59 protein-coding genes, 5 pseudogenes and 1 riboswitch (1 of these 65 running past the window's edge) are annotated in these 57671 nt (G+C 33.9%); of the genes and pseudogenes, 15 read left to right on the top strand and 49 right to left on the bottom strand.

From position 1 onward, the window contains the following. Nucleotides 1-1359, top strand: partial view of an ABC-F family ATP-binding cassette domain-containing protein gene (locus ACVBED_RS07750; RefSeq protein ID WP_473094818.1) — the 3' portion only. The gene continues 270 nt to the left of window position 1, outside the view; only the last 1359 of its 1629 coding nucleotides appear in the window; its start codon lies off the left edge, out of view; its stop codon occupies nucleotides 1357-1359. A gap of 136 nt (nucleotides 1360-1495) precedes the next feature. On the opposite strand, the gene ACVBED_RS07745 is transcribed toward ACVBED_RS07750, so the two are convergent. Together ACVBED_RS07745 and ACVBED_RS07740 are read right to left on the bottom strand one after the other, a co-directional pair. Continuing rightward, the gene (locus tag ACVBED_RS07745; RefSeq protein ID WP_473094817.1) at nucleotides 1496-2317 is read right to left on the bottom strand and encodes a ferritin-like domain-containing protein; all 822 of its coding nucleotides are present in this window, start codon (nucleotides 2315-2317) and stop codon (nucleotides 1496-1498) included. A 25-nt stretch (nucleotides 2318-2342) separates the two neighbouring features. Then, nucleotides 2343-3062 (bottom strand): annotated as a pseudogene (locus ACVBED_RS07740) (ferritin-like domain-containing protein). A 350-nt stretch (nucleotides 3063-3412) separates the two neighbouring features. On the opposite strand from ACVBED_RS07740, the gene recJ reads away from it, so the two are divergent. From recJ to ACVBED_RS07725, 3 genes are all read left to right on the top strand, one after another. Then, a complete protein-coding gene (gene recJ, locus ACVBED_RS07735; RefSeq protein ID WP_473094816.1) occupies nucleotides 3413-5125 on the top strand; it encodes a single-stranded-DNA-specific exonuclease RecJ in 1713 nt (570 codons plus the stop codon). A gap of 44 nt (nucleotides 5126-5169) precedes the next feature. Continuing rightward, entirely contained in the window at nucleotides 5170-5751 is a 582-nt protein-coding gene (gene nadD / locus ACVBED_RS07730) for a nicotinate (nicotinamide) nucleotide adenylyltransferase (protein WP_473094815.1), read from the top strand. 85 nt (nucleotides 5752-5836) lie between these two features. Beyond that, the gene (locus ACVBED_RS07725; protein ID WP_447121285.1) at nucleotides 5837-6178 is read left to right on the top strand and encodes a DUF3817 domain-containing protein; all 342 of its coding nucleotides are present in this window, start codon (nucleotides 5837-5839) and stop codon (nucleotides 6176-6178) included. Here ACVBED_RS07725 and ACVBED_RS07720 read toward each other — a convergent pair whose 3' ends face one another. Together ACVBED_RS07720 and ACVBED_RS07715 are read right to left on the bottom strand one after the other, a co-directional pair. Next, the gene (locus ACVBED_RS07720; protein ID WP_473094814.1) at nucleotides 6179-7603 is read right to left on the bottom strand and encodes an SDR family oxidoreductase; all 1425 of its coding nucleotides are present in this window, start codon (nucleotides 7601-7603) and stop codon (nucleotides 6179-6181) included. A gap of 72 nt (nucleotides 7604-7675) precedes the next feature. After that, nucleotides 7676-8158: a DUF6702 family protein gene (locus ACVBED_RS07715; RefSeq protein ID WP_473094813.1), complete on the bottom strand. Its 483-nt coding sequence runs from the start codon at nucleotides 8156-8158 to the stop codon at nucleotides 7676-7678. A 71-nt stretch (nucleotides 8159-8229) separates the two neighbouring features. On the opposite strand from ACVBED_RS07715, the gene ACVBED_RS07710 reads away from it, so the two are divergent. The 3 genes from ACVBED_RS07710 to ACVBED_RS07700 all read left to right on the top strand — a co-directional run bounded on the left by ACVBED_RS07710 (nucleotide 8230) and on the right by ACVBED_RS07700 (nucleotide 14187). Beyond that, nucleotides 8230-8811 carry a HupE/UreJ family protein gene (locus ACVBED_RS07710; protein WP_473094812.1) on the top strand — a complete coding sequence of 194 codons (582 nt, stop codon included), beginning with the start codon at nucleotides 8230-8232 and terminating at the stop codon, nucleotides 8809-8811. Between the two features lie 70 nt (nucleotides 8812-8881). After that, on the top strand, nucleotides 8882-11251 hold the full coding sequence (locus ACVBED_RS07705) for a M1 family metallopeptidase (protein WP_473094811.1): 2370 nt from the start codon (nucleotides 8882-8884) through the stop codon (nucleotides 11249-11251). A 734-nt stretch (nucleotides 11252-11985) separates the two neighbouring features. Further along, nucleotides 11986-14187: a TonB-dependent receptor domain-containing protein gene (locus ACVBED_RS07700; protein WP_447121284.1), complete on the top strand. Its 2202-nt coding sequence runs from the start codon at nucleotides 11986-11988 to the stop codon at nucleotides 14185-14187. Between the two features lie 80 nt (nucleotides 14188-14267). On the opposite strand, the gene ctlX is transcribed toward ACVBED_RS07700, so the two are convergent. Further along, nucleotides 14268-15191 carry a citrulline utilization hydrolase CtlX gene (gene ctlX, locus ACVBED_RS07695; RefSeq protein WP_447121283.1) on the bottom strand — a complete coding sequence of 308 codons (924 nt, stop codon included), beginning with the start codon at nucleotides 15189-15191 and terminating at the stop codon, nucleotides 14268-14270. A 101-nt stretch (nucleotides 15192-15292) separates the two neighbouring features. On the opposite strand from ctlX, the gene ACVBED_RS07690 reads away from it, so the two are divergent. Both ACVBED_RS07690 and ACVBED_RS07685 read left to right on the top strand, forming a co-directional pair. Continuing rightward, nucleotides 15293-16282 carry a glycosylasparaginase gene (locus ACVBED_RS07690; RefSeq protein WP_473094810.1) on the top strand — a complete coding sequence of 330 codons (990 nt, stop codon included), beginning with the start codon at nucleotides 15293-15295 and terminating at the stop codon, nucleotides 16280-16282. Between the two features lie 19 nt (nucleotides 16283-16301). Beyond that, nucleotides 16302-16964, top strand: a complete 663-nt coding sequence (locus ACVBED_RS07685; protein WP_473094809.1) for a copper homeostasis protein CutC — start codon at nucleotides 16302-16304, stop codon at nucleotides 16962-16964. A gap of 128 nt (nucleotides 16965-17092) precedes the next feature. On the opposite strand, the gene ACVBED_RS07680 is transcribed toward ACVBED_RS07685, so the two are convergent. The 8 genes from ACVBED_RS07680 to ACVBED_RS07645 form a co-directional block, all read right to left on the bottom strand. Then, complete coding sequence (locus ACVBED_RS07680; protein WP_473094808.1) at nucleotides 17093-18286, bottom strand: homoserine dehydrogenase; 1194 nt, start codon at nucleotides 18284-18286, stop codon at nucleotides 17093-17095. A 4-nt stretch (nucleotides 18287-18290) separates the two neighbouring features. Continuing rightward, on the bottom strand, nucleotides 18291-19253 hold the full coding sequence (locus ACVBED_RS07675) for a homoserine O-acetyltransferase family protein (protein ID WP_473094807.1): 963 nt from the start codon (nucleotides 19251-19253) through the stop codon (nucleotides 18291-18293). A gap of 17 nt (nucleotides 19254-19270) precedes the next feature. Further along, nucleotides 19271-20566, bottom strand: coding sequence for an O-acetylhomoserine aminocarboxypropyltransferase/cysteine synthase family protein (locus ACVBED_RS07670; protein WP_473094806.1), 1296 nt, complete (start codon nucleotides 20564-20566; stop codon nucleotides 19271-19273). A gap of 131 nt (nucleotides 20567-20697) precedes the next feature. Beyond that, nucleotides 20698-20803, bottom strand: a riboswitch (SAM riboswitch). Nucleotides 20804-21111: 308 nt separating this feature from the next. Further along, a complete protein-coding gene (locus tag ACVBED_RS07665; RefSeq protein ID WP_447121278.1) occupies nucleotides 21112-24363 on the bottom strand; it encodes a S41 family peptidase in 3252 nt (1083 codons plus the stop codon). Nucleotides 24364-24751: 388 nt separating this feature from the next. Further along, entirely contained in the window at nucleotides 24752-25666 is a 915-nt protein-coding gene (locus tag ACVBED_RS07660; protein ID WP_473094805.1) for a dimethylarginine dimethylaminohydrolase family protein, read from the bottom strand. 360 nt (nucleotides 25667-26026) lie between these two features. Continuing rightward, nucleotides 26027-27313: a citrate synthase gene (locus ACVBED_RS07655; RefSeq protein WP_447121277.1), complete on the bottom strand. Its 1287-nt coding sequence runs from the start codon at nucleotides 27311-27313 to the stop codon at nucleotides 26027-26029. An 82-nt stretch (nucleotides 27314-27395) separates the two neighbouring features. After that, nucleotides 27396-28688: a phosphopyruvate hydratase gene (gene eno / locus ACVBED_RS07650; protein ID WP_473094804.1), complete on the bottom strand. Its 1293-nt coding sequence runs from the start codon at nucleotides 28686-28688 to the stop codon at nucleotides 27396-27398. Nucleotides 28689-28924: 236 nt separating this feature from the next. Then, on the bottom strand, nucleotides 28925-29287 hold the full coding sequence (locus ACVBED_RS07645) for a GLPGLI family protein (RefSeq protein WP_473094803.1): 363 nt from the start codon (nucleotides 29285-29287) through the stop codon (nucleotides 28925-28927). A 420-nt stretch (nucleotides 29288-29707) separates the two neighbouring features. Here ACVBED_RS07645 and ACVBED_RS07640 point away from each other — a divergent pair, with 420 nt between their 5' ends. Continuing rightward, nucleotides 29708-30070 (top strand): hypothetical protein, encoded by a 363-nt coding sequence (locus ACVBED_RS07640; RefSeq protein ID WP_473094802.1) that lies wholly within the window; start codon nucleotides 29708-29710, stop codon nucleotides 30068-30070. A gap of 122 nt (nucleotides 30071-30192) precedes the next feature. Here ACVBED_RS07640 and rplQ read toward each other — a convergent pair. The 31 genes and pseudogenes from rplQ to ACVBED_RS07485 all read right to left on the bottom strand — a co-directional run bounded on the left by rplQ (nucleotide 30193) and on the right by ACVBED_RS07485 (nucleotide 46265). After that, nucleotides 30193-30756: pseudogene (gene rplQ / locus ACVBED_RS07635) on the bottom strand (50S ribosomal protein L17). A gap of 30 nt (nucleotides 30757-30786) precedes the next feature. Continuing rightward, nucleotides 30787-31785 (bottom strand): annotated as a pseudogene (locus ACVBED_RS07630) (DNA-directed RNA polymerase subunit alpha). A 51-nt stretch (nucleotides 31786-31836) separates the two neighbouring features. Further along, on the bottom strand, nucleotides 31837-32391 hold the full coding sequence (gene rpsD, locus ACVBED_RS07625; protein WP_473094801.1) for a 30S ribosomal protein S4: 555 nt from the start codon (nucleotides 32389-32391) through the stop codon (nucleotides 31837-31839). A 128-nt stretch (nucleotides 32392-32519) separates the two neighbouring features. Continuing rightward, nucleotides 32520-32909 (bottom strand): 30S ribosomal protein S11, encoded by a 390-nt coding sequence (rpsK, locus tag ACVBED_RS07620; protein ID WP_090079656.1) that lies wholly within the window; start codon nucleotides 32907-32909, stop codon nucleotides 32520-32522. A gap of 12 nt (nucleotides 32910-32921) precedes the next feature. After that, the gene (gene rpsM, locus ACVBED_RS07615) at nucleotides 32922-33299 is read right to left on the bottom strand and encodes a 30S ribosomal protein S13 (protein WP_473094800.1); all 378 of its coding nucleotides are present in this window, start codon (nucleotides 33297-33299) and stop codon (nucleotides 32922-32924) included. Nucleotides 33300-33302: 3 nt separating this feature from the next. Further along, nucleotides 33303-33419 (bottom strand): 50S ribosomal protein L36, encoded by a 117-nt coding sequence (gene rpmJ, locus ACVBED_RS07610; protein ID WP_007839480.1) that lies wholly within the window; start codon nucleotides 33417-33419, stop codon nucleotides 33303-33305. 125 nt (nucleotides 33420-33544) lie between these two features. Beyond that, the gene (gene infA / locus ACVBED_RS07605; RefSeq protein WP_090079658.1) at nucleotides 33545-33760 is read right to left on the bottom strand and encodes a translation initiation factor IF-1; all 216 of its coding nucleotides are present in this window, start codon (nucleotides 33758-33760) and stop codon (nucleotides 33545-33547) included. Beyond that, nucleotides 33761-35146 carry a preprotein translocase subunit SecY gene (gene secY, locus ACVBED_RS07600; RefSeq protein WP_473094799.1) on the bottom strand — a complete coding sequence of 462 codons (1386 nt, stop codon included), beginning with the start codon at nucleotides 35144-35146 and terminating at the stop codon, nucleotides 33761-33763. Between the two features lie 8 nt (nucleotides 35147-35154). Continuing rightward, complete coding sequence (gene rplO / locus ACVBED_RS07595) at nucleotides 35155-35601, bottom strand: 50S ribosomal protein L15 (protein ID WP_473094798.1); 447 nt, start codon at nucleotides 35599-35601, stop codon at nucleotides 35155-35157. Nucleotides 35602-35705: 104 nt separating this feature from the next. Beyond that, nucleotides 35706-35867 (bottom strand): annotated as a pseudogene (rpmD, locus tag ACVBED_RS07590) (50S ribosomal protein L30); the annotation flags it as partial. Nucleotides 35868-35895: 28 nt separating this feature from the next. After that, nucleotides 35896-36422, bottom strand: a pseudogene (gene rpsE / locus ACVBED_RS07585) (30S ribosomal protein S5). Nucleotides 36423-36434: 12 nt separating this feature from the next. Next, nucleotides 36435-36788, bottom strand: coding sequence for a 50S ribosomal protein L18 (gene rplR, locus ACVBED_RS07580; RefSeq protein ID WP_447121269.1), 354 nt, complete (start codon nucleotides 36786-36788; stop codon nucleotides 36435-36437). A gap of 11 nt (nucleotides 36789-36799) precedes the next feature. Then, nucleotides 36800-37345 (bottom strand): 50S ribosomal protein L6, encoded by a 546-nt coding sequence (gene rplF, locus ACVBED_RS07575; protein ID WP_447121268.1) that lies wholly within the window; start codon nucleotides 37343-37345, stop codon nucleotides 36800-36802. 17 nt (nucleotides 37346-37362) lie between these two features. After that, a complete protein-coding gene (rpsH, locus tag ACVBED_RS07570) occupies nucleotides 37363-37761 on the bottom strand; it encodes a 30S ribosomal protein S8 (protein WP_447121267.1) in 399 nt (132 codons plus the stop codon). An 87-nt stretch (nucleotides 37762-37848) separates the two neighbouring features. Beyond that, complete coding sequence (gene rpsN, locus ACVBED_RS07565; protein WP_090079666.1) at nucleotides 37849-38118, bottom strand: 30S ribosomal protein S14; 270 nt, start codon at nucleotides 38116-38118, stop codon at nucleotides 37849-37851. A gap of 3 nt (nucleotides 38119-38121) precedes the next feature. Further along, nucleotides 38122-38673, bottom strand: a complete 552-nt coding sequence (rplE, locus tag ACVBED_RS07560) for a 50S ribosomal protein L5 (protein ID WP_447121266.1) — start codon at nucleotides 38671-38673, stop codon at nucleotides 38122-38124. 11 nt (nucleotides 38674-38684) lie between these two features. Beyond that, nucleotides 38685-39014: a 50S ribosomal protein L24 gene (gene rplX / locus ACVBED_RS07555; protein ID WP_090079668.1), complete on the bottom strand. Its 330-nt coding sequence runs from the start codon at nucleotides 39012-39014 to the stop codon at nucleotides 38685-38687. 18 nt (nucleotides 39015-39032) lie between these two features. Further along, nucleotides 39033-39401 (bottom strand): 50S ribosomal protein L14, encoded by a 369-nt coding sequence (gene rplN / locus ACVBED_RS07550; RefSeq protein WP_090079669.1) that lies wholly within the window; start codon nucleotides 39399-39401, stop codon nucleotides 39033-39035. Further along, nucleotides 39401-39658, bottom strand: coding sequence for a 30S ribosomal protein S17 (gene rpsQ, locus ACVBED_RS07545; RefSeq protein ID WP_447121534.1), 258 nt, complete (start codon nucleotides 39656-39658; stop codon nucleotides 39401-39403). Before rpsQ ends, rplN begins: the two co-directional genes overlap by 1 nt. Before the next feature lie 11 nt (nucleotides 39659-39669). Further along, the gene (gene rpmC, locus ACVBED_RS07540; RefSeq protein WP_447121265.1) at nucleotides 39670-39858 is read right to left on the bottom strand and encodes a 50S ribosomal protein L29; all 189 of its coding nucleotides are present in this window, start codon (nucleotides 39856-39858) and stop codon (nucleotides 39670-39672) included. An 11-nt stretch (nucleotides 39859-39869) separates the two neighbouring features. Further along, on the bottom strand, nucleotides 39870-40295 hold the full coding sequence (rplP, locus tag ACVBED_RS07535) for a 50S ribosomal protein L16 (protein ID WP_447121264.1): 426 nt from the start codon (nucleotides 40293-40295) through the stop codon (nucleotides 39870-39872). An 80-nt stretch (nucleotides 40296-40375) separates the two neighbouring features. Next, nucleotides 40376-41140: a 30S ribosomal protein S3 gene (gene rpsC / locus ACVBED_RS07530; RefSeq protein ID WP_473094797.1), complete on the bottom strand. Its 765-nt coding sequence runs from the start codon at nucleotides 41138-41140 to the stop codon at nucleotides 40376-40378. A gap of 7 nt (nucleotides 41141-41147) precedes the next feature. After that, nucleotides 41148-41552, bottom strand: a complete 405-nt coding sequence (gene rplV / locus ACVBED_RS07525; RefSeq protein WP_447121263.1) for a 50S ribosomal protein L22 — start codon at nucleotides 41550-41552, stop codon at nucleotides 41148-41150. Then, nucleotides 41552-41830 (bottom strand): 30S ribosomal protein S19, encoded by a 279-nt coding sequence (gene rpsS, locus ACVBED_RS07520; RefSeq protein ID WP_090079675.1) that lies wholly within the window; start codon nucleotides 41828-41830, stop codon nucleotides 41552-41554. The genes rplV and rpsS overlap by 1 nt, the downstream gene beginning before the upstream one ends. Nucleotides 41831-41832: 2 nt before the next feature. Beyond that, nucleotides 41833-42654, bottom strand: coding sequence for a 50S ribosomal protein L2 (gene rplB, locus ACVBED_RS07515; protein ID WP_473094796.1), 822 nt, complete (start codon nucleotides 42652-42654; stop codon nucleotides 41833-41835). A 13-nt stretch (nucleotides 42655-42667) separates the two neighbouring features. Next, on the bottom strand, nucleotides 42668-42958 hold the full coding sequence (rplW, locus tag ACVBED_RS07510; protein WP_090079677.1) for a 50S ribosomal protein L23: 291 nt from the start codon (nucleotides 42956-42958) through the stop codon (nucleotides 42668-42670). A gap of 3 nt (nucleotides 42959-42961) precedes the next feature. Next, nucleotides 42962-43591: a 50S ribosomal protein L4 gene (gene rplD, locus ACVBED_RS07505; protein WP_473094795.1), complete on the bottom strand. Its 630-nt coding sequence runs from the start codon at nucleotides 43589-43591 to the stop codon at nucleotides 42962-42964. Further along, nucleotides 43582-44208, bottom strand: a complete 627-nt coding sequence (gene rplC / locus ACVBED_RS07500; RefSeq protein ID WP_473094794.1) for a 50S ribosomal protein L3 — start codon at nucleotides 44206-44208, stop codon at nucleotides 43582-43584. The genes rplD and rplC overlap by 10 nt, the downstream gene beginning before the upstream one ends. A 227-nt stretch (nucleotides 44209-44435) precedes the next feature. Then, nucleotides 44436-45206 (bottom strand): GLPGLI family protein, encoded by a 771-nt coding sequence (locus ACVBED_RS07495; protein ID WP_447121261.1) that lies wholly within the window; start codon nucleotides 45204-45206, stop codon nucleotides 44436-44438. Beyond that, complete coding sequence (locus ACVBED_RS07490; RefSeq protein WP_473094793.1) at nucleotides 45194-45931, bottom strand: GLPGLI family protein; 738 nt, start codon at nucleotides 45929-45931, stop codon at nucleotides 45194-45196. The genes ACVBED_RS07495 and ACVBED_RS07490 overlap by 13 nt, the downstream gene beginning before the upstream one ends. Beyond that, nucleotides 45900-46265 carry a hypothetical protein gene (locus ACVBED_RS07485; RefSeq protein WP_473094792.1) on the bottom strand — a complete coding sequence of 122 codons (366 nt, stop codon included), beginning with the start codon at nucleotides 46263-46265 and terminating at the stop codon, nucleotides 45900-45902. The genes ACVBED_RS07490 and ACVBED_RS07485 overlap by 32 nt, the downstream gene beginning before the upstream one ends. A gap of 148 nt (nucleotides 46266-46413) precedes the next feature. Here ACVBED_RS07485 and ACVBED_RS07480 point away from each other — a divergent pair, with 148 nt between their 5' ends. From ACVBED_RS07480 to ACVBED_RS07465, 4 genes are all read left to right on the top strand, one after another. Further along, entirely contained in the window at nucleotides 46414-47385 is a 972-nt protein-coding gene (locus tag ACVBED_RS07480) for a hypothetical protein (RefSeq protein WP_473094791.1), read from the top strand. Nucleotides 47386-48090: 705 nt separating this feature from the next. Next, a complete protein-coding gene (locus tag ACVBED_RS07475; RefSeq protein ID WP_447121257.1) occupies nucleotides 48091-48834 on the top strand; it encodes a hypothetical protein in 744 nt (247 codons plus the stop codon). Between the two features lie 19 nt (nucleotides 48835-48853). Further along, nucleotides 48854-49075: a hypothetical protein gene (locus ACVBED_RS07470; RefSeq protein ID WP_447121256.1), complete on the top strand. Its 222-nt coding sequence runs from the start codon at nucleotides 48854-48856 to the stop codon at nucleotides 49073-49075. Then, the gene (locus tag ACVBED_RS07465; RefSeq protein ID WP_447121255.1) at nucleotides 49044-49349 is read left to right on the top strand and encodes a hypothetical protein; all 306 of its coding nucleotides are present in this window, start codon (nucleotides 49044-49046) and stop codon (nucleotides 49347-49349) included. The genes ACVBED_RS07470 and ACVBED_RS07465 overlap by 32 nt, the downstream gene beginning before the upstream one ends. Before the next feature lie 162 nt (nucleotides 49350-49511). On the opposite strand, the gene ACVBED_RS07460 is transcribed toward ACVBED_RS07465, so the two are convergent. From ACVBED_RS07460 to rpsL, 5 genes are all read right to left on the bottom strand, one after another. Further along, complete coding sequence (locus ACVBED_RS07460; RefSeq protein WP_447121254.1) at nucleotides 49512-51743, bottom strand: zinc-dependent metalloprotease; 2232 nt, start codon at nucleotides 51741-51743, stop codon at nucleotides 49512-49514. A gap of 569 nt (nucleotides 51744-52312) precedes the next feature. Further along, on the bottom strand, nucleotides 52313-52618 hold the full coding sequence (rpsJ, locus tag ACVBED_RS07455) for a 30S ribosomal protein S10 (RefSeq protein WP_090079689.1): 306 nt from the start codon (nucleotides 52616-52618) through the stop codon (nucleotides 52313-52315). Between the two features lie 18 nt (nucleotides 52619-52636). Then, complete coding sequence (gene fusA, locus ACVBED_RS07450) at nucleotides 52637-54754, bottom strand: elongation factor G (RefSeq protein ID WP_447121253.1); 2118 nt, start codon at nucleotides 54752-54754, stop codon at nucleotides 52637-52639. Nucleotides 54755-54758: 4 nt separating this feature from the next. After that, nucleotides 54759-55235 carry a 30S ribosomal protein S7 gene (gene rpsG / locus ACVBED_RS07445; RefSeq protein WP_473094790.1) on the bottom strand — a complete coding sequence of 159 codons (477 nt, stop codon included), beginning with the start codon at nucleotides 55233-55235 and terminating at the stop codon, nucleotides 54759-54761. Nucleotides 55236-55257: 22 nt separating this feature from the next. Beyond that, nucleotides 55258-55671, bottom strand: coding sequence for a 30S ribosomal protein S12 (gene rpsL, locus ACVBED_RS07440; protein ID WP_447121252.1), 414 nt, complete (start codon nucleotides 55669-55671; stop codon nucleotides 55258-55260). 215 nt (nucleotides 55672-55886) lie between these two features. Here rpsL and ACVBED_RS07435 point away from each other — a divergent pair, with 215 nt between their 5' ends. Then, nucleotides 55887-57524, top strand: coding sequence for a leucine-rich repeat domain-containing protein (locus ACVBED_RS07435; RefSeq protein WP_473094789.1), 1638 nt, complete (start codon nucleotides 55887-55889; stop codon nucleotides 57522-57524). Nucleotides 57525-57671: the final 147 nt, after the last annotated feature.

Genomic DNA, 57671 nt, shown 5'->3' with positions numbered 1-57671 from the left:
AAATTATATAAAATAAAAGAGGAAATGGATGCGCTTTATGCAAAAGAAAATTTTTCTGATGCGGATGGTATAAAAGCTGGAGAAATGGGCGCTATTTATGAAGAAATGGGCGGTTGGAACGCAGAATCTGACGCACAAACAATGCTTTCAAATGTAGATATTTCAGAAGATATGCACTATCAAATGATGTCTGAATTAGAAAATAAAGACAAAGTACGCGTACTTTTAGCCCAAGCTCTTTTTGGTAGTCCAGATGTTTTAATTCTAGATGAGCCAACAAATGATTTGGACATTCAAACCATTGCATGGCTAGAAGATTTTCTTTCTACTTACGAAAATACGGTAATTGTAGTGTCACATGATCGTCACTTTTTAGATACAGTTTGTACACATATTGGCGATTTAGATTTTTCTAAATTAAATTTATACACTGGAAATTACTCTTTTTGGTATCAAGCCTCACAGCTTGCAACGCGCCAAAAACAACAAGCCAATAAAAAAGCTGAGGATAAAAAGAAAGAACTACAAGACTTTATCGCGAGATTTAGCTCCAATGTTGCAAAAGCAAAACAAGCTACTGCACGAAAGAAGATGATTGACAAATTAAACATTGAAGATATAAAACCAAGTTCTAGAAGATATCCAGCTATTATTTTTGACACAGAAAGACAAGCAGGTGATCAAATTTTAGAAGTCAAAAATTTAGAAAAGACAAAAGACGGCGAATTATTATTTTCTGACATTCATCTAAATCTTAAAAATGGCGATAAAGTAGCCGTTATTTCTAAAAATTCTCTTGCGATAACAGAATTTTTTGAAATACTGACAGAGAATGCAAAAGCAGATAAAGGCGAATTTAACTGGGGAATTACAACTACTCAGTCCTATATGCCTTTAGATAATACAGAATTTTTTGATGAAAAAATAAATTTAGTAGATTGGTTACGTCAATATACCAAAAACGATGAAGAGCGCCACGAAGAATATATGAGGGGTTTTTTAGGAAAAATGCTGTTTTCAGGGGATGAAGCTTTAAAATCAAGTACTGTCTTATCTGGTGGAGAAAAGATGCGTTGTATGTTTTCTAGAATGATGTTGCAGAAAGCCAACTTTCTTCTAATGAATGAACCAACCAACCACTTAGATCTCGAGAGTATAACGACTTTAAATAACTCTTTGGTAAATTTTAAAGGTGGAATACTTCTCGCTTCACATGATCACGAAATGCTTGAAACAGTTTGTAACCGAATTATTGAACTGACGCCAAAGGGAATTATTGACCGGGAAATGACCTATGATGACTATTTAACCGATAAGAAAGTAAAGGAGCTGCAGGAAGAGATGTATGCTCAAAATTAGTGTTAAAATAAAAAGCTTTAATTTTTGAAGTCTTATAAAACTCATATGCCTTGCAAATAATTTTTGCAAGGCATATTAATTAAAAAACCACCCACAGCTAAGTGAATGGTTCTGAAAAAAATCTGATATTGAATTTTTATTTAATAAATACTGAGGCAATCATAGTTGCTTGCTGGGCTGTGATAGTTTCATCAAAAGATGCAGAACCAACTTCAGGACCAAACAATTTACTTGTGTCAAAACCAGCTTGGATCAAATTTTCCTCACCAGCGTAAGTTGCATTTGTAGCAGCAGGCATGTTTCCACCATCATTAAGTGTGATCCATCCTTTTTGACCTCTCATTCTTCTTACTTGGGAAGCATGTCTTGCTTCTACAGAGTGAATCTGTAATGCAACTTGTAAAACTGCTTTATTAGAAGCAACATTTCCTGCTTGTCCTTTGTAAGCTCTAACACCTGTATCTTCAAATGCTTGGGCTAAAACTAAGAATGTTTGGTAATCAGAGAAAGGTTTGAAGTTTCCACCAGCTGTAAAATCAAAAGTTGGTTTTGAAATTGGCGTCGTACCTAAACTTGTAAGTGCTGCTTTTAAAAATTTAACGTGAGCAGTTTCATGCTTAGATATTTGATTGAAAACCGTTTGGTCTGATGCAGGAATCAAATTTGACGTAGCTAATCCTGTTACATAATATTCTGCCTCCAAATATTCTAAAGTCAATGCTAATTGCAAAGCATCTGTTAAAGCACTTTGTGCACTTGCACCTGCAAATTTTGCAGTATTTTCAAGACTACCAGCTTTTGCGTCTGTTGACATAAAAGACCCAAGTCCTACAGGAATAACAGCTAATGCAGCTTTTTTTCCAAAGTTTGCTAATTGTGAGAAACTTTCTTTTCTCGTGGATCCTGACGCGTAAAATTTGTCGTCAGATAAATCGTCTAATATTTTTAATAAGTTCATAATGTAAATTTTATGGGGTTAGAAATTATCCGATACCTTGTTCTTTCCAAGTGAAAGCTGTTTTAATAAACGGACCTGCTGCTGCTACCACGCCTTTTGGCTCAATTGCAACATCCAATCCAGTTGTTACATCAATAACATCATCCCCTGCAAAAGAAGCTGATCCTGGATTAATTGCATCCCTAATTGCGGAAGCGTGTCTTGCTTCAATAGAAACAATTTTACCTGCAATAACCAAATAATCTAAATTGGTAATATATTTACCAGCGGCATTATATGCGCCGACTCCTGTATCTTCCAATGCTTTAGAAGTTGCTAAAATAGAAGCTCTACTTGTAAAATCCACACCGTCATACTTAAATTCTAATTTTGGAAGAAGTTGAGATGGAGCCGCGCCTGAAATTGCTGCTTTAAAGAAATCTCTGTGTATGATTTCGTGGTTGTAGATGTCGGTAAAAAGTTGTCTTTCAACAGAGCTGATTCCGCTATAGAAAGAATTTACAACTTTAGTATAAAAATCCGCTTCTAGTTTGCTTAGAGCATCACGCGAAATCGATATAGCCTACGTCTCACCTTTACCGAGATCAAAAACTGCTGCATCGGGTACATATTGATAATTATCATTTCTACATCCTGCTAAAGTAAGACCTGCAACTGCAAGACCGACACCGCCGAGTTTTAAGAAATTTCTTCTACTGGTATCTAAGGTCGCCCCCTTATTTGATACAATGATTGGTTTTTCCATAATATATTTTTTTTAATGGTTTCTTAAACTGTTTCTATAAATTACGAAGTCTTTTATATCTCAGATTTGCAAAATGAAAAAAAATATGATATTCTTCATATTTTATTGATTCTTTTAGATCTCCTTCAATAATTGTGTGACTTCATAATTTGACTTCTATCATTTATTATGCCAATTAATTGTTAAAAATTAAACGTTTATTTAAAAAAGTATTGTGAAACAACAAATTTTGTTGATAATTATTAAAAATTAATAATTACTTAATGTTATGATTTATTAATTAAATATATTAGAATACTCTAACAATATTGATTTATTAAAGTGTATTTTAATTTCACTATTTTTGCTTAATGACGAACGATTGGATTTTTAGCGCAGAACCAGATGAAGAATCAGTGGATTCTATCAGTTCGTCCTTAGGTTTTGGAACCTTGGAATCAAAGATTTTGATTCTACGCGGCATTGATAATTATACCAAAGCAAGAGCATTTTTTAAGCCTAATCTTAATGACATTCATAATCCGTTCCTCATGGCAGATATGCAGAAAGCAGTTGAACGAATTGCGACGGCTATTGAAAATGGTGAGAAAATATTGGTTTTTGGTGATTACGATGTTGATGGCACAACCGCTGTTGCTTTAATGTATCTTTATCTTTCAAAAATCGTTCAGAAAAAGTACATCGATTATTATATCCCTGATAGGAATATTGAAGGCTACGGCATTTCAATTGACGGCATAAACTTCGCCAAAGAAAATGGTTTTTCCTTGATCATTGCGTTAGATTGTGGTATAAAATCCCTGGATAAAATAGACTACGCAAATTCCTTAAATGTTGATTTTATTATCTGTGATCACCATTTACCAGGCACAAAAATTCCAGATGCTATTGCAGTTCTCGATCCAAAAAGAGCAGATTGCAGGTATCCATTTAAAGAACTTTCCGGATGTGGAGTTGGTTTTAAACTTTGTCAAGGCTTAAATACAATTTATAAAATACCAGAGCACGAACTTTTTGAATTGACAGATCTACTTGCCGTTTCTATCGCAGCAGACATTGTTTCAATGACTGGTGAAAACAGGATTTTTGCAAAACAAGGTTTAAAAATATTGCGTAAAACTAGAAATATTGGTTTGCGGTTATTAATTCCTGAAGACAAAATTTCAACTTTTGAGATCTCTAATATTGTCTTTGAAATTGCACCAAAAATCAATGCTGCCGGACGGATCTCTCATGGTAAAGCCGCTGTAGAATTAATGGTTTCAGACAATTTAAAACACGCTCATGAAATCGTAAATAATATTTTAGATCTCAATACTTCTCGCCGTGAACTCGATGGTTTCAGCACTGCGCAGGCATTAGAGCAGATAATAGAAACACAGCAAATTAATAATTTTTCGACCGTAGTTTACGGTTCTGGCTGGAACAAAGGAGTAATTGGGATTGTAGCTTCGCGTTTAACAGAAACTTATTACAAGCCAACTTTGGTTTTTACTGACGGAAATAATGGAGAATTAGTCGCTTCTGCAAGATCAGTCGCAGATTTTGATGTGCACCATGCTTTAGATCAATGTTCAGATTTGTTTCTCAGATTTGGCGGTCATCCTGCAGCTGCAGGACTTTCCATGGAAAAAGAAAAGTTTGAAGAATTTAAATTAAAATTTGAAAACATAGTTTCACAACAAATACAGGCACATCAAAAAAAACCGTTCTTAAAAATCGATGCTGAAATAAAAGTAGAAGATTTAAACAAAGATTTCTTTAATTTTCATCGAAAATTGACACCTTTTGGACCGGGAAATATGAAACCTATTTTAGTAATTAAAAACTTGAAAACTACAGGTTTCATAAAATTAATTGGCAAAGAAAATGCGCATGTAAAATTTCAAATTTTAAACCAGACAACAAGCAAAAATATCGAGTGTCTGGCTTTTAAAATGGGTAAATTTGAGAACGATTTCCGCAATAAAAACTTTGATCTTGCCTTTACAGTAGATGAAAATCATTGGCGTGGAAATGTCACTTATTTCTTAAATATTCGAGACGTGAAATTTCATGAATAGATTTGCAGGTTTTAGGTCGTAGTTCAAATTTTTTAAATTTTTCAGTGAAAAAAATCGGTTTATTTTTCGGTTCATTTAATCCAATTCATATTGGACATTTAATTTTGGCTAATTATATCTTGGAAAATACAGATATGACAGAACTTTGGTTCATAGTTTCACCGCAAAATCCTTTTAAAGAAAAAAAATCTTTATTAAAAGATTACCATCGGCTTCAAATGGTACAATTAGCACTTGAAAATTACCCAAAAATGCGCGCATCAAATGTTGAATTCTCACTTCCAACACCGTCTTACACGACGCACACGTTGGCTTATTTAAAAGAAAAATATCCTGCATATTCTTTTGCACTAATAATGGGAGAAGATAATCTAAAGTCACTTCCTAAATGGAAAAATTTTGAGTCATTAATTGAAAATCATCAGATTATAGTCTATCCCAGAATTGCTGCTGCAAAAAGTGAAGCCATTACTTTCAGCCAAGAAAATATCCATAGAATTTCTGCACCAATTATCGAACTATCTGCCACAGAAATTCGCGCTATGATTAAAGAAGGAAAAAATGTTCGACCAATGTTACCGCCTGAAGTATTTGATTTTATTGACGGAAGCAATTTTTATAAATAATTAATCAGGCTTTAGAAGTCAGACAATACGAACAAATAATCATTATCTTGGAACTTTTAAGATTAATAATAATTCCAATATTTTTATGAATTTTACAGACAAATTTTTTGCAAAATATTCTGATGAAAAGCTAGTGCGTTATTTTAAATTTTTTGCTGTAGGGGAAGGTTTAACGTGTTTTTTTCTTTATATTATTGCCATTCCCTTAAAACGTTATTTCCCAGAAGAAATGTGGGCAATAATATTTATTATAATTGTAGGCAATATCCACGGTTTTTTCTTTACACTTTACCTCATCTTTTGTATTCCAATGCGCAAAATTTTCATCTGGGATGATGAAGATTCAGTTTTCGCATTTTTATCTGCATTTTTTCCGTTTGCGACGATTTGGATTGAGAAGAAATTTCTTAAACTCGACCGGGAATAATTAAGGTTTAACCAAACTGTTTATCATACCATTAAAAATAAAATAGTGAAACGGCAAAACAATGTACCAGTATAGCCTTCCAGAAATTCCCAATGGCCGGTAACTCGCAGTTTGATAGAGAATTCCGTCTAAGATTTTAAATTCTAACCAAGCTTCACCAGGCAATTTCATTTCGGCAAAGAGTAACAATTTTTTTTCCGTTTTACTAGCATAGAGCACGCGCCAAAAATCCAACGTGTCGCCCGCCTCTAAATAGTTTAAATTTCTTCTGCCTCGACGTAAACCTACACCGCCAAAAAGTTTATCAATAAAACCTCTGACGGACCAAAGAAAATCGCCATAATACCAACCATTTTTTCCACCGATTGAAAAAATACGGTCTAAAGTTTTTTCTTCATCTATTACTTTTCGTTCCTTAACGTCTCTGAAACACCCATATTTAGGCACTTCCATATATTGCCATACGTTCATTTCGTGGAAATTCTCTGTAAAAGAATCGTACCAACTCGATAGGACATCGTTTTGCTTAATTTTATCAAAAGCCAGTTCTAGTGACTCTTTGTAATTCAGCAATTTTATATCTAAAACTTCAGCCAGATCATTCGGTTTTGCGACAACATCAATTTTCATACTATTGACTAAATTTTTTGCCAAAGGATAAGATGTAGAAGTCACAAAATAAAGCCAATAAGAAGATATTTTTGGTGTCATCACGGGAACTGTGATTATATAACGTTTTAATTTTCGCACCTCTGCAAATTGCATCATCATTTCTTTGTAACTTAAAACATCTTTCCCGCCGATATCAAAAGATTTATTAAAAGTATAAGGGTTTAACAAGGATTTTACTAAAAACTGAATTACGTTTCTGATGCCAATTGGTTGGCATTTTGTTTTTACCCAAATTGGCGTGATCATGACAGGTAATTTTTCCACTAAATCGCGGATAATTTCAAAAGAAGCGCTTCCAGAACCAACGATAATCCCCGCGCGCAATGCAGTTAGAGCATATTTTTCACTCGCCAAAGTTTCTTCTACTTTTTTACGTGAAGAGAGGTGTTTTGAAAGATAATCATTATTAACGATTCCTGTTAAATAAATAACTTGTTTGGCATTAGTTCTCTCAATATATTTTTTGAAATTGATAGCAGAATCCTCTTCCATTTTTTCGAAATCGCCCGTTGTAGTGGACATGGAATGAATTAAATAATAGGCAGCATCAATATCTTCAGGTATATTTTCTAAAGTTTCGGGAAGTAAAAAATCCGTATGAATTACTTCTAACGTTCCTTTTCTTAAGTCTAACTTTTGATTAAATCTTTGTACATCGCGAACTGCGCAAATAATATGATGGCCTTCATCCAGAAGCTGAATAAGCAATCTTTTTCCGATGTAACCCGTAACGCCTGTTAATAAAATTCGCATACTATTTTTTAATAAATGTACGGAATTCTTACTTTAAAAATTAATGGTAAAGATCAATTAGAAGAAAAATATTTAAAATTGCTGAAATAAGTAACGGTTGGGATAATTCAGTTTTGAACTTTTACGTTTTCCATCTATAATAATATGTATGATATTAAGCTGATCATCAAAATGATTGTATAAAAAACTTACCGCGGTTTCTACTTTTTTGGGATTCTCAACCGATTCCGTTTCTAGATAAATATCCACAGATTCCCTATCTTCTTCAAAACCAATAAAATTTAATTTTATCGATTGATTATTTACTTTTATTTTTAAATATTCAGCGCAGTAATCTTTTAATAAAGAATTAATTTGGTCTTTGTAGTTTTTATCATTAAAATGAACCGATTTTCCATACTTCTGATTTATCGCGCTTTCCAGATCGTCAAGAAAAAACTTCGCAGTTACTTCAAATGTTTTGGATTTTACGTTGTATTTAAATTCGACAGAACCCACGTGGTATGGGTGAACTGACTTCGCATTTGCACCGACAAAAAAAATAAAAGCTAACAAAAAAAGTAATTTTCGCATCTTCAAAAATAAAGATAAAATTTGTATTATCGCAGTTCTAAAACAAAACTAAGATGCAAGACTTTTTATTTTATTTAAAACTTGGCTGGTCACATATTATTGCTTGGGACGCTTTGGATCATCAACTTTTCATTTTAGCATTAGTTGCAGTTTATGCTATAAGAGATATAAAAAAAATATTAGTTCTGGTCACTGCTTTTACAATTGGACATTCATTGACATTAGCTTTGAGCGTTTTAGATATCATCAGATTTCCGAGTAATTGGGTGGAATTTTTAATACCAATTACAATCGCTCTTACTGCACTCGGAAATATTTTGATGTATAAAAACACGCAGAAATTAATGAAGCTAAATTATTTTTTAGCCTTAATTTTTGGTCTGATTCATGGGATGGGATTTGCAAATTCTGCACGGATGATGATCGCAAGTGAACAAAACATCGCTGCACCACTTTTTGGGTTTAACATCGGTCTAGAATTGGGACAGGTTGCTGTAGTAATTTTAATATTGGGCTTAGAATTTCTTTTAATTAAATATTTAAAATTAAATAAAAAGTATTGGCTGATCTTAGCATCGAGCATTGCACTTATCATTTCGTTGTCAATGGCGTTCAATAGAATCCCTTTTTCTTAAAATTTTGTTAACATTCCATTTATTTTAATTAATTTTGAAGAAATCATTTTATTAACATATTATTTTAAAAATGAAAATTAAATCATTATTACTTTCTTTACTACTTCCACTCAGTTTTTTTGCACAAGACATTAAAAATAATCCGACGAGTAATCACGGAAATAAATTTGAAGCCTTGGGAACAATTCTTCCTACACCAAATGTTTACAGAACCGCCTCCGGCGCACCGGGGCACGAATATTGGGAAAACCGAGCAGACTATGATATTTCTGCTTATTTAGATGAGGATAAGAGAAATCTAAAAGGTTCGGAAACTATTACTTACTATAATAATTCGCCGGATAATTTAGATTATATCTGGATGCAACTGGATGAAAATGAACAATCTTCAGTCAAAAATGCGGGTTTTAAAGATAACTCTATGATTCCAAAGATGACGACAATTGATCGTCTCGCACCGACTGATTTACCGCAAAATGATAATGGTTTTGGCGTAAATTTAGAAAAAGTGACGGATGAAAATGGATCTCTACTTTCTTACACGGTAAACAAAACGATGATGCGAATTGATCTACCAAAGATTTTGAAAAAAGGTGAAAAATTTATTTTTAAAATAACCTGGAACTATAATATCACGGACAGAATTGCAAAAGGCGGTCGCGGTGGTTATGAATATTTTCCGGAAGATGGAAATGATCTTTATACAATTACACAATGGTATCCGAGAATGTGCGTTTACAGCGACTTTAAAGGTTGGCAAAATAATCAATTTACCGGTCGAGGTGAATTTGCTCTCGAATTTGGGAATTTTAAAGTGAGCATGAATGTACCTGCAGATCACATTGTAACTGGAACGGGACAGGGAAAGAACTACAAAGATGTGCTTACAAATAAACAATATGAAAGATGGCAAAAAGCACAAAATTCTTCGGAACCAGTTGAAATTGTCACTTTAGCGGAAGCTAAAAATGCTGAAAAAAATAAATCTAAAGAACGAAAAATATGGAAATTTGAAGCGAATGATGTCCGGGATTTTGCATGGACTTCTTCCCGAAAATTTATTTGGGACGGTATGAAAGTAACCATTCCTGAAAATAAAAATGAAGTAATGGCAATGAGTTTTTATCCTAAAGAGGCTTATAATCTTTACAGCAAATATTCTACAAAATTAGTAGCACACACCATTAAAACTTATTCCGAATTTACAATTCCGTATCCTTATCCAGTTGCACAATCAATTGAAGCGGCAAATGGTATGGAATATCCAATGATTTGTTTTAATTATGGGCGCACAGAAAAAGACGGAACTTATTCCGAAGGCACAAAAAACGGAATGATCGGCGTAATTATTCATGAAGTTGGACATAATTTTTTTCCGATGATAGTGAATTCAGACGAAAGACAATGGACTTGGATGGATGAAGGGATCAACACTTTTGTGGAATATTTAACAGAAGAAAGATGGGACAATAATTTTCCTTCAAAACGTGGTCCAGCATTTACAATTGTTGATTATATGAAATTGCCGAAAGATCAATTGGAGCCTATAATGACTAATTCTGAAAACATCGTCAATTTCGGTCCGAATGCCTATTCAAAACCGGCGACAGGTCTTAATATTTTGCGCGAAACAATTATGGGGAGAGAACTTTTTGATAAATCCTTTAAAACATACGCGAGAAGATGGGCATTTAAACATCCAGAACCCGCAGATTTTTTTAGAACGATGAACGATGCAAGTGCTGAAAACCTGGATTGGTTCTGGCGCGGTTGGTTTTATGGTATTGAAGCGGTAGATATTTCTATTGACAAGGTAACTGTTGCTGCTCCCGATTTTAGCGAAGACCCTAAATCCAGTAAAGTATCCTACTCCGTTGACAAGGCATTAACACCAAGTTTTGATGACATTTCTAAAGTTAGAAATAGAACTGACAAAAACATCAAATTTGCTACGGATCAAGATAAAAGTACACAGGATTTTTATTATAAATATGACCGCGGTATGGAAAAAGTAGACGCTAACAAAAGCTATGACATTGAAACTAATAATTTTGAAAAAGCAGATTCTAAAGAACAGGAGAAATTAAAAAACACATACGCTTATCAAGTAGATTTTAGCAATAAAGGTGGTTTAGTAATGCCTATCATTTTAGAATTTACATTTGAAGACGGAACAAAATTACAAGATAAATCTTCCGCACAGATCTGGCGTAAAAATGAAAACAACGTTTCTGAAACCTATTATTTTACTAAAAAATTAAAATCCATTCAGCTCGATCCGATGCGTGAAACTGCAGATATTGATACTTCAAATAATTTTTGGGGAGAAATTCCGGCTCCAAGTTCTAAGTTTGAAGTTTTTAAGCAAAAAACTGCTGCTATTGTACGTGGAGCCTCCGGCGGAAAAGTAAACCCAATGCAAGCTGCTGGTAAAAAATAGTTTAATTTCGACGAAATCTATAAAATGCTGAAATAATTTTCAGCATTTTTTTTCGGGGAAATTATAATCGCGAAAATAAAACGTCTAAGATTCTAAAATAAAATTTCCAAGAAAATTACACAAATATTATTTACGTTGCAGTAAATAAGCAACTAGATAAATTACAACCCAAACACCTATAATTGTAAATAAATAGCTAAGTAAATGAAAACACACAATTATTTCCATCAAATCATATAAATTGTGTAAAAACTCAAATAATTTTCAACAGTAAGAGGCTCTGCAGTAAATTATTACCTTTTGGATAATTTTAAGGGTTAGTTGATTAAAGGCTTTCTTCAATTCTTTATTTTCTATTATTGTAAAAATTTATAAATCAAAATTATTTTTGACTTATAAATCGAAATATACAACAGAGATCTTCCCAATGCCGGTTTGCTTAACTCGTGAAAAAAAATCCAAAATTTAAATTATAAGTTTGAAGATGTAATGGTTTTTCTGTCCTAAACTGTCTATTAATTAGAGTCAACTAAAAAATATTTTTAAATTTTTTAAACTGAATATCAACACTTTAATTAGTTTAATAGGCTTATTTTACTACTTTGTATTGCATATTACTTAAATATTTATATATCTTTGCAATGTCAATTAATACAGAAATAAAACAACTACAATAATCGCCGTAAATTATTAGCTGATAACCCACGACTTTTATTTTTTTAAAACAATAACTCATGAAAATTTTAATCACTTCACTCGCCATTATCACAAGTTCAATTTTGTTTGCTCAGGAAAGTTCAAAAACAGATTCTACGCAAACAAAAAAAATAGAAGAAGTTGTAATGACTAAAAAGGTATTTCAAAAAAAATCAGACAGAATGGTTTTTGATGTAGCCAACTCACCGATAGCAAAAGGAACCAATGCATTTGATCTGTTAAAAGAAACACCTCTCGTATCGTCCACCGATAATGCTACTCTAAAAATATTAGGTAGAAAAGACGTTTTCATCTATATTAATGGAAGAAAAACCAATATGGATATGGAATCTTTAGTTGAAATGCTTAAAAATACACCTTCCGAAAATATTTCGAAAATCGAGGTGATCACAGTTCCATCCTCAGAATTTCAATTAGATGGTGATGATGGCGTAATAAATATTATTATGAAAAAAAGTATTACGGATGGTTTAAACGGCACTTTAAAACTGGGCGATGAGCAATCTTATTATAATCATCCTTCCGCAGCTTTAAGTTTAAATTACAGAAAAGGTAAACTAGGTATTGATGGCAATGTTTATTCCAGCGTACAAAAACAAAAGCAATCATTAATCCTCACAAACGGCGATGAAACCTACAATAATAGAAGTGTAGGTACAATTACAAGGCCAAATCAAAATTTAGGTGGTTACGTAAATTTGGATTACGAACTTTCACCAGAGCAAAATATTGAATTATCTTACAATACCAGGTTTAATTGGAGCAATAACTCACAAACTAATTTAAATAGCATTGCTAAAGATTTTACAAAAAAAACTGTTAGTAAAACAAATACTTTTAACGTAGAAGATGCGCATAGCAGAAGCCATTCTTTAAATTTAAATTATGAATTAAAAACAGATGAAGAAGGAAGTAAGTTAATTTTAAATACTTCATATCTTAATTTTCAGAGATTACAGCAAAATACAAATGTCACTACAGATTTAGACAGCCAAAATATAGAAGCAAAGTTTTTACAAAAAACACCACAAAAAGTTAATAATTTTGGCTTTCAAGCAGATTATGTTATGAAATTCGAAGATGCAACGATCTTGTCTTTTGGTGGAAATTATAACCACACAAAAACGGATAATAATACTTCTTTCGAAAATGTGATTCCCCCATCTGGAACTGATAATAATCTTTCTAATCACTTTGTTTATATGGAAAATATATCTTCTGTTTACGCAACGTTAGAAAAAAACTTCGGTGAAAAATTTTCTGGAAAATTAGGGACAAGAGTTGAGTTGACTCATAATCAAGGAGATGTTTTAGATAAAATTGACCCCTATTATCATTTCAAAAATGACTATAACAACTTTCTACCTTATGTAAGTGCAAACTATAATTTTAATAAAGACAACTCGCTTTCCTACACATTTTCAAGTAGAATAAAACGACCTTCATTTTCTGAGTTAAATCCGTCCAGACAATATTTAACACTAGATAATTATTTGCAAAATAATCCTTTCATGAAGGCATCAACTTACTACACGCAAGAATTAAATTATATGTACAAAAGTTCTTACTTTTTAGTTTTAAACCACACCTATATAAAAGATGAAAACGAACAGATTCCCTTACAAAAAAAGAAAGATGACGGTACAATTTTATTACGTTACATCCGGACAAATTATGGTACAAAACAGGAATTTGGTGGAACAATTGGCATGCAGAAAACTTTTTTTAAAGGGATCTGGTCAGCAAATAACAGTTTAAATTTAGCTTATAATATTTTTAGAGGTTCCGTTTCTAAAGATCCCATTACAAATGAACCTTTTGACACTTATGATATAAATAAAGAAACATTTTTTTTTAATATTGCATTGAATAATAACATACGACTATCTGCCAAAAAAGACCTTTTCATAGGTGTGAATTATTTCTTTCTTTCGCCTCAAAAAATAGAATTAGGAAACTTAAATTCTATGCAAAGTTTAGATCTATCCATAAAAAAAATCTACAAAGACTGGACTTTTATGTTTGAAGTAAATGACATTTTTAACACGAATAAGTTTTACTTTAAAGAAGTACAAAGCACGGGTTACTTTAATAGTGTTGATCAAAACCGCTATAACAGAATTGTAAGTATCAAAGCAACTTATAATTTTGGAAACAAAAAAGTAGAAAAGATCAGAAAAACTGAAAGTGCAAACTCATCAATCAAAGACAGAACTTAATTACATTTTCATAGTTACTTTTCATTAGAAAACCACCGGAAGTAGTTCGGTGGTTTTGTTTTATTTGATTTTGAGAACTACTAAATTCTAGGCAAAAAAACTTCCGCCAACATGCAGCGTGCGCTTCCGCCACCGTTGGTTTCAATAGTTTCTAAATCAGTATAGATTATTTCGCAATATTTTTCAATCGCTTCAATTTGTTTTGGAACTAATGATTTAAAAGCAGTTTGAGACATAATTAAAAAATTATCGTTTTCCGTATTTTTTACCTGAAGCATATTTCCCGCAAACTGGTGCATTTGATCTTCTGAAATTTCAATAATTTCTTTTCCAGAATTCTTAATGACTTCTATTACTTTTTCGCGCTCAATTTCCGCATCGATACAGTCTAAACAAATCACCACAAATTTTTCACCCACGCACATCATTACGTTGGTGTGATAAATTGGCAATCTTTCGCCATTTGCCGTTTGGAAAGAATGAAAAACCACAGCCTCGTAACCGATTTTTTCACAGTATTTTCTAAATAACGCTTCGTCTAAACGTAATGAAACCGAACCGTAAGCCAACTTCTGATCATGGTCGAAAATCATACTTCCAGTTCCTTCAAGGTATTTTCCCTCATTTTCGGATGCTGAAAGGTCAATAATTTCATTTAGCAAAAAACCTTTATTTTCTACCGCGTCCAAAACTTCATTTCTACGTTCCAAACGTCTATTTTCAGCAAACATTGGATATAAAAAAGCATTTCCGGCAGTATCAAAACTTACCCAATTATTAGGAAAAATAGAATCTGGCGTGTAAGTTTCCGCGCTGTCTTTTACCGTAATCACGTTGATTTTCTTTTCTCGCAATTTTGCCACGAAATCATTAAATTCCTCCAACGCTTTTGCTTGCGTATTACTGGATTCAGTATTGGTTTGGAAATAATTATTTTTCGCCGTTTCAGCGTTGAAACCAAAATTTACGGGCTCAATCATTAAAACCGTATCTGTAGTTTGCATTAATATTACTTTTTTGTAAAATTAACAAATTCTGACGATTAAAGAAAATCATTTAAAAATGAATAATTTTCATTAAATTTATTTCGTTCAAAAATTTTAAAATGAATAATAGAAGAAAATTTCTTAAAAACAGCGCAATTGCTTCCACGGCATTACTTATAAATCCCTTTGATTTATTTGCTAGAAGTAAATTTATACCAACAAAAAAACTAAATCAACCGATTGTAATTTCAACTTGGGACTTTGGAGTAGAAGCAAATAAAGTGGCCTGGGAAATTCTCTCCAAAGGTGGGAAATCTTTAGACGCCGTAGAAAAAGGGGTAAGATTAGTGGAAGATGACCCCAATGAAAGAAGTGTAGGTCTCGGCGGAAGACCTGATAGAGACGGCAACGTGACTTTAGACGCTTGCATAATGGATGAAAACGCAAATATTGGTTCAGTCGCTTGTTTAGAATTTATTAAAAACCCAATTTCCGTAGCGAGAGCCGTTATGGAAAAAACACCCCACGTAATGTTAGTTTCCGATGGTGCTTTAGAATTTGCACTTTCTCAAGGTTTTAAAAAACAAAATCTTCTCACACCAGAATCTGAAAAAGAATGGAAAGAATGGCTGAAAACTTCAAATTATAAACCTGTCGCAAATATTGAAAATCACGATACAATTGGCATGATCGCAATGGATAAAAACGGAGATCTTTCTGGCGCCTGCACCACTTCAGGGATGGCTTATAAAATGCATGGAAGAGTCGGTGACTCGCCAATAACTGGTGCCGGACTTTATGTGGATAATGAAATTGGCGCTGCAACGGCAACTGGACAAGGTGAAGAAGTGATAAGAACTTGCGGCACACATCTCGTTGTGGAACTAATGAGACAGGGAAAATCCCCGCAAGTGGCTTGTGAAGAAGCCGTAAAAAGAATTTTAAAACTTGTTTTAAATAGGAAAAAAAATCCGGAAGATATACAGATTGGCTTCATTGCGCTCAATAAAAATGGTGAATATGGTGGATATTGTCTTCAAAAAGGTTTCAATTATGCGGTGCAAAATAAAAATGAAGGCATTCTTGTAAAATCAAAGTTCTTAATTTAAAATAACTTAAATAAATAAAATGCTGGAAATTGCTTGTTTTGAAATTACTTCCGCAGAAGTCGCTTTGCAGTCTTCCGCTGACAGAATAGAACTTTGCAAAGAAATTACACTCGGTGGATTGACGCCCGAAATTGAAGAATTTAAATTTTTAAAAGAAAAATATTTAAAGTCAATTTACGTGATGATTCGTCCAAAAGGTGGCGGTTTTTTTTATGATTCAGAAGAGTTTTCAGGAATGATAAAAAGTATTGAATTGTACAAAAATTCGGGCGCAGACGGTTTTGTTTTTGGGGTCTTAGATGAAAATAATGAAGTTGACAAAGTAAGAAATTCCTTTTTAGTTGAACTCGCAAAACCAATTCCTTGTACGTTTCACCGCGCTTTTGACAGAACTAAAAATTTAGACAAATCTTGTGAAACCTTGATTGAAATTGGTTTTAAAAATATTCTTACCTCCGGCGGCGAAAAATCGGCAATGGAAGGAAAAGAAAATTTAAAAAAGTTAATCGAAAAATATTCTGACAAAATAAATATTTTAATTGGCGGAAATGTGCGTTCTGAAAACATCGAAGAATTAAAAAATTTCACAAACGGAAAATTCTTTCATTCTTCTGCAATTCCCAGTTATGAGCAATTCGCGAGTGATGAAGAAATCCGGAAACTCAAACAGTTTTCTGTTTAGTTTTAACCACAAAGTCACAAAGATTTAAATTAATTTTTAATCAAAGGGACACAAAGTATTATGTTTTTTAGATTTATTATTTCAGTAATTACTTGGTGAAATGCTTTGTGACTTTGTGGTTTATCCTTTTAGCACAAATCAATCAAAACAAAGGAAACATCATCCGGATTTTCAGTTGAAATTTGCTTTAAATTTTTAAAACTGATATTTCCCACAAAATAGGCTTCCTCTTTATTGCCATAAAATTCTTCAATTTCATCAAAATATGGTTTAAAAAAATCACTTTTGTTAACAGAATGTCTGAATAAAACTTTCAGATTAAAATCTTCCGTTAAACGGAAACCTTCATTTCTTTCTATCTTTTTATATTCATATTTATAATCATAACCCAAGGCGGAAATATCGGATAAAACCGCACTTGCGGTCGGAAAAGAACCCGCACCACGACCGGAAAAAAATTGTTTATCCGCAAACGCAGTTTGAACTTTTACACCATTAAAAACGTCATTTACATTGGAAAAAGAACTATTAGAAGCAATAAATTTCGGAATTACCAAAGCTATAATTTCCTTGTTGTTTTTCTTATGGGCATAAACTAATAATTTTATTTGAAGATTTTTTTCTTTTGCATAAGCTAATTCTAACGCTGATAAATTCTGAATTCCTATATTAAAAACGTCTTCCGGTTTGGTAATAATTCCAAAAGAATGCGCCAATAATATCTGAAGTTTTGAGCGCGCGTCAAATCCTCCAATATCTAAAATCGGATTACTTTCTGCGTAACCTTTTTCCTGTGCTTCTTTTAAAGCTAGTGGAAAACTTAAATCTTCATAAAATATTTTACTCAAAATATAGTTGGTAGAACCATTCACAATTCCTTCCAAAGATTGCAGAAAATCATTATTATAATATTCTTCTAAATTCCTGATAATAGGAATACTGCCACAAACTGCCGCTTCATAAAGAAAAGAAACTTCATACTTTTTCTGTAAATCATATATTTCCTGCAAATGCTCTGCAATCATTTTTTTATTGGCAGAAACAACCGACTTTCCTTTTTCCATCGCTAGTTTTACGATTTCAAAAGCGGCTTCAGAATCATCTATTAATTCTACAACGGTATTGATTTCGTCATCATTTAGAATATCATATTTATCGTAATAAAAGTTATCCGCTGAAATGTTTCGTTGCTTTTCCGGATGTTTGACCACAATTTTTTTAATTTTTGCTTTTAGATTTTTTGCCTGTTGCAAAACCTCATATAAACCGCTTCCAACAACGCCATAGCCAAATAATCCTATTTTTAATTTCTTCTTTTTCATTTTTTTAATTATTCTTATTGTCAACGTTTAATTCTGAAAAAAAATTTAGTAGAACCGTTGCAATTTGTTTTGTTTCTAACAAAAACCCATCATGTCCGTACAATGATTTTATGATTTCTAACTTGGCATTTTTTATGTTTTTTGCTAAATAGCCTTGCTCTGAAATCGGAAAAAGCAGATCACTTTCAACGCCAATAACTAAAGTTTTGGCCGTAATTTTAGACAACGCATTCTCCAGCGAATTTCGCTTTCGACCCAGATTATGACTGTCCATACTTTTAGATAATATCCAGTAACTTTCCTTTGTAAATCTTTTCTTTAATTTTGCACCTTGGTAATTTTGGTAAGTCGCCGCCCGAAAATTTTCTAATTTTTCTTCACTATCCTCTTGGGTTTTTTGAAAGGTTTCATAATTACGGTAAGAAAGCAGCGCAATGGCTCGCGCTGCTTCAATTCCATTTTCACCAGAATTTAATGCCATTCTTTGGGCTTCATTAAACGCAATTCCCCATGCCGAATGCTTTGCATTAGTAGCAATTAGGCACAAATTCTCAATGAAATTTGGATTTATAACCGACCATTCTAAAGCTTGCATTCCACCGAGAGAACCACCAATTAACATATCAATTTTAAAAATTTGAAGAAAATTCGCTAATCTTTGGTGCATTTCTACCATATCTCGAATAGAAATTAGTGGTAATCTTTCTTCAGATTTAAATGAAGTTCCATAACAAGAGCCTAAAATATTTGCACAAATCAGGGTATAATTTTCAGAATTAAATACCTCACTTTTTCCAAATAAACCTTCCCACCAGTCTTCAACATCTGAGTTTCCGGTCAAGGCATGACAAACCCAGATTATTTTTTTCGATGAAGAAAATTCACCAAAAATCTGATAAGCAATGTTAATTTCGGAAATTTTAATACCAGATTCAAGAACAAAATCTTCTGTTTTAAAATGTTTCAATATCTAAATTTTAAAAATTAAATCCCGGCAAATCCGCGGTTGATATCATCTAAAATATCATCTATATGCTCAATTCCTACACTGATGCGAACTTGTCCAGGTTTGATTCCCGCGTGCAATTGTTCTTCTTCAGAAAGCTGCTCGTGAGTAGTAGAAGCAGGATTAATAATTAAAGTTTTAGAATCACCCACATTGGCAACGTGGCTGATTAGTTCTAAACTATTGATGAATTTTATCGCAGATTCTTTTCCACCTTTTATTTCAAAACTTAGTACGCCACCAAAACCATTTTTAAAATATTTTTTTGCATTTTCATGATCGGGGAAACTTGGCAAACCTGGATATAATACTTTTTCAACTTGTGGATGATCTTCCAAAAATTCTGCGACTTTCTGCGCATTTTGAACGGTTCTTTCTAAACGAAGCGATAAAGTTTCAAGACCATGAATTAAAAGAAAAGAATTAAATGGCGAAATAGTTGGACCAAAATCTCGAAGACCTTCTACTCTCGCTTTTATGATGAAAGCAATATTTCCAAAAGAGCCGTTAACACCAAAAACATCAGAAAAAATCAAACCGTGGTAACTTTCTGAAGGCTCAGAAAATTGTGGAAATTTCCCACTTCCCCAATCAAAATTTCCGCCATCTACGATAATTCCACCGATGGAAGTGCCGTGACCGCCGATCCATTTTGTAGCAGATTCTACCACGATATTTGCACCATGTTTTAAAGGTTGAAAAATAAATCCACCCGCACCAAAAGTATTATCAACGATTAAAGGAAGATTATGTTTTTTTGCAACTGCTGCAATTGCTTCAAAATCTGCTACATTTAAACTTGGATTACCGATGGTTTCAACATAGATGGCTTTTGTATTTTCATTGATTTGTTCCTCAAAATCTTGCGGTTCGTCATCTTTTGCAAAGCGGCATTCGATCCCTAATTTTTTAAAAGTTACTTTAAACTGATTAAAACTTCCACCGTACAAATACGGCGAACTCACGAAATTATCTCCAGCCTGAAGAATATTTGTAATTGCTAAAAACTGTGCGGCATGACCAGAACTTGTTGCTAAAGCAGCAACTCCGCCGTGTAGCGCAGCAACTCTTTTTTCAAAAACATCCGTTGTCGGATTCATTAAACGGGTATAAATATTTCCGAATTCTTTTAAACCAAAAAGATTAGCAGCGTGCTGTGCATCGTTGAAAGTATAACAAGCGGTTTGATAGAGCGGAACCGCCCTGGAATTTGTGGTTGAATCTATGGTTTGTCCCGCATGAAGTTGCAATGTTTCAAATTTTAAATTGCTCATATTTTAAATAATTTTATTTTAAATGTTGTGCAACTTATCTTCTGAAAAGCTTACCGAAAGAGCATAAAAAAACTCTTTCGATAAGACGAAAGAGTTTGATATAAATGTATAATTTTTATATTTCTGTTTCTGACTTATCTTTCCCGCCATTGCGAGTTGAATTTTGCACCTTATTTATTTCTAAACAGGTTGCCAAAGTTTCACCGGGTCAATTCCCTCCACTTTTCTAAATAAGTTGCGATGTTTTAAAGAACGTAATTTCTGGTGCAAAGATAGAAAGGTTTTTTAAATCTCCAAATTTTTAATTAAAAAAATTGATAATAATTTAATTTGTTCCCTAACCAATCTCAATGTTGAACATTTGAATAATTCATCCATCTTCATTTTCAAAACTCGGTACCACAAAAATTAGTTTATAATCCGAAATTGATACCGTCTTCATCGTCTTCAAGCTTCAGTTTTTTTAAAGACGCCTTGGCAATATTTCCGCCTACCTACCATCGGCAGGCGGAATTTACTTCTTGGAATATTGTTTTTAGCCGGATTTATTTTTTTACTTCTTTCAACATTTCTTTCACGGCAGCTTCCAATTGTTGGTCTTCGCCGTTCAAAAATTTATTATAATCGTTATTTACCTTAATATCAGGTTCTAGTTGATGATTTTCTGTAGCCTGGGTTTCGCCAGCACCGTAAGTAGCAATCATTGGTATACCGAAATAAATGGTTGGATCTATTTGTGTTTCCCACCAAACTGCGGTTCCGGTTCCTGCAACAGGCATTCCAATTAATTTACCCAATCCTAATTCTTTATATGCATAAGGAAACATAAAAGCATCAGAATAATTGCCTTCACTCATTACTACGCAACTTGGTTTAGTCCATTTATTCATCGGCTCGCCACCTGTAGTGATATTCCCTTGTGGGCGTAAAGTAAAATATTCTTTTCCTCCTAAGAAAGTAACCAAATCATCATGCAACCAACCGCCACCGTTAAAACGAGTATCTACAATTAGCGCTTCCTTCTTCACGTTTTTACCTAAAACTTTATCAAAAGTCACCCTAAAACTTGGGTCGTCCATACTTCTTATATGCACATAACCAACTCTACCACCAGAAAGACTATCCGTTAGTTGGGCCATCTTATCTGTCCAACGTTTGTAAAGTAAAACACCGCTTTCCACACCAACTGATATAGGTTTTACAACTTCGCTAATGGTTTTATTTGTTTTTGGATCGTGGAAATCTATTCTCGTAAAATTACCTTCTTTATGGTTTAGAAAAATTGCCCAATCAACATCAGCTGTTATCTCGTTACCATTTATTTTATCGATGATCATTCCTGCTTTCATCTCGGTTTTCGCTTTATCAAAAGGTCCGGCAGCTATTATATCTTTTACCACCAAGCCGTCACCGCCTTTGGTAACATCATATAATAAACCTAACGCAGCTGTTGCATCAGCATTCATTTTTTTAACTCTGTACCCACCACCTGTATGTGAAGCATTTAATTCTCCCAAAAACTCGCTCAATAAAACTTCAAAATCATAATTGTTATTAATATAGGGAAGAAATTTGCTGTAAGTAGTATGATAACCATCCCAATCTACCCCTTGCAGTTTTGGGTCGAACAGTTTTTTCTTCACCTGTTTCCAGGCATGATCAAACATATATTTCCGCTCTTCAGATGCATTCAATTCCATAGAAGCATCAATTTTCATTGGAGAAACTTTACCGTCATCAACACCTACTTTCATGATGTTGCCACCAGCCAAAACAAACAGATCTTTGCCGTCATTGCTTAATTCCAAACTGCCATCAGTTACGCCCAATTTCGCCAAAACTTTGGTTTCATGGGTACGAGGCATCGTCATCCATAAATCATAACCTTTTTCATACTTTGCTAAATAATATAATTTTTCACCATCTTTTGATAAAGCTACACCACCGATATCAGTAGAGCTGATGGTCAATCTTTTGGTTCTGTTTTCTAAATTTTTAAGATTAGGTTCAAATATAGGTTTTTCTTCTTTTTTTACTAACTTGATCTTTTTAGATTTAACGTCATTTTTATCACCGATTTTAGTACTATCTTTCTTTTCTATTTCTTTTTGTAAATCGAAATCTTCTTTGCTTAGTTGGTATTTATCCCGAATATCTTGATCAAAAAACATGGCGTAAACGTCACTTTGGCTGCCTCTACTCAAGTTTTTCATCCCATCTTTATCGGTAATCCAATACATCATTTTGCCATCCATCCCAAACTGAGGATGATAGTCGTTAAAGCCACTTTCTGTCAAATTTACTCGTTTGCCTGTTCCGTCTGCTTTTAGTAAAACTACTTCTGGCGAAAACCAACCGCCGCCTTCGCTAGATTGTGCTAACAAGTATTTGCTATCTGGCGACCATGTAAAATATTGATCACCATCAGAATAAGAATAATTTAATTTCTCTGGTAATACTGTTACCGTTTTTTTGGTGGCGATGTCCAATACTTTTAAAATATTTCTCTCTTCTAAGTAAGCTATTTTCTTTCCATCGGGAGAATAATTTGCTTGAAATTCATCCTTATCCGTATTAACAATAGGTTTGGTATTGATTACTGTAGAAGCATAGAAAAATTTTTCTAATGGATTGGCTAAACTTGCTTCATAAATATCCCAGGAATTATCATTTTCTACTGAATAAAGCAGCTTTTTTCCATCCGGACTAAAGCTTACCATTCTTTCTTGATAAGGAGTGTTAGTAATTCTTTTTGTAGTAGAACCATCAACGGCTGTTACAAAAATTTCACCTCTATAAACAAAAGCAATTTCCTTTCCGCTTGGTGAAACCGCTATCTCTGTTGCGTTTTCTTTAACAGGAACGGTTTCAGTTTGGTCCGTAGCAAAATCAGCACCGATTGTAAAGTTTAAGATTTTAGGTTGCCCACCTTCTTTTAATAAATAGATATTTCCATCTTGTGTAAAAGCAAAAGTACCATCATTAGCTCTAGATAGATTTCTTACCGGATTTTTATCGAATGTAGTAAGTTGAGTAACATTATCTGAAGCAGTAACAGACGATTTAAACAAATTTTGATTTCCTTTTTGTTCACTCAAATAATAAAATGTATTACCATCACCCCAAACAGGTTCGCGGTCTTCGCCGATGAAATTTGAAACTTTTTTATATTGGTTAGTTTTTAAATCTAATACCCAAATATCTCTGGTAATGGCAGAAGTATGGTGTTTACGATAAGCATTTTCATATCCTTTTCTGTCTTGATAAATAATTTTATCACCCGTCGAATTCAAATGAACATATTCTGTTCCTGCCGAATTTATCATTACGCTTCTTCCTCCTTTTACGGGAACTTCATATAATTTATTCCAATAAGCATCCCCTGGGAAACGAACAGAAGTATAAACATCATGACGATTAGAACCAAAAAGTACTTTTTTATCATCAATACTGAAATCATAAGGAATATCTTTATCGGAATTATAAGTTAATCGGATTGCAGAACCACCATTTGCCGACATGCTGAAAACGTCAAAATCACCATTACGGTCAGATGCAAAAGCGATTGTTTTACTGTCATGGCTCCAAATTGGATAACCGTTATAATCTGATGTAATTGTCAATGGCAAAGCTTGCCCACCGTTTGTTGAAACCTTAAAAATATTTCCTTTATACTCAAAAGCAACCCATTGTCCATTAGGCGAAATAGCAGGTTGCTGCATCCATAAAGGTTGTTGTGCTTTTGCCGCGATAAAAAATAAAGTTAAGAAAATGAAGGAGAGTAAAAATTTTTTCATGTTTTCTGTTTTTGATTTAGATTCTAAAAATAATGATATACAATGGTTATTTAAAATGTGTAATATACAAAACCTCTTTTGAAACAAATAACCTACAGAGAAGATAGTCCAATGCTTTTTCCTTAGTTATTCCCAACTTTATTCTCAGATATTTTTAAATCCTTTGATAAGTTTTGTTCTGGTAAATCCTGATCGATCACTTCAACAATAAAGTCAAGTTTGGCAACCCGATAAAAATTAGCAAAAATGTCGGAATATTTATTTAATTTATCCAGCTATTTTGTGGATCTTCTAAGCTGAGCTCGTTTCTAAAGATAATTTCTACTGCAAAGCCTGAAAGGTTTTTAAATCTCTAAATTTTTAATAAAAAATTTGATAATTATTTATTTCACTCCCTAACCAAAGGCATTGTAGAGCATCTGAAAAGTCCACCCATTTTAGAAATTTCCCGGTATGGTATTTCTTCTACGGTTATTCCCCATTCATTTCTGAGGTGATTATTAAGTCTTGTAAATGCTTTATCTGACACGACTACTTCAGGTGAAATTGAAAAGACATTTGGAAACATGTCAAACATTTCTGCGTCGGTCACATGAAAACAGTTTTCTTCCCCGAAAATATCGATGATTAATTGATAGTCACTTTCATCTACAAATCCATTTTTATAAATGATGCATTTATCCTTACCAATTGGATTAAAAGTACAGTCTAAATGTAAAATTCCCTCATAAGGCAATTGATCATTCTTCTTGAGTTCAAAATCTAAGATCCTCTTTTTAGGAAAATATTCTTTTAGAATTTCTATTGCATACTGATTAGTTCGGGCAGTTTTAAAATTGCGGTAATCTTCACTGTAACAAGTGCCAATGAAAATAAAATCATTCCACACAATTACGTCGCCACCTTCAATATGAGCAGTTTCAGGAAGATTTATAATATCCCGCCATTTTACTTTTTCGAAAATTTTTCGGTAAGCTTCTTGTTCATCAGATCGGTCGTGAATAACGTTTGAAATAATCATTTTATCTTCAATCACGAAGGCGACATCTCTAGCAAAAACCTGATTATAATCTTGTATAACATTTGGGCGAAACACTTCTACCTTATATTTTTCAAGAATCTTTTCAAAAGCGGTCATTTCTAAAGTAATATCTTTTTCTACAGGATAAGTGTCATTTTGTAAAGTATGATAAGATTTTGCATCGTAACTTTCTTCCAAAGTAGGAACACCGCCCATCGATTGGGGCTGACCTAAGACGACAGATATTAATTTTCCGGTTTCGTTTTTAATGTTCAGTTTCATAGATTGAGAATTACACAAATATAGGGAAAAGAACCAAGCGGAAATAACCTAGAATCAAGTTTAAAAAGAGATTTCCTACAGTCTAAATATTTTATAAAACAAGCGAATTCTATTTTACGAAAATTACGCCCGGGCTCGAATGGAAAGCCTTTTTTAGCTGGTGAAAAAATGGTAAAAAAATCGATTTAGTTTATTATTTATTTTTATTTAAATCATCGAAACTCGTTCCTCGTTTTGAAAAAAGAAGACGGAAAAGGCGCCAAAAAAAATAAAAAATAACTTTCGACATTGTCAAATATGCTCTAAAAAAAATCCCTTTTAAATAAAATTAAAAGGGAGATTTATATTATTTAATGAGAATTATCTTTTGCTCATTTCCACATAATCACGTGGAGTTGCACCTTGGTAAACCTGTCTCGGTCTACCGATTGGATCGTTGTGCAGGCGCATTTCTTTCCACTGAGAAATCCAGCCGGGAAGTCTGCCTAAAGCAAACATCACGGTAAACATTTCTGTGGGAATTCCTAAAGCGCGGTAAATAATTCCAGAATAAAAATCTACGTTTGGATAGAGTTTTCTTTCGATGAAATATTCATCTTCCAAAGCTACTTTTTCTAACTGACGCGCAATGTCTAAAGCTTTATCTTCAATTCCTAAAGCTTCAAAAATATCGTCTGCGGCTTTTTTAATAATTTTAGCGCGCGGATCAAAGTTTTTATAAACTCTGTGACCAAAGCCCATCAAACGGAAATTATCATCTTTATTTTTTGCTTTTTCAACATATTTTGCAACATCGCCGCCGTCATTGTCAATCATTTCAAGCATTTCAATTACTGCTTGGTTTGCACCACCGTGAAGTGGTCCCCAAAGTGCAGAAATCCCTGCGGAAACAGAAGCAAATAATCCAGTATGTGCAGATCCAACCATTCTCACGGTAGATGTAGAACAATTTTGCTCGTGATCTGCGTGAAGAATTAATAATTTATTTAAAGCATTGACAACAGTCGGATTGATTTCGAAATCTATGTTTGGAACGCGGAAGCACATTTTGTAGAAATTTTCTACGTAATTCAAGCTGTTGTCACCATGGTTAATTGGCAAGCCCATTTTTTTACGATAAGTCCAAGCGCAAAGGTGTGAAAATTTAGCAATTAACATTTCTGCAGCGTGGTCCAAATCATCTTTAGAATGCACATCAACAGCTTTCGGATTAAAAGCTGTAAGGGCAGATGTCATTGAACTTAACACACCCATTGGATGCGCAGAACGAGGAAAAGCGTCGATCAAACGCTTCATTTCATCTGCTACGAAATTGTATTTTTTTATACCATTTTCAAAAGTGGCAAACTGATCTTTATTGGGTAGATTTCCATGCAACAGCAAATACATCACCTCCGAAAAATTCGATTTTTCAGCAATTTGTTCAATGGGGTAACCTCGGTAAAATAGTTCACCTTTATCTCCATCTAAATAGGTAATATCGCTTAAAGTAGCGCCTGTATTTTTGTAACCTAAATCTAACGTAATTAAACCGGTTTGATCTCTCAATTTAGAAATATCAATTCCGCGGTCTCCCATTGTGCTTTCAATAATAGGATATTCGAACGATTTTCCGTCATAATTAAGAGTAACTTTATTATCTGACATATATTTTAAATATTTTTATAAATTTAAGAAAAATTGCCCATTAAACAAAGATGAGACAATGAATTTTGATGATATTTATCTATTATCTTTTTATTTTAAATGCATCAAGACCCGGGAAAATGGCAGTATCGCCCAACGCTTCTTCAATTCTTAGCAGCTGGTTATATTTCGCCATGCGGTCTGATCGTGAAGCTGAACCTGTTTTAATTTGTCCGCAATTCATTGCTACTGCTAAATCTGCGATTGTAGAATCCTCAGTTTCACCTGACCTATGAGACATCACGGTAGTATATTTATTATTTTGCGCCATTTGAACGGCCGCCATAGTTTCAGATAAAGTACCGATCTGGTTTACTTTAATTAATATAGAATTGGCGATATCATTTTTAATTCCTTTGGCTAAAATCTCAGTATTAGTTACAAATAAATCATCACCCACGATCTGAACGGTTTTTCCTAATTTTTCTGTTAAAAGTTTCCAACCTTCCCAGTCGTTTTCATCCATGCCATCTTCAATCGAAATAATTGGATATTTTGAAGCGAGTTCTGCTAAATATTCAACCTGTTCTGCGCTTGTTCTAATGGCTCCATTTTCGCCTTCAAATTTTCTGTAATCGTATTTTCCATCCACATAAAATTCTGACGCAGCGGAATCTAAAGCAAACATGATATCATCACCTGCTTTGTAACCCGCATTTGCAATGGCTTGCGTTAAAGTATCTAATGCGTCTTCAGTTCCGTCAAATTTTGGAGCGAAACCGCCTTCATCACCAACTGCTGTCGACAATCCTCTCTTTTTTAGAATTGCTTTTAATTCGTGAAAAATTTCCGTTCCCTTTTGTAAAGCGTGGGAAAATGAATCTGCTTTTACCGGCATCACCATAAATTCTTGAAACGCAATTGGCGCATCAGAATGTGAACCGCCGTTGATGACGTTCATCATTGGAACAGGAAGTGTGTTTGCGTTGACGCCTCCAATGTATTTATACAAAGGGATTTTTAAATCTAAAGCCGCTGCTTTTGCAACTGCTAAGGAAACGCCTAAAATTGCGTTGGCTCCAAGGTTAGCTTTATTAGGCGTTCCGTCCAGCTGAATCATCAAATGATCAATATAATTCTGCTCAAAAACAGAAATACCAATTATTTCTGGTGCTATTATTTCTCTTACATTTTCTACGGCTTTTAAAACGCCTTTGCCACCAAATTCTTTTGCATTATCACGTAATTCCACAGCTTCATGCTCGCCTGTTGAAGCGCCAGAAGGGACTGCTGCTCTACCCATAGAACCATTTTCTGTATGAACATCAACTTCTATTGTTGGGTTTCCTCGGGAATCTAAAATTTGACGTGCTTCAATGTAAGAAATGTAACTCATGATTTTATAGTAATATATATTTTGTTAATAATTGAATGTGCGCAAATTTACGGAATATTTGGGGAAAATGAAAAGGTGTAAAACGCAGATTTTCTTTTTTGGGATTTTAAAAATTTTAATCTTTTCAAATGCAAAAATGAATTGTTTTGTTTCAGAAAGTTACGGTTTCAGTAAATCTATTTCTAAAATATTATTGTCAGCACCTATTTGTCTCATTTTAGAATCTGAAATTTTCTTCAGAAGTTCATATTGTCGGGAGAAAGATCTTCTTTGCTTTTAACAACACCTTTTTGCCGCCAACTTTTCATTGGGTCATTTCTGTAATCTTTAAAAAGTGTAATATATTTTTCTCTTGAAATAACAATCGGTTTTTTATCGGTTGTCAACGCATTTAATTCTGAATTTTTAAGTTTTAAAATTGATCTTAGCACAAAAATATGAGATTTAGTCTCATCCCAAATTTTTGTAATTAAACCTGGCAAACCATATAATTTATAAGGGCCGTCTTGAATTGGAATTTCGGTTGAAAACCATGCAGTCCATTGTCGTCCCGCAAAATTCCCTGTCGCTTTTTGAGATTTCCATGCGCCAATTTGCATAGTTTCAGAGAAATTTTCCAAATTATTTGCCGGTCATCTTTCACTTCAAATAAGTCTTGCTCGACTTTTGAAATAAGAGTAACGTTATATTTGGGATAGGTTTTAAAGACTCTATCCGAAACATTAAACCATGAATCACCATAACTCTTAGCTAAAGAATCTTGTTTAAAATTATCATAACTATAAAATCCTGAACCTTCTGTAAAAGTATCTAAATAATAAGTTTCCTCATCAATCACTTCTGTTTTGGTTGAATCCTTAACTGATCTGTGATCATAAATGAATCTTGTATTTTGACTTTTAAAGCCAAGACTATTGATAAATAAGGTGCAAATAATTAACTTATGCATTTTGAGATTTTAGAGATAATTTTAACTAAGATAAAAATATTTCTCTAACTTTAACATTAAATAAAACATTATGAAAAATAGAATATTGATTACCACAATGATTGGTTTAAGTTTAATGGCCTGTAAAAAGGAAAATAAAATGACTTCTGAAAATGAACCGCAGACAGTTAATTCTTTAAAGATGGACGAAAGTAAAACTTTCACCTATCTTGCAACAGATGGAAACCGGGCTAATCTTAGTTTCCAAAACAAAGGAAATGACCGCACAATTACTATTAAGGCGAATAATATGAAATATGTTTTAGATAAAAAAGATGGTGATCAAAATTCTGAAGTTTATGAGAGAAATGGCGTGCAAGCCAAAATAACTAAAGATTCATTGATGATTACACAAGGTGATAAAGTAATTCCTTTGGTCTTAGAAAAATCGTAAGAAATGTAAAGTTGCAACGTGTAAAATATATTTAAAACGCTAAACTTCAAGCTTGAACTTAAATAAAAAAATCCGTCCAGAAATTAATCAGGACGGATTTTGTATTTAAAACTTTTAGAAATTTATTCTGCAGTTTTTTCTTCTGTTGTATCAGCAGCTTCTACTTCAGATCCTTCAGCGTTGGCAACTGGTGCCTCAACTTTTTCACTTTTAGTCTCTACTTTTGCATCAGCAATAGTTGCAACTGGTTCTGCTTTCTTAGCAGTTGAAGCTTTTCTACTTCTTCGCGTAGTTTTCTTCTCAGCTTCGTTAGGATTGTAAATATCGTTGAAATCTACTAATTCTATCATTGCCATATCAGCATTATCTCCTAAACGATTTCCAACTTTAATGATACGTAGTGTATACCACCTGGACGGTCTGCCTACTTTTAGCAGCTACGTCTCTGAACAAGTCAGTTACGGCATATTTGCTACGTAAGTAAGCAAAAACGATACGACGATTGTGTGTAGTATCATCTTTAGATTTTGTATAAGAGGCTCAACGAATTGTTTAAGCGCTTTTGCTTTAGCAACCGTAGTGTTAATACGTTTGTGCTCGATAAGAGAACAAGCCATATTAGCTAACATAGATTTTCTATGTGCAGTCTGTCTGCTTAAGTGATTGAATTTTTTTCCGTGTCTCATTGCTATGTAAATTTATACTTACGGCTTAGATTATTCTTTATCTAGTTTGTATTTTGCTAAATCCATACCGAAGTTCAAATTTTTAACTGCAACAAGTTCATCAAGCTCAGTTAAAGATTTTTTACCGAAATTACGGAATTTCATTAGGTCATTTTTATTGAACGATACTAAATCACCTAAGTGTATCAACTTCAGCCGCTTTCAAACAATTTAGCGCTCTTACAGAAAGATCCATATCAACTAGCTTAGTTTTAAGCAATCTGTCTCATGTGTAATGATTCTTCATCATACTGATTCTGTTTGTGCAATTGCGTCAGCCTCGAGAGTAATTCTCTCATCAGAGAACAACATGAAATGGTAGATCAAAATTTTAGAAGCTTCAGTAAGGCATTTTTAGGGTAGATGGAACCATCAGTCTCAATATCCAAAACAGTTTTTCATAGTCAGTTTTTTGCTCTACACGGAATTTTCAACACATATTGGACATTTCTTAATGGAGTGAAGATTGAATCGATCGCAATCGTACCAAGTGCAGAATTTGCAGCTTTGTTTTGATCAGAAGGAACATAACCTCTACCTTTTTCTATATTAAAAGTCATTTCAAAAGTAATATCTTTTGTAAGATTACAGATAACCAGTTCAGGATTTAAAACTTGGAAACCTTGAAATAGAGCTACCGAAAATCACCAGCTGTTACAGTTTCTTTACCTGAGATAGATATACAGTTACCTGATCTGCAGAAGCGATATCTTCAATTTGCGTTTGAAACTCAATTGTTTAAGATTAAGGACTAATTTCTGTAACGTCTTCAACAACACCTGAGATAGTTGAAAATTCGTGCTCTACACCTTCTATTTTAATAGAAGAAATAGCGTATCCTTCTAGAGAAGAAAGCAATACTCTTCTCAAAGCATTACCGATCGTAAGACCAAAACCAGATTCTAAGGGTCTGAATTCAAACTGTCCTTTAAAATCATCTGATTTTATTAGTATTACTTTGTCGGGTTTTATAAAAGTTAAAATTGCCATATTATTGGGTTGAGCAAAAATTTGATTATTATTTAGAGTATAATTCGACGATCAACTGTTCTTTGATGTCTTCAGGAATCTGAATTCTTTCAGGAGCTGAAGTAAAAGTTCCAGTTTTGGTTTCGTTATTGAAATGTAACCACTCATAATCATGATTTGATAAGCTAGAGAGTCAGCAATTATTTCAAGAGATTTAGATTTCTCTCTAATAGCAATCTGGTCACCAGCTTTTAATAAATAAGAAGGAATGTTTACCAATTCTCCGTTCACAGTAATGTGACGGTGAGAAACAAGTTGTCTTGCACCAGCTCTTGTTTTACCAAAACCTAATCTATAAACAACATTATCAAGTCTAGACTCACAAAGTTGTAATAGTACATCACCTGTAATACCTTTGCTGCTTTGGGCTTTTTCAAAAAGATTTGAAAATTGTCTTTCTAAAATTCCGTAAGTATATTTTGCTTTTTGCTTTTCCATTAACTGGATCGCATACTCAGATTTTTTAGCACCTCTTCTTCTGTTCGGTCCAGTGTTGCCCGGAGGGTAGTTTCTCTTTTCGAAGCTCTTATCGTCTCCGAAATATTGCAGCGCCAAATTTTCGTGCAATTTTTGTTTTTGGTCCTATATATCTTGCCATTTAAATTTTTAAGATTTTAGATTAAAAAATTTAGTTCTGATGAATCAATAATGGATATCCAATCTTAAAATAAAAACTAAAATTTAATATTCCTAGATTATACTCTTCTTCTTTTTGGAGGTCTACATCCGTTGTGAGGCATTGGCGTAACGTCAATGATTTCGCTCACTTCAATTCCTGAATTGTGAATAGTTCTGATTGCAGATTCTCTCCCTGCACCAGGTCCTTTCACATAAACCTTTACTCGTCTAAGACCCAAATCGTGGGCTACTTGTGAGCAATTTTCTGCAGCCATTTGTGCTGCGAAGGGAGTATTCTTTTTAGAACCTCTAAATCCCATTTTACCAGCAGAAGCCCAAGAAATAACTTCCCCTGCTTTATTGGTTAAAGAAATAATAATATTATTGAAAGTCGCTTGGATATGAGCCTCGCCGATTGCTTCAACTTTTACTTTTCTCTTTTTTGTTACTTTAGTCTGTTTTGCCATAATTCTTACCGATTATTTACTTGCTTTCTTTTTGTTAGCAACCGTTTTTCTTTTTCCTTTTCGGGTTCTAGAATTATTTTTTGTTCTTTGTCCTCTTAAAGGTAATCCTAGTCTGTGACGTATTCCTCGTTGGCAACCAATGTCCATCAATCGCTTGATGTTTAATTGTGTTTCAGAACGTAATTCACCTTCTACTTTTACGTTTTCAGTGATGTAGTTTCTGATTAATGCCAATTCTTCGTCATTCCATTCGTTGACTTTCTTGTCTTCGCTGATCCCAGCATTTTTCAAGATTTGGGCTGATGTACTTCTACCTACTCCGAAGATGTAAGTAAGTCCAATTACGCCTCTTTTGTTTTTAGGTAAATCAATACCGGAAATTCTCGCCATAATTTAGCCTTGTCTTTGTTTAAATTTTGGGTTTTTCTTGTTGATCACGAAAAGCACGCCTTTACGGCGAACGATTTTGCAATCAGCACTTCTTTTTTTAATAGATGCTCTAACTTTCATTTAGTACTTTTTTTTAATTTTACAACGGTTAAATGAGATCTTACGGCTTCATTCCCATTTTGTTTAAATTTTCAAACAGACTTAAGTTTGTTTGCTTTTATAATAAGTTTCAGCGGATGCTAAAATTAATATCTGAATGTAATTCTACCTTTGGATAAATCATAAGGGGAAAGCTCTAAACGAACTTTATCACCAGGTAGAAGCTTTATGTAATGCATTCTCATCTTGCCAGAAATATGCGCAATTAAAATATGCCCATTTTCTAACTCTACACGGAACTGTGCATTTGAGAGTGCTTCGGTAATTAAACCGTCTTGCTCAATATGTTTCTGTTTTGCCATTTATATATTATTAGACGTTCTTGACAATTTTGATTGCATCAAGCCGTCATAATGATGATTTAATAGATAAGTATTAATTTGCTGTACAGTATCTAAAACCACCCCAACCATAATCAAAAGTGAGGTACCGCCGAAGAATAGAGCGAATCTATCTGTCGAAACTAAGGTGCCGTGCACTATTGCGGGAAGGATTGCAAAAATAGCTAAAAATATTGAACCTGGCAAAGTTATTTTTGACAAAATACTATCCAAATAATCTGAAGTTTCTTTACCAGGTCTAACCTTTGGAACTAGACCACCATTTCTTTTTAAATCATCTGCCATTTGATTAACAGGAATTGTAATTGCTGTATAAAAAAATGTAAATATGACAATTAATAATGCAAATAATAAATTATACTGCCAAGAAAATACATTTTTAAATCCGGCTAAAAAAGTATTACTTTGGTCAATTCCGGTTAGTAAACCTGGAACAAACATTAAAGCCTGTGCAAATATAATTGGCATTACACCTGCAGCATTAACTTTTAAAGGAATCCATTGTCTTGCGCCTTCCATTAAATTTCTATTTACGCCACCTCTTGCCTGAGCTCTGCTTACATATTGAATAGGAATTTTCCGAACTGCTACGGATAAGATAATTGCTAGTAAAATTACGACCAGCCAGAAGATCACTTCTATTAAAATCATAATAGCACCAGAACCACCTGTACCAGTTTTTGTGGTAAACTCTTGAATGAAAGAAGAAGGAAGATCAGCTAGGATTCCCACCATAATTAAAATAGAAATACCATTTCCGATACCTTTATCCGTAATCTTTTCACCCAGCCACATGGCAAAAATAGTACCTGCTAACAAGTATAACAACACTGATGAAAATAAGAACATTATTGAATTTGGATCTACAAAATAAGCAGAACCGAATTGCTGATAGGGTAAAAAAACCTTTGTGATACTGGTAAGATAAGAGGGTGCTTGCACTAAACAAACCCCAATTGTTAACCATCTCGTTATTTGGTTTAAAGTATTTCTACCACTTTCGCCATCTTTTTGTAATTTCTGCAAATAAGGAATAGCCATTCCCATCAACTGTACAATAATAGAAGCGGAAATGTAGGGCATAATTCCTAATGCCATTACAGACGCGCGGCTAAATGCACCACCAGTAAAAGAAGAAAGCAAACCTAAAAGACCTGCGCCCTGTTTGCTACCACCCTGACTTTGATATTTATCTAAAAGGCTACCTACTTCCGCCATGTTAATAGCTGGCAGAGAAATATAAGAAGCGAATCTATACACTAGAATTAAACCTAAGGTAAGAAGAATTTTATCTCTTAACTCTTTAAGACTCCAGATGTTTTTAAATGTTTGTATAAATTCTTTCATTGTAAATATTATAGAATAACTGCTTTACCTCCAGCCTTAGAAATTGCTTCTTCGGCAGATTTTGTGAATTTATGAGCAGAAATTGAAACACCAGTTTTCAATTCACCTCTTCCCATAATCTTTACGATTTCACTTTTTTTAGCTAAGCCATGCTCCACCAATACATCTTGAGTAATCTCAGTGATATTTTTGGTATCTGCTAAGATCTGAAGTGTATCAATATTGATAGCTCTGTATTCTTTTCTGTTGATATTGGTAAAACCAAATTTTGGTAATCTTCTTTGAATTGGCATCTGCCCACCTTCAAAACCGATTTTTCTGGAGTAACCAGATCTTGATTTTTGACCTTTATGACCTTTTGCAGAAGTACCACCTTTTCCACTTCCTTGACCACGGCCAATTCTTTTAGAGTTGTGAGTTGCACCACTTGCTGGTCTAATAGTATTTAAATTCATGATTATAGATGTTATATGAGAGGTTAGAAATTAGAGTTGAAAATAAATTATATCCGAAAATTAATTTAAAATCTGGGTTCTAACTTCTAACGTCTTATTTAAAATTATTTAGTTACTTCTAATAGGTGACTAACTGCTGCAACCATCCCTAAGATAGCTGGAGAATCATCATGTTCTACTACTTGGTGAAGTCTTTTTAAGCCTAATGCTTCAAGCGTTCTCTTTTGAGTCTTGGTTCTACCAATAGCGCTTCTTACTTGTTTTACTAATTATTTAGCCATAGTTTCCTTGATATTAACCGTTAAAAACTTTATCTAAAGAAACACCTCTTTGTTTTGCAATTGTCTCAGCGCTTTCTAATTTGTAATAAAGCTTCGAAAGTTGCCTTTACAACGTTGTGAGGGTTGGAAGAACCTTGAGATTTCGAAAGAATATCGTGAATCCCTGACTGATTCTAAGAACTGAACGAACAGCACCACCAGCAATAACACCTGTACCTGCAGAGGCGGGAATTAAAAATATATGCGCACCGCCGAATCTTGCCTTCGTGTTTGTGAGGAACTGATTATTTATTACCGGAATTTTTACTAAATTTTTCTTAGCATCTTCTACTGCTTTTGCAATAGCTGAAGAAACGTCTTTAGATTTACCTAGATCCGAATCCGATGACTACCATTATCATTCCCAACTACCACGATAGCTGAAAAACCGAATGCTCTACCACCTTTAGTTACTTTAGTAACTCTATTAACTGAAACCAAACGATCTGCTAATTCTAGGCCTCCTGGTTTTACTCTTTCTATATTGTCAAATCCTAACATAATTCTTTAATTTTAAAATTTCAAACCACCTTCTCTTGCACCGTCTGCTAAAGCTTTCACTCTACCGTGGTACACGAAACCATTTCTATCAAATACTATTTTTTCTATACCTGCAGCTTTTGCTTTTTCAGCAATTTTTTTACCAACAGCGGCAGAAATTTCTGTCTTTGTACCTTTAGCGTCTACCCCCTTCTCTCTTGAAGAAGCGGAAGCTAAAGTTTTACCATCTAAGTCGTCTACTAACTGTGCGTAGATTTCTTTATTACTTTTATAAACAGAAAGTCTTGGTAAAGACGCAGATCCTGAAATCTTACCTCTTACTCTACTTTTAATTCTGTTTCTTTTTTGAGTTTTTGTTAATGACATTTCTTTAAATTTTATGCAGATTTACCGGCTTTTCTTCTTACTATCTCACCTACGAATCTTACACCTTTTCCTTTATATGGCTCAGGCTTTCTGAAAGATCTGATCTTTGCAGCAACCATTCCTAAAAGTTGGTTATCATAAGAATTTAAAGTAATGATCGGGTTTTTCCCTTTCTCAGTCAATGTTTCTACGCTTACCTCCGAAGGAAGATTCAGCACGATACCGTGTGAAAAGCCTAAAGACAGATCTAAACGGTTACCCGTACTAGCTGCTCTATAACCTACACCTACCAATTCTAACTTTTTAGTGAAACCCTCGGCAGTCCCAATAATCATATTATTTATTAACGCTCTGTAAAGACCGTGTAATGCTTTGTGTGACTTAGATTCTGAAGGACGGCTCATTGTAATGACACCATCTTCCTGACCTAAAGTAATACCTTCCGTAAGAGTCTGATGAAGTTCTCCTTTGGGACCTTTAACTGTTACTACGTCATCTTTAACGCTAACTGTAACACCGGCAGGAATTTTTATAATGGATTTACCAATTCTAGACATTTCTTCCTTTTTTACAATTAATAAACATAGCAAATTACTTCACCACCTAATTTTTCTTTGCGGGCTTTTTTGTCCGTCATCAAACCATGGGAGGTAGAGATGATCGCAACACCAAGACCGTTCAATACTCTAGGAAGATCTTGCGATCCCTTGTATTGTCTAAGACCAGGTCTTGAAGCTCTCTGAATAGACTTAATAGTCCCTTTAGTTGTTTGCTTGTCATATTTAAGAGCGATTTTGATATTCCCCTGAACAGCGCTTTCTTCAAACTTGTAGTTTAAGATATAACCTTGTTCAAATAGGATTTTCGTAATCTCCTTCTTAATTTTCGATGCAGGAATATCCACCACTTTGTGGCCTGCGCTTTGTGCGTTCCTTACTCTAGTTAGGAAATCTGAAATTGGATCTGTTACCATTTCTTCATTTTAAATTATTGGTTTATGATGAGCAGTATTTAAAAGGATGATCCTTAAAAACTTTCTCACCTCGATTTTTCTAAATTATTACCAACTGGCTTTTTTCACTCCTGGGATAAGACCTTTGTTAGCCATTTCTCTAAATGTTACTCTAGATAAGCCGAAAGTTCTCATATATCCTCTTGGTCTTCCAGTTAATTTACATCTGTTGTGTAATCTTACTGGTGAAGCATCTTTTGGTAATTTTTGAAGTCCTTCAAAATCACCTGCTGCTTTTAGAGCTTTTCTTTTTTCAGCATATTTTGCTACAGTAGCCTCTCTTTTGCGCTCACGCGCTTTCATTGATTCTTTTGCCATTTCTTAGTTCTTTTTAAAAGGTAATCCGAAATGAGCAAGTAACGATTTTGCTTCTTTATCGGTTTTAGCTGAAGTTACAAAAGTAATATCCATACCTTGTATTTTCTTTACTTTATCAATTGCAATCTCTGGGAAAATGATTTGCTCAGTAATACCAAGATTATAGTTTCCTCTACCATCAAAACCATCGGCTTTAATACCAGAAAAATCTCTAATACGTGGTAAAGCAGAAGAAGTCAATCTATCTAAAAACTCATACATTTTATGTGCTCTTAGCGTCACTCTTGCCCCAACTGGCATCCCTTTTCTTAATTTGAAAGCAGCTTCATCTTTCTTAGAGATTGTACCTACCGCTTTTTGACCTGTGATCTGTGTCATTTCATCTACAGCGTAATCTACAATTTTCTTGTCTGCAGTTGCTTCTCCCAAACCTTGGGAAAGACAGATTTTAAGTAATTTAGGAACTTCCATTATGGATTTGTACCCAAATTCTTCCATCATTGCAGGAACAATTTTTTCGTTATAGTTTAGCTTCGGTCTTGCTATATATTCCATCTTCTTAATTATTATAAAGTGTTACCAGATGATTTTGAAATTCTTACTTTCTTGTCACCATCCATCTTGTAACCTACTTTAGTTCCTTTATTATCTTTAGGATCGATTAGCATTACATTGGAAATATGTACAGAAGCTTCTTTTTCAACAATTCCTCCTTGTGGATTTCCAGCAGAAGGTTTTGTGTGTCTTTTCACGATATTTAAACCGGCAACAATTACTCTAGCGTCTTTGTTTTCTTTTCTAATCACTTCAATAACCTCACCTGTTTTACCTTTGATTTCTTTTCTTCCGGTAGTGATGATTACGTTATCGCCTCTTTTGATTTTTAACTTTGTCATTTTTTTTAAATTTAAAATTTATAAAACCTCCGGGGCTAATGAAATGATTTTCATATATTCTTTGTCACGTAATTCTCTAGCAACTGGGCCGAAAACACGTGTTCCTCTCATTTCTCCTGTTGTATTAAGAAGTACACAAGCATTATCATCAAATTTGATGTAAGATCCGTCTTTTCTTCTTACCGCTTTTTTAGTACGAATAACAACAGCTTTAGAAACCTGTCCTTTTTTTGCAGTTCCTGAGGGTGAAGAATCTTTAATTGTTACTACAATTTTGTCACCTACGGAAGCATATCTTCTTCTGGTACCACCCAGAACTCTGATCACCAATACTTCTTTTGCACCGGTATTATCAGCTACTTTTAATCTTGATTCTGTTTGTAACATTATTTAGCTTTTTCAATGATTCTTACTAATCTCCATCTCTTACTTTTGCTCAAAGGTCTTGTCTCAATAATCTCTACTGTATCACCTTCGTTGCACTCATTATTTTCATCATGAGCCGTATATTTCTTCGTTTTTAAAACGTATTTCCCGTACATTGGGTGCTTTACTCTGGTTGTTTCACTTACAACAATGGTCTTTTCCATTTTATTGCTGGAAACTACTCCTATTCTTTCTTTTCTTAAATTTCTATCCATGATAAAATGAAATTCTATTGTTGTTTGATTGTTAACTCAGTTTCTAGTCTCGCGATTGTTCTTCTCAAATCTTTTATTTGAATTGGGTTTTCAACAGGACTGATCGCGTGCGTTATTTTAAGTTTATTAAAATCTGCTTTTAATTCAGTCAATTTATTTTGAATATCCCCTGCGCTTAAATTTTTGATGTCAGCTTTTTTCATTTCTATTAAGATTATTGAGGTTTAACAAAATCATTCGCTACTACAAATCTAGTAGTTATTGGAAGTTTCTGAGCGGCAAGACGCAATGCTTCTTTAGCCACGTCATAAGGAACACCTCCTACTTCGAACATTATTTTACCAGGTTTCACTACAGATACCCAATATTCCACTGCACCTTTACCTTTACCCATCCTTACTTCGGCTGGCTTTTTAGTAATTGGCTTATCTGGAAATATTTTGATCCAAAGTTGACCCTCTCTTTTCATATATCTTGTTGCAGCAATACGCGCTGCTTCAATTTGTCTTGCAGTAACCCAAGCGCCGTCATTAGCTTTGATGCCAAATGTTCCATAAGCAAGTTGATTCCCTCTTTGGGCAATCCCCTTCATTTTCATCTTATGAACTTTTCGGAACTTGGTTCTTTTTGGTTGTAACATAATTTAAATTTTAGATTGAATTTTAGATTAGAATTTTAAAAAAGTAACGGTCGTTTAAAATTGTGGCCTAAAATTTTTAATTATTTTCTATCTCTTGATGGTCTTCTATCACGATCACCTCCACGATTATCTCTATCGCCTCGGTTGTCTCTATCTCCACGGTTTCCTCCGCTTGCTGGTCCTTTTTTCTGCTGACCAACTAATGGCGTAAGATCTCTCTTACCGTAAACCTCTCCTTTCATGATCCATACTTTCACACCTAACTTCCCGTAAGTAGTATTGGCTTCAGCAATGTGATAATCGATATCTGCTCTAAATGTAGATAAAGGAATTCTACCTTCTTTAAAGTTCTCAGATCTTGCCATTTCCGCACCGTTCAATCTGCCGGAAATCTGTACTTTAATACCCTCTGCACCCATTCTCATAGTACTTGCAATTGACATTTTGACAGCTCTTCTATAAGAAATTCTATTTTCAATTTGTTTTGCAATACTATCAGCAACTAAAACTGCGTCAAGTTCTGGTCTTTTGATCTCAAAAATATTAATTTGAATATCTTTTCCAGTTAATTTTTTTAATTCTTCTTTCAATTTATCTACTTCAGAACCACCTTTCCCGATAATTAAACCTGGTCTTGCAGTAGTAATAGTAACTGTAACAAGTTTCAATGTTCTTTCAATATAAATCTTAGAGATTCCACCTTTAGACAATCTTGCCTCTAGGTATCTTCTGATTTTATAATCTTCTGCGAGTCTATCTCCATAATCTTTTCCACCATACCAGTTAGAATCCCATCCTTTAATGATTCCTAATCTATTGCCAATTGGATTTGTTTTCTGTCCCATAACTAGATTATTGATTTACTGTTTTATCACCTAAAATCAAGGTAATGTGGTTAGATCTCTTTCTGATTCTGTGTCCTCTACCTTGTGGTGCAGGTCGTAATCTTTTCAATTGTCTTGCGCTATCAACCATAATTTCTTTCACGATCAAGTTTGCTTCTTCAATATCTTGTCCTTCGTTCTTAGATTGCCAGTTAGCCATCGCAGAAAGTAATACTTTTTCTAATTTAATAGAAGCACCTTTTTTGGAAAATTTAAGAATAGATAATGCTCTATCTACTTCTACTCCTCTGATTATATCCGCAACTAAACGCATTTTCCTTGGAGAAGAAGGGCAATCATTATATAAAGATTTTGCCACATCTTGATTTGCTATTTTACGTGCTAACGCACTTTCTCTTTTTCTTGATCCCATTATCTGCTTCCTTTATTTTTGTTACCACCATGACCTCTAAAAGATCTAGTAGGTGAGAATTCTCCTAATTTATGACCAACCATATTTTCAGTAACATAAACAGGGATAAAAGATTTCCCGTTGTGAACTGCAAAAGTTTGACCTACAAAGTCTGGAGATATCATAGATGCTCGAGACCAAGTTTTTATAACCGTCTTTTTATTAGACTCTTTGTTTGCTTCGACCTTATTTACTAATGTATAGTGAATGAATGGTCCTTTTTTAAGTGATCTAGACATAATTATTTTCTTTTAGATAAAATGTGACGGTTAGACGCTTTATTTTTAGTTCTAGTTTTGTAACCTTTAGCAGGCATACCGTTTCTAGATCTTGGGTGTCCACCAGAAGATTTACCTTCACCACCACCCATTGGGTGATCTACAGGATTCATTACTACCGGTCTTGTTCTAGGTCTTATACCTAACCATCTGCTTCTACCTGCTTTACCAGATACTGTCAACTGATGATCACCATTAGACACTGAACCAACCATTGCGATACATTCTACCAAAATCATTCTAGATTCACCAGAAGGTAATTTTACGATAGCATATTTTCCATCTCTGGAAGTAAGTTGCGCAGATGAACCCGCACTTCTCGCCATAATAGCACCTTGACCTGGTCTTAATTCAATACAAGAAATTGTTGTTCCCAAAGGAATATTTTTCAATTTCATAGCGTTCCCCACTTCTGGTTCCACTGTTTCTCCTGAAACTACTTTTTGATCTACTTTAATACCGTGTGGAGCGATGATGTATCTCTTCTCTCCGTCAGCATATTCTAAAAGTGCGATAAATGCAGTTCTGTTTGGATCATATTCTACAGATTTTACCGTCGCTTCAACGTCAAATTTATTTCTTTTGAAGTCGATAATTCTGTATTTCTTTTTATGTCCACCTCCGGTGTAACGCATGGTCATTTTACCAGTATTGTTACGACCACCTGATTTACTTAGACCAACTGTTAGAGATTTCTCTGGTTTGTTGGTAGTAATTTCCTCAAAGTTGTTTACAACTCTGAATCTCTGTCCCGGGGTGATAGGTTTTAATTTTCTAACAGACATTACAATTGTTTATTTAGTTAGTTGCAAAAATGTCAATAACTTCTCCTCCTGCAAGGGAAACTACTGCTTTTTTCAATTTGTTGGTTTTCCCAACCTGAAGTCCTTTTTTAGTGTTTTTTGAAGAAACTTTTGGTGCATAAATCATAGTGCGCACGTCAGTTACTTTTACACCGTACATTGCTTCTACTGCTTTTCTAATTTGGATTTTATTCGCCTTAGGTTGTACTAAAAACGAATAAGCACCTCTTAAATCTTGCAAGTAGTTCGCTTTTTCCGAAATAATTGGTTTAATGATAATCGACATGATTTATTTCTTTAAGTTTTCTTGAAATTTCTCTATTGCACCTTCTAAGAAAATTACTTCACCAGCGTGAACAATATCGTAAGAACTAATTTCATTATAGTTCATCACTTTTGTTTTTGGTAAATTTCTAGAAGACAAATACACATTTTTATTGGCTTCAGGAAGAATAAATAATGCTTTTTTACCAGTTAATTCTAAAGCTGCAAGCAACTTGATAAAATCTTTGGTTTTTGGTGCATCAAAAGATAAATCTTCTAAAACTGTAATGCTGTTGTCTCTCATTTTCTGAGAAAGGACTGATTTTTTAGCTAATCTTTTTAGCGCTTTATTCAGTTTAAATCTATAATCTCTTGGTTTTGGACCGAAAATACGACCACCACCTCTAAAGATTGGAGATTTAATATCACCGTATCTCGCAGATCCTGAACCCTTTTGTTTCTTAAGTTTCTTGGTAGATCCTGTAATTTCACTTCTCTCTTTAGACTTGCTTGTCCCTTGTCGCTGAGCGGCAAGATATTGCTTCACTTCTAAGTAAACCGCGTGTTGGTTTGGCTCAATACCGAAAACGGAATCATCAAACGTTACTTTTCTTCCGGTTTCTTTTCCTGATGTATTTAATACTACTAATTCCATTTTCTAATAATTACATAAGAATTTTTTGCTCCCGGAATCGCGCCTTTTACTACTAAAAGATTTTGCTCTTCGTCTACTTTTAACACTTGAAGGTTTTGAACGGTAACTTTGTCACCACCCATTCTTCCTGCCATTCTCATTCCTTTAAATACTCTTGAAGGATCGGAACCTGCACCGATGGAACCTGGAGCTCTCAATCTATTGTGCTGTCCATGAGTGGCCTGCATTACTCCCGCAAAGTTGTGTCTTTTTACAACCCCTTGGAAACCCTTACCTTTTGAAGTTCCCGTAACATCTACGAATTCACCTTCTTTAAAAAGGTTCACTTTCACTTCATCTCCTACGCTTAAAGTTTTTACGAACTCATGATAGAATTCTACTAACTTAGCTTTTGGAGTAGAACCAGCCTTTTTAAAATGGCCGATTAACGCTTTACCAACGTTCTTTTCACTCTTGTCATCGAAACCTAGTTGTGCACTAACGTACCCATCTTTTTCTTTGGTTCTGACCTGTAAAACCGAGCAAGGACCTGCTTGAATAACGGTACACGGCATATTTTTGCCGTTTGCGTCAAACAAAGAAGTCATCCCGATCTTTTTTCCAATAATACCTGACATTATTTTTATATATCTATTTATATTCTGGTTGTCTAACTTAAGTTTCAGTAATTTCTAGGTTTGAAATAGGCACACTTCTTCCTTAAATTGAGTGTGCAAATGTAAGAATATATTTTTAATTGACAATGATGCAATTAAAAATAATTGTAAAATTCCGAAATAAAAAAATCTCAAACTAATTGAGATTTATAATTTGGAAAATATATTGAATAATAAAGAGTAATTTGTTATCTGACCCAAATATCATCCTTTTCAACTGGGTTATTGTGAGACTTCATCCAATCCCAAAATTTCTGGTTAAATTCTGCGCCAGACGTTACAATTGCAGTACCATTAAATGTGGCGGAAGAAGACAAGCCCGTTTGCTTTTCTCGTGCGTAGACCAGCATTGAAGGGTCTTTTACCAGGTTTTCTTTGAATTTTATCTCATTAGCTATCGTGCCAAATGAAGTCGCCTCTGGAAGATCAATTTCAAGATTATTTTTTTCGATAATTGTTGCTATAAATCTATATTCAGCATCGTCTGAGCCAATCTCCAAAATCAAACCAGGCAAACCGCAGAATTTATAGGGGCCGTCTTGTATAGGTAAAGACACTGCATACCAAGCTTTCCATTGTCGATCGCCAAAATTTACTGTCGCACTGTTACAAAGTATTCCCAATATTTCTTTCTTATCCAATGATAATTCCCATTTAAAATTTGAAAAAAGATTTTGTTTATAATCCCCATGCTGAATAATTTCAAATTCAATGATATTATTTGTCTTATAGTTTTTAAAAATTGAACTATTATACTCGCCATAAGGCTCCTCAAAATTAAAAAACGACTCGCCTTTCTGCGTGTTGATTTGCAGATTGTAGCGTTCTGTTATCGTAGCAGTATCGCCTATCTTGGGTTGAAACCTAACATCAAAACCCACCTTGTAGTTCTGTGCAAAAGGTAACTCACAAAATAGTGCTAAGAATATCAGAAGTATTGCTTTTTTTATTGTTCCCATTCAAACGTTTTTTCTAATCCATTACGTTCTAAAATCAAAGCATTATCATTTGGATTGCGTTCTAATTCTCTTTTTTTTTCTAATGAAAGGCCATACCGCAATTCTGGAAACTCGTGATAAGATAAAATTTCGCCCTTATAACTACTGAAAGGATTTTCTATTTTTTCTTTAACATTATTAATTATTTCCAACTCCCACTTAAAAAGGTTTTCTCTATCCGCAATTTCGTACAAAAGACCTGGCGTATTTATAAATTTCCATGGGCCAACGCTTACTTTGATCTTGGAATTGTACCAAGCAATGTAATGCCTACCACGGAAGTCTGTCTCCGCTTTATTTAAAATTAAGCCATCTCGCAGTTTAGTTTCTGCACTTGTTTTCCAAGTCATACTATACCTATCTTCAAAAACGTAATCCTTCTCTTTAACCGTATAAACCCGCTCAGAAATTATATTTCCACCTTTAGGTGTGTAAAAAAGAACATATTGCGAGCTACCTTTAGAAGAAAATGTGTTTTGCTGGGCTTTTACCTGCTTATCAATACCAAAAATGACGTTATAATATTTTTCCGCAGATAGAGTATCTAAATTGAGCACGGCAGGAAATTTATACCATTGATTTGCATATTTATTGAAAACACTGTACCGATAGTTAATCTGAAATCCTTGGGCGCCCAATTGCACACAAAAAAAGCTAAGTATAAAAAAGTGAATATTTGTTTTCATTGCTGTAAAAATATAAAATTGCCCGTTTGAATGGGCAATATTTTAAGATTATTTTAAAAGTTGCTGCACTAGCCTGCGGCAATAGCAGCTGCCAAGGCCTCTTCTTGCTTCTTTTGGCAAGCCTCTGCGCTTGCCTCAGTACTTGTGTGATCATACACGCTACAGTGGTATGAACCGTGTTTTCTTCGTTATTTCTAATAACGATTACACGACAATTACCCGGCGGTACTTTTTGAAAAATAGCGCTGCTGCTCTTGGAAACACTACCATTAGACTCTTTCGCACCCATAACGCCAGCAACTCCAAAAGCCGCTAATAATAAAACTTTTTTCATAATACATTGTTTTTGTTGGTTAATGTATTACGAATCTAAAACTAAAACTATGCAAGTTATTTTTAAACTTTAACTAAATATTCGGAATTTGTAATTAATCTAAATAATTCAATAAAGCGACTTTACCTTAATTTTAATAAATTTGAAAATGAAAATTTTGCTTCTTCTGTTTTGTCTAATAATTTTGAGCGCTTGCGGAAAATTAACTTCGCATGATCATACTTTTTACTACTGGCGAACCAACTTAAGTTTAAATAAAGAAGAAAAAACTGCGCTCGTTAATTCTAAAGTTCCCCTTCTTTACACACGCTTTTTTGATATTGATAAAATTGACGGAAAATTTCAGCCGGTTGGTGTTATTACGAAAGACGCGAGTTTTATAACCAATAAAAAAATTGTGCCCGTTGTTTTTATTAAAAATGAAGTTTTATATGATATTAAAGGGGAAGAAATCAATTTTTTAGCGAAAAGTATTTTTAACTTAATTATTAGAAAAAGCAAAGAGCTGCAACTCACTTTATCTGATGAAATACAGATAGACTGTGACTGGACCGGTGGAACAAACGAAGAATATTTTAAATTACTCGAAACGCTAAAGAAAATTTCCCATAGAAAAATCACCTGCACTTTAAGATTGCACCAAGTAAAAGACAAAGGTTTAATTGGTATTCCGCCCGTTGATAAAGTTTATCTCATGTGTTACGCGACTTCTTCTCCTTTAGATAATTCGACAAAAAATTCAATTTTGGATATCCCTACTTTAAAAAATTATCTTGCGAGACTAAGTCATTATCCTTTACATATGGACATTGCGTTGCCAATCTATTCCTGGGGAATCCTCACCAATCATTTGGGAAATCATAAATTGATCAATACTTTATCATCAGAAGCCCTAGAAAAAAATGATAATTTTAAGAAAATATCTCTGAATAATTTTGAAGTTTTAAAAGATGATTTCTACTTCGGTATGTATTTAAGCAAAGGTTTTAAAATAAAAATTGAAACGATCACCCAAAAAGATCTGGATGAAACTTTAGCTTTTATAAATGAAAAAATCACATTTTACAATATTATATACTATCAACTAGACAGTCGCTTTATAAAAAATTACAAACTATGAAAAAAAATTAATTTTAGTCGTAATTTTAATTTTATATGGTGAATCCAAAGCCTGTTCCTGGTCAGATCCAGATTTTGACTATTTTAATCTTTTTACGCAAGATTTAATTCAAAATAAAACTTACACACCATTTTTAGTTACCTATTCAGAAGCATTTTACGGAAGCAAAACTTCGCAAATCCCAGATGAGAATATTGAGGCTTGGCAAAATTTCTTTAAAAATAAACTCACATATGAAGAGACCCAAGCCCTTGTTACAAAAATTGACCTAAAACATTTAGATAATTTAAAAGCGGGGAAACTTACAAACGATCTCTTTAAAAAATTAGGAAAAGATTTTTACACCAAAAACAAAGAAGCTTTAGATTATTTAATAGAAGCGAAATATCTGGAACCTTACATGAGAATTAATTTTGTTGAAAATTAGGATTCATTTTATCAGACCGAAGCAAGTAATTCAAAAAACACCACACAACTTAATTATTCTAAAACCATCGCGGCACTTAAAAGTTATATTCTGCAGCAAAAAATCTAGAAATAAAATTACGTTACACTTACCAAATTGTAAGGTATAATCATTACACAAGACATTATAAAGAAGCAGTTTCGGCATTTAAAACTTATGCAGAACCTTTAAAAAAAGATACGCCAATTTATTATTACACTTTAGACCAAAAAGCCGGCGCAGAGAGAGGTTTGAAACAGATGAATGCCGCAAACTGGGATTTCTTTCAGATTTTCATTCATTCTAAAAATAGAAAAGAAAGTGCTTTCACATCTATGAAACTTAGCAATAACAGCAATTTTCAATCATTATTATCCAAAGCAGAAACGTCTGAAGAAAAAAATATGGCTTGCTTTCTTCTGGCTTATTCCACTTACAGCAATCCGGTTCCTTTAATGGAAAAAATGCTGGCAAATAATGCAGATTCTGATATTTTAAAAGTTCTGGTTGCGCGTTCCATTAATGAACCGGGACGTTCTTATCTACCAGTTTACATTAATTGTGATGATCCAAATTGTAAGATGAAAGACAAACGACTACCAATTTTCACTTCTACTTATGACATGGGCGACGGGAAAAGTATGGATTTCATAAAAGAAATAAATTCATTTAGCACAAAAACCCGCGTAAAATCTGATGACGTTTATTGGCAAATGACGGACGCTTATGTGAAATTTTTAAACAGAGATTATTCTAAGAGTCAAGAAATTTTAAGTAAAATAAAAACTACTGACCTGCAATATTTAGCAGAAATAAAAAAAATGAAAATGCTGAATGATATTGTTTCGCAACCGAAAATTGACACCGTATTTGAAAATAAAATGATGCAGAATTATACGGAATTTTTTAATAAACCGATCAAGAAAAATAATTCAGATTATGATTATGCTGACAAAAGATTTCTTGCAGGATATTCTTGCGAACCGTTATTTTCTCCAAGGTGAGGATGCAAAATCTTTTTTAATGAACAACCAACTGTCAGATCTACAATATAATCCAAATCCTAAACTGGTGCGGAAAGTAGAAGCTTTTTATCGTAAAGAAAATAAAAATAGTTTCGAAAAATATATTGCATTAAACTTAAATAATGTGGGTGACACAGAATCTTTCTTTAATGAGATTTATGGAGATTTTGCAATGAGGCAAGCTGATTTTGAAACGGCAAAAAACATTTTCCTTAAATAAAAATAAAGAAGAAAAGGCAGAACTTTTATTTCAGATTGCAAGTGCAGAACAGGGGAAATATTACCAATTTGAGAAGGCGAACAAAAAAGAAATCAAATACGAAGACAAAGAATACCAAGCTGAATCTGACGCAGAACAAGCGCGATTGGATAACATTAAAAACACAAAATTTCGCACATCTTTCGCAATTTTGAAGAAGGACTATTATAATACAAAAACAGTACAAGATTTAAAAAGCAGTTGTCTTTACTTTAATTTTTACATGCGTAAATAAAAATTATGGAAATAAGTTTAATAAAATTTCTTCTAAATCCAATTTTACAGGGAGAGATTATAAATAAGCTTAACAGAAAAAGTAAAATTTTCTTTATGAAAATTTAAAAAAGCCTCTCCATGTTAATGAAAAAGCTTTTCTATTTAGCTTACTGCATTTAATCTATTCTTTTATAAATTTAGATGTTAATGTTTTACCGGCATTATTTAGCGAAATAACATAGACTCCTTTTGATAAACTAGAAACCTTAATTTCACCGTTGTTTAAATTTCCTTTTAAGACTACTCTTCCTGTGATGTCATAAATAATGTACCCAGATTTTACAGAAGCATTTCTTACAAAAAGAATATCTTTTGCGGGATTTGGATAGATTTGAAATTTATTTTTTTCTAATTCACTTGTTGCCAAATTTGCAGTTAAAGTAATTTTATTTACTGCATAAAAGACATTACCAATTGCAGAAACTCTTACATATGGGGTAGAAGCTCCTAATGTAATTGGAAAAGTTACACTAGCAGAACCATTGTTTGCAGTAGTTGCAACAAGAACATTCCAAGTGGCTCCAGCATCATTAGTGTAATCTATTTTTACATTCGTTACATTATAAGGTAAAACATTTGTTCCAGAAACCACCCAAGTTAATGTAACTGGTGAACCTGCAACTCCAGTTTTTGCCGCAACTGTAAATGCAGGTGTATTACCAACAATGATTTTCTGAGTAGCATATGCAGTTTGAGCTTGTCCGCCAGAAACATTATCACGGACAGTTATGCGGAAATTGGTAGTTCTTGCAACAGGTGAAGCGGCCTCCCAATCAGTAGTATTTCTAAGTGAGCCACTGAGAACTGTGGATAATTTTGGGAAATATCGTGTGGGATTCGTGGTTGGTAACAAAGATCTAAAACTAGCTCCTGTATCTGCACTTTTGCCAAAATTTGTTTGCGTAGTAAAGGTCGCACCTGTTGTAGCAGGATCTACCTGCTCCCAACAATATGTAAGTGGATTATTTTCTGGATCCGTCGCACTAGCTGTTAATACAAATGCTGTGTCTAAAGGAATGTTGTAAACCTTTGTTAAGGCTGGAACAATTGGTCCATTATTAGCAATCGGTGTATCCGCAGCAACCCCAGGAATACTTAAAAAAGCAGCTTGCACCTGATCGATACTTACCGTGTGAAAATAGGGATCTGAATGAGGCTGAACATCCGAAGCAATACCTGTTACACCAGCATACGCCATTATCGTTGAACCAGATCCAGGTTCTACTTCTACACCAGTACCTTCTACCCTGCTGAAAGTATGATTGTCTCCTAACTGATGACCCATTTCATGTGCTACAAAATCAATGTCAAAACTATCATTTGAAGCCGTACCAGAACCTGGTGAAGTAATTCCACTTCCTTTGTAATTATTAGGCAATATATATGCGTAGCCACAACCGCCATCAGCCGCAGTATATGATGTAGTCGAAACATCGTTACTACCAATACAACCAATACAACCAGCGTTACCGCCGCCACCGCTTGCACCGAACAAATGACCAATATCAAAATTCGCATCTGTAACCCCATAAGTACCGCCATGCAGGGTATTCAATAACTCATTATTCCATTTACACATCCTGTTAGCTGGACTATAAGGATCTGTTGACGCATCTGTAAATATTAAATTAGGGGCATTTATAATATTCAAGTGGGTATTAAATTCTTGTTCAAAAACGCCATTTACACGAGTCATTGTTGCATTCATCTGTGTTAAAGCACCCGCAGTCCCACCAAATGAAACAGTGTATTCACCAGTTACAGAAAGTGCTAAACGAAGTGTATGGAATGTTTTATTACTGGATTTTTCAATCTGTGCCTGATCCATCATTTTTTGGATTCGTGCCTGACTTGCAGGATTTTCTTTTGTATTACAAACAAAACCGCCTTGCTTAATACTTTTGCTGTGCAAAGAGTAAACAGATTTGTCGGTTGAAGATGGTTCTATAAATTCATATTTATCACCACTAATCATCATGGATTGAAAATCATTTGGTGCTACGCTGAATCTCACATATTTTGTCGGATCATCAACACCTTTCCCAACATAAGAACCCAAACTGTACTTCGCTTCTAAAGCTTCATCCATAACTGGATAACTATAAACAGCAAATTTTTCGATCCTGCCTTCTGCAGTTGGCATTTCAATAATTACGGACTGCGCATTTTTACCCACTTTACTGGAAGTGATGAGTCTCGTACGGATTTTATTTAGATCAAGCTTATAATAACCGTAATTATCGCTTTTCTTTGCGAAAACGCTTGGTGCGTTCGTTTTGGTCCATTGTGCATTAGCACTCAGCGAAAAAAATGTTATAAACGCAATTGCTAGAGGTGTAAATTTTTTAATCATCTACTATTTTTAAGTCAACAAAAATAAAACATTTTTAAATATTTATGGTTAAAAAATTAAAAATTATTTTAAATATGATATTTTAACTACTGTAAATTTCATTGTCATTCTAAAACCAAATTATCTATCTTTTTCTATTTTCAAACTTACTATCGACGGCTATCATTGTAAGCATGATCGTAAAATTTCACATCTTCCGGATTAATGTCTAAAACCATATTTGCATTTTCGTATTTTTCCACAGTAGAATCTGTTTTAAACTGATATTCATAGATAAAACGGTGGGTTTGCGCGGAAAATAAAAATGCAGGAAAATAAAAATTATTTTTTTCATTAAATAAATTTTATTTAAAAGTAATAATTTAATTTTTAAAAAGGTAAAAACTGTGAATCTTTCGCAACCCGACCTGAGTGGAAATCCTTTTATTTTTTTTGAAAAAAAATAAAAGATTAGGAACGGAGGGCGGAAATAGTTGCCAAAAAAAATCCCCAATCTTGCGAAAGGGGATTTCTTTATAATAAGTTTTGATTTTTTGCCTCTTATCCGCCGAGGCGAAAAGCAAATTACATTATACTTTAATTTCTACGTCAACTCCTGAAGGAAGTTCTAATTTCATTAATGCATCTACAGTTTTTGAAGAAGATGAATAGATATCCATCAATCTTTTGTGTGCAGACAATTGAAATTGCTCTCTTGCTTTTTTGTTAACGTGCGGAGATTTCAACACTGTGAAAATTCTCTTGTTAGTAGGCAACGGAATTGGTCCATTTACTACTGCACCTGTAGCTTTTACAGTTCTTACGATTTTCTCAGCAGATTTATCTACTAAATTGTAATCATAAGATTTTAATTTTATTCTGATTCTTTGTGACATTTTAATTTAATTTAGAGATTAACCTTTTGCTTTAGCGATTACATCAATTGCAACGTTTTGTGGTGCTGCTTCATATTTTTCAAATTCCATGGAAGAGGTTGCTCTACCAGAAGAAAGTGTTCTCAATGAAGTTACATAACCAAACATTTCAGATAAAGGTACGAAAGCTTTAATGATTTTCGCGTTGTTTCTATCGTCCATACCGTTTACAGTTCCCCTTCTTCTGTTAAGGTCACCTACGATATCTCCCATATATTCCTCTGGCGTTACCACTTCAAGTTTCATTATTGGTTCCATAATTACTGGTTTCGCAGCGCGTCCAGCTTCACGGAAGCCCATTTTTGCAGCCAATTCAAAAGATAAAGCATCAGAATCCACCGGGTGGAAGGAACCATCTTTTAAAACAACTTTAAAACCTTCTACTTCAAATCCTGCTAAAGGACCGTTTTTCAAACATTCTTTAAATCCTTTTTCCACGGATGGAACAAATTCTTTAGGAATATTACCACCTTTAATCTCATTTACAAATTCCAAACCTGGTTTGCCATCTGTAGCTGGACCAATTGTGAAAACAATATCAGCAAATTTACCTCTACCACCAGATTGCTTTTTGTAAACTTCTCTGTGATTGGCTGTTTGCGTAAGATTTTCTTTATATTCAACTTGTGGCTGACCTTGGTTTACCTCAACTTTAAATTCTCTTCTCATACGATCAACAAGAATATCTAAGTGAAGTTCACCCATTCCTGAAATGATCGTTTGACCAGAAGCTTCGTCAGTTTTAACTTGGAAAGTAGGATCTTCTTCAGCTAATTTAGCCAAAGCATTACCCATTTTATCCTGATCTGCTTTAGTTTTCGGTTCTACCGCGATACCAATAACTGGATCCGGAAAGTTCATAGATTCTAAAACGATTGGGAATTTCTCATCACAAAGTGTGTCACCCGTTTTGATAGATTTAAATCCAACTGCTGCACCAATATCACCTGCCTCGATATAATCGATTGGGTTTTGTTTATTAGCGTGCATCTGATAAATTCTGGAAATTCTTTCTTTGTTGTCAGAACGTGTATTTAAAACGTAAGAACCAGCGTCAAGTCTTCCTGAATAAGCTCTAAAAAATGCTAATCTTCCTACGAAAGGATCGGTTGCAATTTTAAATGCTAATGCTGCGAACGGCTCAGTAACACTTGGTTTTCTTGTAACTTCTTGGTCAGTATCTGGATTAATTCCTACAATATCGTCTTTATCCATCGGAGAAGGAAGATATTTACAAACTGCATCCAACATGAACTGAACACCTTTATTTTTAAATGAAGATCCACAAGTCATTGGGATAATAGATAAATCAATCGTTGCTTTTCTCAAAGCTTCATTAATTTCCTCTTCAGTAATAGAGTCTGGATCTTCGAAGAATTTCTCCATCAAAGTATCATCATAATCTGCAACAGCCTCAACTAATTTTTCTCTGTATTCCAGAACTTCTGCTTTCATGTCTTCAGGAATTGGCACTATTTCATAAGTGGCACCTTGTCCTTCTTCATCCCAAACAATCGCTCTGTTTTTAATTAAATCTACAACACCTTTAAAAGTTTCTTCAGCGCCGATTGGTAAAACGATAGGAACTGCATTAGAACCTAACATTTCTTTCACTTGCTTCACTACATTTAAGAAATCTGCACCTTGACGGTCCATTTTATTCACGAAGCCCATTCTGGCTACTTTGTAGTTATCAGCTAATCTCCAGTTAGTCTCAGATTGTGGCTCCACACCGTCAACTGCTGAAAATAAAAATACCAAACCGTCTAAAACTCTTAATGATCTGTTTACCTCTACCGTAAAATCTACGTGTCCAGGAGTATCAATAATATTAAAGTGATAAGGCATCGTCTCAGGTAATTTTTTACCCTGAGTTGTGGGGAAATTCCATTCACAAGTAGTTGCAGCAGAAGTAATTGTAATACCTCTTTCTGCCTCTTGCTCCATCCAATCCATTGTAGAAGCACCATCGTGCACCTCTCCAATCTTATGAGTTTTACCTGTATAGAATAAAATCCTCTCCGTAGTGGTAGTTTTACCGGCATCAATGTGTGCAGCAATACCTATATTACGTGTATATCTTAGGTCTCTACTCATTTAATTAAAATCTAAAGTGTGAAAATGCTTTATTCGCTTCAGCCATTTTATGAGTGTCTGTTTTCTTTTTAACAGCCGCACCTTCTTCTTTTGCAGCAGCAATGATCTCTGCAGCTAATTTATTAGCCATAGATTTATCATTTCTTGCAGTAGAATATTTTATTAACCATTTCATAGCCATAGAAATTTTTCTATCAGCTCTAATCGGCATAGGAATTTGGAAGTTAGCACCACCTACTCTCTTTGATCGCACCTCTACATGAGGCATTACATTTGTAAGGGCATCTTTCCAAATCTCCAAAGAAGTTTTTTCATTTTCTCCTTTTCTACTTTCTACGATTTCTAATGCATCGTAAAATATTTTAAATGCGATGGATTTTTTACCGTCAAACATTAAATTATTCACAAATCTTGTTACCAACTGATCATTAAATTTTGGATCTGGTAACAACGGTCTTTTTTTAGCTTTTGTCTTTCTCATTGTTTCTGTACCTTATTAATGATTATTTTTTCTTGCCTTTAGCCGGAGCAGCTGCTACCGCGCCTGGTTTAGGTCTTTTAGCTCCGTACTTGGATCTTCTTTGTGTTCTTCCACTAACTCCTGCAGTGTCTAAAGCACCTCTCACAATGTGATATCTTACTCCCGGTAGGTCTTTCACCCTTCCGCCTCGTACCAATACTATCGAGTGCTCTTGGAGATTATGTCCTTCGCCCGGGATGTAGGCGTTAACTTCTTTCCCATTAGAAAGTCTTACACGCGCTACTTTACGTAGTGCAGAGTTAGGTTTCTTAGGAGTTGTGGTGTATACTCTCGTACAAACACCGCGTTTTTGTGGACAAGAATCCAAAGCAGCCGATTTGCTCTTCTTGGCAAGTGTGGCTCTTCCTTTTCTTACTAATTGTTGAATAGTAGGCATTTAATTGCTTTTTGTTTTAAATAATTCAGGGTGCAAAAGTAAGAAATTTATTTGATTGTACAATAACATACGTAACTTTTTATAAATCAGTATAAAAAAAAGTTTTTACTTCGCTGAAATTAAATATATTTGAACTCTAAATTAAAATTACGATTAAAGAAATTATTTTTAACATTTATTTCTAAATAATCATTGAAAATATCAAATTTATATCGTTGAAAAAAATTTTATTTTTTATCTTTTTTACTCAGTTTTTAACAGCACAGTATAGCATTTCTTCAGCTGAGAGAGACGCGTTAATTTCTATTTACCAAAGCACAAATGGCGTGAACTGGAGTCAATCTTGGGATTTAACAAAAGATCCACAAAACTGGTATGGCATTAAAATTAAAAATCACACTGTCTCTGAAATAAAATTGCAAGGCAATGCTTTATCTGGAAATTTTCCTGGCAATTTAGCTGCTTTTACGAATCTTCAGATTTTGGACCTTAGTAATAATAATCTTCTAGGTGAAGTTTCGCCAAGTATTGGAAGTTTATCTAACTTAACTACTTTAAGCATCAACGACAACAAACTGACTGGAGATCCTTCAGCTGCTCTCTCTTCACTTTCCGCACTTACAGAGTTTTCTATCGGCCATAATCTATTTACAATTTCAGATCTGGATTTATTGCTACAAAATTTTACACAATTAACAGTTTTAAATATTGCTGATCTTAGCTTGAAATCAGTACCACAAAAAGTATCGATTTCAAGCCATCTACAAGTTTTAGATCTGAGCGACAACCAGTTAAAAACTGGATTTAATTATCTTTCTAATTTAACCAACCTTACTGATTTAAATTTAGCTGGAAACCAACTAACCACTTTACCAACGCAACTTGGGGATTTGACACAACTTACCTCTTTGGATTTAAGCCGAAATCTATTAGCCACAAACTTCGAAATGTCTCTAAATAATTTAAAAAATCTTGAGTGGCTTTCCTTTGAAAATAATTTACTGCAAAATCTGCCTTCAAATATTGGCACATTTACGAATCTCGTCCATCTAAATTTAGGCAGAAATTTACTGTCAGCGAATTTTTCATCTCTTTTGAATCTAAAAAATCTGGAACAACTTTATTTAAATAACAATTTATTAAAAGACAGTTTTCCTTCCGATCTTTTGCAACTTTCAAAACTTCAAATGTTATCTTTAACGGGAAATCAGCTTTCTGGTGCGATCCCAACTAAACTTCCGGCGCTTACTTTTATCGATAACAACCGCTTTTCACTTACGGATGTTAAAATATTTTTAGAGACCAATCCGAAATTTATAGATTTTACCTACTCACCTCAAAGATACGACGATCCACAATCTATTTCCGGCGCTCTGGGTGACAATATTATTTTAAAACAGGCACTTTCCGGCGTTGACTATCAATTTACCTGGTTTAAAAATTTAAATAACAAAGAAGGCTCAACTTCTGAGAATTTCTATATTAATGGATTAAAGCAAGAAAATTATACGGATTACACCTGTGAAGCGTATTTCAGTAAAAATTACGCCAATTACTTTTTGGAGATTTCATTTTTTCGCGAACCAATTAAGGTTGAATCAAATTTAAATATCAAAGAAGTCGATAAAAATTTAAGTATTTACCCAAATCCAACTTCTGATATTTTATTCGTTCGCGCGGTAAATGAAAAAATTGAAAGCATTTCCGTTTACGATATGAGTGGCAAAGTTATTTTGAAAGATTCCAGCGCATCAAAATTGCGCGTTAATGTGCGTGCTTTTCCAACAGGAGCTTACGTTATTTTCTTAAAAACACCTACGAGTTCCAAAATTTTTAAATTTATTAAAAAGTAAATTTGCTTGTTTTAAATTGGCTAAAAAATTGCAATCCAGTTTCAAATTTTTCTTATCTTTCATTAAAATTTATCTTCCATGCCTTTAGTAAAGCTGAATTCGATTCTTGACAACGATTTCTACAAGATCACCATGCAAAATGCGGTA

This window comes from Halpernia sp. GG3 (genome assembly GCF_052976925.2).
The sequence above is the reverse complement of the archived record's forward strand: the minus strand, read 5'-3'. Positions and strand labels throughout refer to the sequence as shown.

What these genes read in the sequence shown, in the direction of transcription:
- rpsN (WP_090079666.1), bottom strand. Translation starts at nt 38,118, where the DNA reads ATGGCAAAAGAATCAATGAAAGCGCGTGAGCGCAAAAGAGAGGCTACT.
- rplR (WP_447121269.1), bottom strand. Translation starts at nt 36,788, where the DNA reads ATGTCATTAACAAAAACTCAAAAAAGAAACAGAATTAAAAGTAGAGTA.
- rpsS (WP_090079675.1), bottom strand. Translation starts at nt 41,830, where the DNA reads ATGTCTAGATCACTTAAAAAAGGACCATTCATTCACTATACATTAGTA.
- rplB (WP_473094796.1), bottom strand. Translation starts at nt 42,654, where the DNA reads ATGTCTGTTAGAAAATTAAAACCTATCACCCCGGGACAGAGATTCAGA.
- ACVBED_RS07645 (WP_473094803.1), bottom strand. Translation starts at nt 29,287, where the DNA reads ATGCAAATTGGCGCATGGAAATCTCAAAAAGCGACAGGGAATTTTGCG.
- rpsK (WP_090079656.1), bottom strand. Translation starts at nt 32,909, where the DNA reads ATGGCAAAACAGACTAAAGTAACAAAAAAGAGAAAAGTAAAAGTTGAA.
- ACVBED_RS07720 (WP_473094814.1), bottom strand. Translation starts at nt 7,603, where the DNA reads ATGCGAATTTTATTAACAGGCGTTACGGGTTACATCGGAAAAAGATTG.
- rpsC (WP_473094797.1), bottom strand. Translation starts at nt 41,140, where the DNA reads ATGGGACAGAAAACAAATCCAATTGGCAATAGATTAGGAATCATTAAA.
- ACVBED_RS07710 (WP_473094812.1), top strand. Translation starts at nt 8,230, where the DNA reads ATGCAAGACTTTTTATTTTATTTAAAACTTGGCTGGTCACATATTATT.
- rplF (WP_447121268.1), bottom strand. Translation starts at nt 37,345, where the DNA reads ATGTCTAGAATTGGTAAATCCATTATAAAAATTCCTGCCGGTGTTACA.
- ACVBED_RS07705 (WP_473094811.1), top strand. Translation starts at nt 8,882, where the DNA reads ATGAAAATTAAATCATTATTACTTTCTTTACTACTTCCACTCAGTTTT.
- ctlX (WP_447121283.1), bottom strand. Translation starts at nt 15,191, where the DNA reads ATGCAAACTACAGATACGGTTTTAATGATTGAGCCCGTAAATTTTGGT.
- ACVBED_RS07725 (WP_447121285.1), top strand. Translation starts at nt 5,837, where the DNA reads ATGAATTTTACAGACAAATTTTTTGCAAAATATTCTGATGAAAAGCTA.
- ACVBED_RS07475 (WP_447121257.1), top strand. Translation starts at nt 48,091, where the DNA reads ATGAATGCCGCAAACTGGGATTTCTTTCAGATTTTCATTCATTCTAAA.
- infA (WP_090079658.1), bottom strand. Translation starts at nt 33,760, where the DNA reads ATGGCAAAACAGAAACATATTGAGCAAGACGGTTTAATTACCGAAGCA.
- rplX (WP_090079668.1), bottom strand. Translation starts at nt 39,014, where the DNA reads ATGACAAAGTTAAAAATCAAAAGAGGCGATAACGTAATCATCACTACC.
- ACVBED_RS07655 (WP_447121277.1), bottom strand. Translation starts at nt 27,313, where the DNA reads ATGTCAGATAATAAAGTTACTCTTAATTATGACGGAAAATCGTTCGAA.
- ACVBED_RS07690 (WP_473094810.1), top strand. Translation starts at nt 15,293, where the DNA reads ATGAATAATAGAAGAAAATTTCTTAAAAACAGCGCAATTGCTTCCACG.
- recJ (WP_473094816.1), top strand. Translation starts at nt 3,413, where the DNA reads ATGACGAACGATTGGATTTTTAGCGCAGAACCAGATGAAGAATCAGTG.
- ACVBED_RS07680 (WP_473094808.1), bottom strand. Translation starts at nt 18,286, where the DNA reads ATGAAAAAGAAGAAATTAAAAATAGGATTATTTGGCTATGGCGTTGTT.
- rpsH (WP_447121267.1), bottom strand. Translation starts at nt 37,761, where the DNA reads ATGGTAACAGATCCAATTTCAGATTTCCTAACTAGAGTAAGGAACGCA.
- ACVBED_RS07485 (WP_473094792.1), bottom strand. Translation starts at nt 46,265, where the DNA reads ATGAAAAAAGTTTTATTATTAGCGGCTTTTGGAGTTGCTGGCGTTATG.
- ACVBED_RS07700 (WP_447121284.1), top strand. Translation starts at nt 11,986, where the DNA reads ATGAAAATTTTAATCACTTCACTCGCCATTATCACAAGTTCAATTTTG.
- rplO (WP_473094798.1), bottom strand. Translation starts at nt 35,601, where the DNA reads ATGAATTTAAATACTATTAGACCAGCAAGTGGTGCAACTCACAACTCT.
- secY (WP_473094799.1), bottom strand. Translation starts at nt 35,146, where the DNA reads ATGAAAGAATTTATACAAACATTTAAAAACATCTGGAGTCTTAAAGAG.
- rpsG (WP_473094790.1), bottom strand. Translation starts at nt 55,235, where the DNA reads ATGAGAAAGACAAAAGCTAAAAAAAGACCGTTGTTACCAGATCCAAAA.
- ACVBED_RS07745 (WP_473094817.1), bottom strand. Translation starts at nt 2,317, where the DNA reads ATGAACTTATTAAAAATATTAGACGATTTATCTGACGACAAATTTTAC.
- ACVBED_RS07490 (WP_473094793.1), bottom strand. Translation starts at nt 45,931, where the DNA reads ATGAAAACAAATATTCACTTTTTTATACTTAGCTTTTTTTGTGTGCAA.
- eno (WP_473094804.1), bottom strand. Translation starts at nt 28,688, where the DNA reads ATGAGTTACATTTCTTACATTGAAGCACGTCAAATTTTAGATTCCCGA.
- ACVBED_RS07660 (WP_473094805.1), bottom strand. Translation starts at nt 25,666, where the DNA reads ATGAAACTGAACATTAAAAACGAAACCGGAAAATTAATATCTGTCGTC.
- rplN (WP_090079669.1), bottom strand. Translation starts at nt 39,401, where the DNA reads ATGTTACAAACAGAATCAAGATTAAAAGTAGCTGATAATACCGGTGCA.
- rpsM (WP_473094800.1), bottom strand. Translation starts at nt 33,299, where the DNA reads ATGGCGAGAATTTCCGGTATTGATTTACCTAAAAACAAAAGAGGCGTA.
- rpmC (WP_447121265.1), bottom strand. Translation starts at nt 39,858, where the DNA reads ATGAAAAAAGCTGACATCAAAAATTTAAGCGCAGGGGATATTCAAAAT.
- rplP (WP_447121264.1), bottom strand. Translation starts at nt 40,295, where the DNA reads ATGTTACAACCAAAAAGAACCAAGTTCCGAAAAGTTCATAAGATGAAA.
- ACVBED_RS07670 (WP_473094806.1), bottom strand. Translation starts at nt 20,566, where the DNA reads ATGAGCAATTTAAAATTTGAAACATTGCAACTTCATGCGGGACAAACC.
- ACVBED_RS07470 (WP_447121256.1), top strand. Translation starts at nt 48,854, where the DNA reads ATGAACAACCAACTGTCAGATCTACAATATAATCCAAATCCTAAACTG.
- rplC (WP_473094794.1), bottom strand. Translation starts at nt 44,208, where the DNA reads ATGTCAGGTATTATTGGAAAAAAGATCGGGATGACTTCTTTGTTTGAC.
- rplV (WP_447121263.1), bottom strand. Translation starts at nt 41,552, where the DNA reads ATGGGATCAAGAAAAAGAGAAAGTGCGTTAGCACGTAAAATAGCAAAT.
- rpmJ (WP_007839480.1), bottom strand. Translation starts at nt 33,419, where the DNA reads ATGAAAGTTAGAGCATCTATTAAAAAAAGAAGTGCTGATTGCAAAATC.
- ACVBED_RS07495 (WP_447121261.1), bottom strand. Translation starts at nt 45,206, where the DNA reads ATGGGAACAATAAAAAAAGCAATACTTCTGATATTCTTAGCACTATTT.
- rplD (WP_473094795.1), bottom strand. Translation starts at nt 43,591, where the DNA reads ATGGAATTAGTAGTATTAAATACATCAGGAAAAGAAACCGGAAGAAAA.
- ACVBED_RS07640 (WP_473094802.1), top strand. Translation starts at nt 29,708, where the DNA reads ATGAAAAATAGAATATTGATTACCACAATGATTGGTTTAAGTTTAATG.
- rpsL (WP_447121252.1), bottom strand. Translation starts at nt 55,671, where the DNA reads ATGCCTACTATTCAACAATTAGTAAGAAAAGGAAGAGCCACACTTGCC.
- ACVBED_RS07685 (WP_473094809.1), top strand. Translation starts at nt 16,302, where the DNA reads ATGCTGGAAATTGCTTGTTTTGAAATTACTTCCGCAGAAGTCGCTTTG.
- rpsJ (WP_090079689.1), bottom strand. Translation starts at nt 52,618, where the DNA reads ATGTCACAAAGAATCAGAATAAAATTAAAATCTTATGATTACAATTTA.
- rplW (WP_090079677.1), bottom strand. Translation starts at nt 42,958, where the DNA reads ATGTCGATTATCATTAAACCAATTATTTCGGAAAAAGCGAACTACTTG.
- rplE (WP_447121266.1), bottom strand. Translation starts at nt 38,673, where the DNA reads ATGGAATATATAGCAAGACCGAAGCTAAACTATAACGAAAAAATTGTT.
- ACVBED_RS07460 (WP_447121254.1), bottom strand. Translation starts at nt 51,743, where the DNA reads ATGATTAAAAAATTTACACCTCTAGCAATTGCGTTTATAACATTTTTT.
- ACVBED_RS07480 (WP_473094791.1), top strand. Translation starts at nt 46,414, where the DNA reads ATGAAAATTTTGCTTCTTCTGTTTTGTCTAATAATTTTGAGCGCTTGC.
- ACVBED_RS07665 (WP_447121278.1), bottom strand. Translation starts at nt 24,363, where the DNA reads ATGAAAAAATTTTTACTCTCCTTCATTTTCTTAACTTTATTTTTTATC.
- fusA (WP_447121253.1), bottom strand. Translation starts at nt 54,754, where the DNA reads ATGAGTAGAGACCTAAGATATACACGTAATATAGGTATTGCTGCACAC.